The organism is Microcoleus sp. B4-C2 (assembly GCF_036705265.1).
Taxonomy (GTDB): Bacteria; Cyanobacteriota; Cyanobacteriia; order Cyanobacteriales; family Microcoleaceae; genus Microcoleus.
The window spans coordinates 130,240-187,910 of record NZ_JAUBUB010000001.1 but is presented as its reverse complement, the minus strand read 5'-3'; the positions used below and the strand labels follow the sequence as shown (position 1 = coordinate 187,910).

Sequence of the window (57,671 nt, the reverse complement as noted above, 5' to 3'; positions counted from 1 at the left end):
AAATCAGAAGAGCCCCCGCATTTATCCCTAGGGTCAATTCTTTAATCTAAAATAGAAAATCTAAAATCGATTGACACTATCCGCTACTGTCTACCGCTTATAATGGGTGTTACCCCCCAGGCAGTAAACACGTTAATATCACCTATAACGTCGAGACTGAGAGGTTGTTTGTGAATAAAAGTAAAAGTCCCTGGGCCCATCCTCCGAGAAAAAACCCAGTTTCCGATACCCATACACAAACTTTACAAACAGGATATAAGCTCTTTACAAAGCCATAATCGCCGATCGCTGACATTTTTTGGCAAAATCCACTGCTTTCAGGTGTTTTACTCATGTCTACTCCTAAATCGTCTTCCCATCAAAACAACAACTCCGTAAAATCACTGCCAGCGACAGATATCGTCCCAACAAAGCCAGACAGTAACAATCTGCCCAGCGAACCAAGTATAGAACAGCTACTGGAAGCTTTGGCGGGCCAAGTACCCAGTCAATCTTCAGAAATTGAACCCTTGAAAACGTGGAAACAAGATTTACAGCGATTGTTTCAATTTCTCGGCGATCGCCGCGTTTTAATCGCAGTAATGCAACCAGGAACTTTTGCCCTGCGGTACGCTAACGCGGCATTTTGTCGCTTGGCAGGTTGGGAGGAAACGTCCTTGGCAACTCAATCTACCAACGGTTTGTTTGCAGAAACCGACATCACTCTGCTGCAACTATTCGAGGATGGGGACGGCAAAACAGCAGAACAATTGTACCGCCGCCACCTTTTGCACTGGGTATTTAAGCAATATTATCAAATTGACATCGACGGTTTACGGGTGCTAGAAGAACCTGTCATGGCGAGTATAAAAAATCCCAAACACAGAGAACCCAGATTTATAGAATTTTGGCTGGGTTCGGAACAGTTGAAAATTACTCGAATTGACTCAAAAATAGATGAATTTGCGGATATTTCTTTAAGATTAATGCCTGTAGCGGAACGGGAAGCTTGGCTGATGCAGCCGAATCAACTGGAGAATTTAGCCGATCGATTGCAGTTGGATAATTATCGCGTAGAAGGCTTGCTGTTGCTAGAAGGTTTTGATGTCACTGTGCAGGAGCAAATTCGGCGGCTGACTCAGTTATTGATCGATCAAGATTCGATGCTGCGGCCAGAGAAATTTGAGAGAATCGATCGGTGTTTGCGATCCCTCTTCCATGCTGACGGCACTTTGCTGCTGCGCCCCGACGGCGAACAGGTACAGCTATTAGTTGCAAAAGACGGCCAACATTTGCAGCCGATTCTTTATTCAATGCACTCCCTAGAAGCTTCTCACTTTTTGAAGGCCACAGCAGCAAATCAAGTTTGGAATGTGCCAGACTTGCGTAGGGAGTGCGAAACCGAGTGCGATCGAACTTTGCGGAGAATGGGAACTCGATCGATGCTGCTGGTGCCCCTCGTAGTCAAATCCGTCACCCGCGAGGGGTGCGGGCAGCGGATTTTGGGTGTTGTGGGGCTGTTGTGCGATCGGCCAAACCACTTCAACGGCATTGACGCTCAACACGCCCAAGAACTCATTCCCGCCTTCATTGCAGCCCTGCGGCAAGCCATCCAGGAGCGGTTTACCCACATTCACAACATCCACCCCGCAGTCGAGTGGCGGTTCGCCCAAGAAGCAGAAAGGCGAAGTTGGGGACTGCCTCCAGAAACAATCGTATTTGCTGACGTTCATCCGCTATACGGAATTTCGGACATTCGCGGTTCTAGCGACGAAAGAAACCGAGCCATTCAAACTGATTTGCTCGAACAATTTCGCTTAGGTTTAGTCATAGCTGATGCTGTTTGCGAAACACAAACTACCCACCTCGGCGAGCAACTGCGGCTCGACTTGCTCGACTACATCGAGCATTTAAAACAAAAAGTAACAGTCGATATGGAGGTGCGAGCAGCCGAATATTTAAACGAGCGTTTAGAAGTATATTTTGACTATTTTGTGCAGTGCGGGCCCAAGGTTCAGGCAGCAGTTAAAGCTTACCAAGCAGCCTGTGAAAATGAGCACAACTGCGTTTACAGCGATCGCAACCGCTACGACCAAATGTTGAACCTAATCAGCACCAAACTTCAAGAAACCTGGGCTCGCTGGCAAGAAAAAATGCAGCAAATTTTGCCTCACTACTGCGATATCGAATGCACCGACGGCATCGATCACATGATTTATGCAGGAAAATCGATCGACCCCACATTCAGCCAGTTTCACCTACACAGTTTACGGTACGAACAACTGCGAGCTATTTGCGATTGCGGCCGCACAGTTTTTCGCCTGCAAGCCGAGTCTCAAATCAACATGGAACTCGCACATTTAGTCTTAGTGCAGAATACCACGATCGACATTTTTCACAACGAAAACACCGAAAAAATGTTTGATGTCAAAGGCACTCGCGACATCCGCTACGAACTTGTCAAAAAGCGGATCGAGAAAGCCGTTGACAAAGACGCACAAGAGCGAATTACCCAGCCAGGAATGTTAACGGTAGTTTATTCAACCGAAGACGAATGGGAAGAGTACCAACAATACTTGCGCTACTTGTCTCGCGAAGGTTGGGTCGAGCCAAAAGTTCAGACCGGCATGGTAGAATCACTGCAAGGAGTCAGCGGTTTAAAATTCGCCCGCGTGCGTATTTTACCTGAACCGGAATCTATTTCTACTATCTGTGAAGTTACGGTAGTCAGCGATTGATAACCCGTTCAATTGCCCGTTTGAGGCCTGCGTGCGATCGCTCCCATCTCCTCCTGTTTGAGGCCTGCGTGCGATCGCTCCCATCCCCCTGAAAAACGGTGCCGCGAAAACATCCGGGACTCACACACAAGACCAATATTACATTTAAGATGTTTGTTGACACCAACGACCAAGCCCACATTGTCACTTCTTGTATATTCCGTGTGATGGGAAATCGCCAAATACACGATCGGAATCACACCAAATCTAGATTAAGTAGTGTTAATCTAATCCCAATTATGTCCTGTAATTTATAACTTAAGTGATGTTAACCTTATCAGAATACCAAATAATTTCTACTCTGCACGAAGGCGTTGAAACAATAATCTATCGCGGACAAACACCGACAGACGCGCCCCCAGTAATTCTGAAAGTCCTCAAAGCCGAATATCCCACCCTCGAAGCCATTACCAGGCTCAAACACGAATATCAAATCAGCCAAAATTTAGACAGCGAACAAATCGTCAAAGCCATCAGGATCGAAACATTTGACCACCGATTAGGAATCGTTTTAGAAGACTTTGGCGGCGAATCCCTCGCCCAACTGCTGGAAAGAGAAACCTTGAGTCTGCAAGCAAAATTAAACATCGCCCTCCAAATAGTCAAAGCCTTACAATACCTGCATTTTCACCACATTATTCACAAAGACATCAAACCCAGCAACATCATAATTAACTCGCAAACAAAACAAGTAAAACTAACCGACTTCGGCATTGCTACACAACTCAACAAAGAAAACCCGCAATTTAACAACCCCAATTCAGTCGAAGGCACCTTAGCCTATATGTCACCCGAACAAACCGGGAGAATGAACCGCACCCTCGACTACCGCACAGACTTTTATTCCCTTGGTATCACATTCTATGAAATGCTGACTGGGAAATTGCCTTTCGGCAGCAACGACCCCTTAGAAATAGTTTACAGCCACATCGCCGTTCAACCAATATATCCCCATCAAATCAATTCACAAATACCTGTCGCCCTTTCAGAGATAGTGATGAAATTGATAGCCAAAAATGCCGAAGATAGATATCAAAGTGCGGCCGGATTGTTAGCAGACTTAGAAATTTCTTTGCATCAGTTAGAAGCCACCGGACAAATTACCGAATTCATCCCCGGACGCTTAGATATTCTCAGCCAGTTGTTGATACCCCAAAAATTGTACGGTAGAGAACAACAAGTCAACGAACTATTAGCAGCATTTGAACGTGTAGGGTCGGGATCACCCAAATCTTTGCCACCCAACCTAAATACAGAAAAACCCGCCCGCCCCAATGCAGAAACTCTTTCAGCCCCATCTTTTCCACCCAACCAAAATACAGAAAAATTCGCCCATTGCCAAAGCGAATTAATGCTAGTATCAGGCTACTCAGGCATCGGTAAATCAGCCGTAGTCAACGAAATTAGCAAACCAATTACCAGGTCAAAAGGTTACTTCATCAGCGGCAAATTTGACCAATTAAAACGCAACATTCCTTATGCCTCATTAATCCAAGCATTTAACTCCTTGCTGCGGCAATTGCTAACCGAAAGTGCACTTTCATTAGAAATATGGCGCACTAAAATTTTAACAGCAGTGGGAACAGAGGGCCAAGTCATTGCCGACGTAATTCCCAAAGTTGAATTAATCATCGGCAAACAGCCAGAAGTCCCAGAACTCGCCCCTATAGAATCCCAAAATCGATTCAATCGGGTATTCAAAGAATTTATTCGCGTTTTCGCCCAAAAAGAACACCCCCTAGTTATCTTTTTAGACGATTTGCAGTGGGCAGATTCAGCAACATTAAAGTTGATGCAAATACTAATAACTGACCCTGACCAGGAATATTTGCTGCTAATCGGTGCCTATCGAGACAATGAAGTTAGTCCGACCCACCCCTTAATTCAGACCGTAGAAGAACTTGAAAAAACTGGTACAATAGTCAACAATATCGTGTTGCAACCGCTTGATTTAGCAAATGTGACGGAATTAGTCACTGAAACACTTAACACTTGCACAGAAAAAGTAACAAATCTAGCCGATTTAATCTGGAATAAAACGGGTGGCAATCCTTTTTTCTTGACCCAATTACTCCAAGCACTTTATCAAGACTCTCTTTTGAAATTTGAATTTGATCGCATTACCAATCAGGGAAATCACAGTGGCTGGTATTGGAGTATCGATGAAATCCAAGCCATAGGAATCACCGATAAAAGTGTGGTGGAACTGGTAGCTTCTCGCATTAAAAAGCTGCCCGAACCCACGCAAGAAGTGTTGAAGCTAGCAGCTTGCGTGGGAGATAAATTTACTCTAGATGTGCTGTCACTTGTTAGCGAAAAGTCAGCTAATACTACAGCAACTGAACTTTATTCAGCTTTACAATCCGGGTTAATTCTGCCATTGAGTGATGCCTATCGCATTCCTTTAGTTTTCGATCGAGCCGAATCAATCAACCTCAAGTTAGACACTTCGCGGGTTAGTTACAAATTTTTGCACGATCGCGTTCAGCAAGCCGCATATTCGCTCATTCCCGAAGACCAAAAGCAATTAACCCATTTAAAAATCGGTCAACTACTGTTACAGAATACTCCACCAGACAAGCTAGAAGAAAACATCTTTGATATTGTCAATCAATTGAATGTTGGAATTGACACGATTAGCCAACAGTCAGAAAAAACTCAGTTGGCACAATTAAATTTAACTGCTGGACGCAAAGCCAAAGCGGCGGCGGCCTATGAAGCTGCTGTTAGGTATTTGCGGGTTGCTATGGAATTATTGCCGGCAGATTCTTGGCAATGTCACTATGACTTAACGTTAGAAATCTACGAGTCAACAGCCGAAGCTGAATACTTAAATATCAACTATGAAGATTCAAGAAAGCTGGTTGATGTTGTACTGCAAAAAGCTAAAACTTTACTCGAAAAAGTGAATGTTTATGAACTTCAAATCCAGTCTTATAACGCTCAAAATAGAGTGGTAGAAGCACTAAATACAGGACTGGAAGTGCTGAAACTGTTAGGCATTTCTTTTCCTCAAAATCCCCACGCGCTACATATTATGGCGGGACTGAGTAATACCAAACTGAGCTTGGGATTGAAACGAATTGAGGATTTAGCTAACTTGCCAGAAATGATTGATCCCGAAAAACAAGCAGCCATGCGGATTTTATCAGGGATTCTCAGCAGTGCTATTCAGGCAAAACCCCCACTGATACCGCTGCTGGCATTTAGGATGGTCAAGCTGTGTATTAAATACGGTAATTCGCCTTATGCAAGTATTGCCTACGTTTATTATGGCGTAGTTATGTGCAAGCTAGGGGACATTAGTTTGGCATACCAATTCGGTCAACTAGCAATTAGGCTGTTAGACAAATTTCCCTCCCGTTCAATCAAAAGTAGAGTTTATGCAACATTTGGTTCTTTTATTCACCACTGGAAAGCCACTCTCAAGTCAGGATTAGGCGATCTAAAAGAAGGTTTTAAAAATGGGATGGAAACTGGAGATTTGGAATTTGCTGGTTATGCTATAGGTGCATATTGCTTAAACCAACTGTCGATAGGAGAGCCTCTTGATTTGGTGGAGCAGGAAACTGGTAAATATATGAAACTAATGCAGCAATCTCAACTTGAAATGGCTGTACAGTATATAAGTATAGGCAGGCAGACAGCGCTCAATTTGCGCGGTCAAGCTGTCGAGCCCTGTCATTTAGTCGGTGAGAGATTTAATGAAATCAAAACGCTCCCCATTTTAATAGAATCTAAAAACTTTTTTTTAGTTGGTTTGGTTTATCATGCCAAAACTCAGCTTAATTTTATATTCAAAAACTATGCTCAAGCATTAGAAAATTCAAGGTTATTTGAGAAACATGAGGAGTCTGTAGCCGGATTCGATGTGGTTGCTCTGAATAATTTTTACTCATCTCTCAGTATGATAGCTTTGTATCCAGCAACTGGCAAAGAGGAACAAAAGCAATATTTGGAAAAAGTGTTGCAAAACCAAAAGAAAATGAAAAAATGGGCAGTTCATGCTGCGATGAATTATCAACACAAATACGACTTGGTTGCAGCGGAAAAAGCGCGAGTGTTGGGGCAAAATACCGAAGCAATGGATTTGTACGATCGCGCAATTGAGGGAGCCGCAAAAAACGGTTACATTCAAGAGGAAGCATTAGCCTATGAATTAGCAGGAGAATTTTATCAATATTTGGGTAAAGAGATAGTTTCTCAAGCATATCTGACTAAAGCCTATTATGGATATATCCATTGGGGAGCCATCGCTAAAGTTAAACACTTAGAATCAACACATCCTTTCTTAGCAGCACAGACGCGCACAATTCCAACCCCAACCCTCGATGTCACCCGCACTACCACGGGAAATACTACCAGTAGTAGTTTAGGCGATTTATTAGACTTAGCTACTTTTATTAAGTCGGCGCAAGCCATTAATGGTGAAATTGTTCTAGAAAAATTGTTGACCAAATTAATCAAAATTATTTTAGAAAATGCAGCGGCTCAAAAAGTAGTGCTGCTGCTGGTGAAAAACGAGATCCTCTGCATAGAAGCTACTGGAAGTTTTGCGGAGGATAAAGTGACACTCTTACCCTCTATTCCCGTAGAAAATAGTCAAGATGTTCCCCTGTCTGTGATTAATTACGTACACCGCAGTCAAAAGCATCTAGTTTTAGACAATGCGACTGTCGCGGAACCTTTTAACGTAGATGCCTACATTCAGAAATATCAACCCAAATCAATTCTCTGTTTGCCGATTATTTATCAATCTCAGCGGCGCGGAATCATTTATTTAGAAAATGCTTTGACAGTAGGAGCTTTTACAGCAGAGAGAGTTGAAGTATTCAAAGTGTTAATTTCTCAAGTTGCTATTGCTGTAGAAAATGCTGGTTTGTACGCGCGGGAGAAAGAAAAATCTCAACAGTTAGAAAAATCTTTCAATGAATTGCAACAGGCGCAACTGCAACTCATTCAAAGCGAAAAAATGTCTGCTCTCGGCAACTTAATTGCAGGGGTTGCTCACGAAATTAACAATCCGCTTGGTTTTATTGCGGGCAATCTTGATGCTGCTGCTGAGGCGAGCTTAGATTTGATTGATTGCTTACAACTTTACCAAGAAAAATTCCCTAATCCTGGAGATGAATTACAGGATAAAGCATCAGAGATTGATTTAGAATATTTGATTGAAGATTTGCCGAAAATGCTTTTATCTATGAAATCAGGTACAGAGCGCATCCGCAATATTAGCAAGTCTTTGCGGACTTTTTCCCGCGCTGACACTGCGAATAAAGTGTCAGCAAATATTCATGAGGGGATCGACAGCACTTTGATGATTTTACAGTATCGTCTGAAAGCTAAAGATACTCGCCCCGCGATTAAAATTATCAAAGAATACGGAGATATCCCGTCAGTTAAATGTTATTTTGGGCAACTGAATCAGGTATTTATGAATTTGCTGGCAAATGCGATCGAGTGTTTTGACGAATTCAATCAGGGTCGCACTTACGCTGAAATTGAAGCTTTACCGAATACGATCGCCATTATCACTCATCTCTCGGAGGATAACAACAGCGTGGTGATTAAAATCAAAGATAACGGTCAAGGGATGTCATCGGAGATCAAGTCGAAAATATTTGACCATTTATTTACTACCAAAGGAGTAGGAAAAGGTACGGGTTTGGGGTTGTCTATCAGCAGGCAAATTGTCGAAGAAACCCACGGCGGTAAACTAACTTGCGAATCGGTGCTGGGAGAAGGTTCGGAATTTGCGATCGCCCTTCCTTTGAATTAAAATCATGGAACTATGGCGTGTTTTAAAACCCGGATATCCCCCCTAACCCCCCTTAATAAGGGGAGGATAAGAGCCTGCTCAAAGTCCCCTTTTTAAGGGGGATTTAGGGGGAGCGAGACTCGGCTAAAAACGGAATAACACATATATGAAAATTTGTCAATGCCTAATTATTTCTGAAAAAGTCCGCTGTTGGCAGTCTACATTCGGCAGTATGCAGTTACATTATTAGCTAAATGTAATAACTATATTTGATAGGAGTTTTTCGAGTGAACGCTGCCGAACAAGCCAAAAATATAGAAGTTGCCAGCAAAATTGCTGCGGTTGTTAATTTATTCAAGTCGGAATTCCCGGACGCAAAAGTCGATTTGAAACCTTGGATGAATGACGAGGATACCAGAGAACTTGTAGATCCAGATTCGATCGACATTGGCTTCCATTTTCCAGGTAGAAGTCGCTTGTTGCAAAGCCGCAGCATTTTGATTCAAATCCGATTTTACCAAGATCCGGTGGAAGGATATCGGCGGGCGATCGGAGTTGAGGCCGCCGGTTACGATCATAGTGGTCAGCAGTGGCACTTTTCTACTGTGGAAAATTGGAATTTTCTCGGCCTAACCGAACCTGCGGTGGAGTCGGCGCAAAAACTCAAAGACTTTTGCCAGCAGATTTTTGATTTGTTTAATCAATCAATCGATTTTAGATTTTAGATTTTAGATTTTAGATTGAAGGTCAATCGGCGATTGAAATCGGGCAACCACGGGGGGATTGCCCCTACGGAAACGAAGGTGGATTTGGTATTAGTCCCGATTGTCGCAATTGTCGATCGACTTACAGCCAACTGGATAAACAGATTTGTAAGTAGTCGATCGCTTGCCAAACAAAGTATAGCGGTTATCGCGGACTTGTTCGTACACGCGATCGCCCATCCACTTCATCCCCGGCATTGCCCGATAAGCAGCCACAAAAACCTCGCCAGCAGGCAATATCCGTCCGATTTCCTCCGCCGCATCGCTGCCCTGCCAGCGTCGTTCGGGGGTGTTGCTATCTATCAAAATCATCCCCATTTCGCAGTCTTCAGACGTAATCCCAAAGCGATTTAATTGCTCTAAATCTTGCATAAAAATATACTCAAAGTTCTGGCCTTTATCTAAATTTTCTAGTAACTGCACCAAGGTAACGCAGAGATTGCAATTGCCGTCGTAAATTACGTTATATTTCATTAGTTGACTGTTGACTGTTGACTGTTGACTACTGACTACTGACTACTGACTATTCCCTACAGGAATCTCGATCGCAAATTCCGTACCTTGACCCGGTGCAGAATCGCAATGAAGCTGCCCGCCGTGCTTTTCCACTACAATTTGATAGCTAATAGACAGCCCCAAACCAGTACCTTTACCGGGTTCTTTCGTAGTAAAAAACGGATCGAACAGCCTTTCGTGAACATCTATCGGAATCCCCGGGCCGTTGTCAGCAATCCTAATCACAATATGAGAAGGATGCCGAATCGAAGCATCAGAAACAGCAGAATCTGGTGGCATCAAAGCATCCTGTTCATATTTTACATCAGTACAAATCCGCAGCGTCGGCGAAGGACAATAAGGAATAAGCGCCTGTTCCCCCTGCGCCCACTGTCCAGTCTCCATTGCCTCTTCCAAAGCATCAATTGCATTGCCGATAATATTCATAAATACCTGATTCAACTGTCCTGCATAACACTGTACGCGGGGCAAATTCCCGAACTCTTTGATCAGTACAATTTTAGGATGCCCTGCCGTTTCTTTCAACCTGTGTTGCAAAATCAACAAAGTGCTTTCAATCCCTTCGTGAATATCCACCTGCTTTTGTTCGGCTTCATCTAATCGCGAAAAATTCTTCAGTGACAGCACAATTTGACGAATTCGCTCTGCTCCCATTTTCATCGAATTTAAGAGGTTCGGCAAATCTTTGAGCAGAAAATTTAAATCAACATCATTTATTTCTTGTTGAATTGCCGATGTTGGTTGCGGGTATTCCTGCTGGTAAAGTTGCAGCATTTTTAGCAAGTCTTTAAAGTAATCGTCAGCGTGCATGACGTTGCCGTAAATAAAGCTAACTGGATTGTTGATTTCGTGAGCAACGCCAGCGACTAATTGCCCCAAACTTACCATTTTTTCATTTTGAACCATCATGCTTTGAGTTTTATGCACATCCCGCAGGGCTTTTGCCAATTCTTGATTTTTAGCCCTCAATTGACTTTCGGAAAGTCGCACCGCTTCTTCTGCGTGTTTGCGATCGGTAATATCTTTACGAATTGCTACATATTGATGGGGTTCGCCGTTGGTATTTAAGAAAGGTACAATGGTAGTATCCAACCAGAATAATGTGCCATCTTTAGCTTGATTTTTCATTTCTCCTCGCCAAACCTTTCCCTGGCGGATGGTTGACCAAAGCTCCTTGAAAAAATCGGCTGAGTGATAGCCAGAATTGACAAGTCTGTGGGTTTTGCCAATCAGTTCTTCTCGGGAATATTTAAAGAGTTCGCAAAATTGATCGTTGACATAGGTAATGGCTCCGAATTCGTCGGTATTCGAGACAATTGCCGATTGATCCAAAGCAAATTTTTCAAATTCCAACTCTTGGAGAGTTTGGCGCAATTCTGCTTCTGCTTGTTTGCGATCGCTAATATCGGTAATCATCCGCAACACCCCGGAAAATTCGCCCTCACCGTCGAACATCGGCGTCGCCGAGACGATCGCCCACAAGTGAGATCCGTCTTTGCGAGTAAACTTAAAATCGTGGCGTTCGCGAATGCCTTGCCGCCGGCGCTGGACGTAACTTTCTGCTATTTTCCTAGACTCGCAGTCGATAAACTCAAATAGCGATCGCCCCAGCATTTCCTCCACAGTATACCCCAGCATTTCGGCCATCATGCTGTTAGCAAAAGTCGTGATACTTTCGCTGTCAAACATCCAAACGCCCTCCGAAGCCGTCTCGACAATGCAGCGGTAATAATTCTCCCTCTCCCTGACTGTTGCCTCTGCTTGCTTGCGATCCGTAATATCAGTTTGTACCGCAATAAAACCTTCTAGTTCGCCATTTTCTTGATAAATTGGGGCGATCGAAAGCGCCACCCAATAACCCTTTCCATCCTTGCTGTAATTGTAGATTTCCTGATTAAACGGCACGCCCGCAGCCAAAGCAGATCGCAGTTGAGCAATAGTTAGCGGGTCTGTTTGAGCGCCTTGCAGTACATCACCCGGTTTTTTTCCCTGCATTTCTGCCAGCACATAACCACTAATCCGAGTAAATCCTTCATTCACCCATTCAATGCAGCCTTGAGCATCAGTAATAATCACACCATTTTGCGTTTTTTGAGCCACAATGGCCAAGCGCAACAATTCTGTTTCAGTTTTTTTGCTTTCCGTAATATCTTCAGCAATACCCAAAATGTACTTAGGCGCGCCCGATTCGTCAAACAAAGGAACTTTTTTTGTGTGCAAAATCCGCTTGCCTCGGTGCGGAAGTTCGATAGTTTGTTCGGGCAAATCTACGCCTTTTCTAGTTTCCAGCACTTCTAAATCTTGTGCTTGCAAGTAATTGGCCTGAACTGACTCCAACAAGTCAGCAGCATTGTTTAAAATCACTTCATCCCTGGAATAGCCAAACAATTCTTCGCTAGCAGTATTCCAATAAATAAATTTTTGCTCTACAGCATCTTTAATAAAGACGCTAATTGGTAGATTTTGCAGTACCGCATTCAGAAAATCTTGAGTGTTTCGCAGGTTTTCCTCAGCTCGCTTTCGTTCCGTAATATCCAAAATTACTCCGTCGAGATAAACAACCCGACACTGAGAATTTGCGATCGGCGAAACCGGCGAAACCACAGCCGACAAAAAGCCCTCAATTTCCCCTTGTTCCTCTTGTTTTCCTCTATCCTCTTCCGCCTCGCAGCAAACAGCTTTGCCTTTTTCGTAAACCCAGCTAATAGCGCCGTCAGCCCGGACAATCCGGTATTCAAGGATGTACGGAGTTCTGGTTTCTACACTTTTTTTGACAGTAGCATCCACATTTTTGCGGTCTTGAGGATGGATAATGCTGGCAAAAGAACGGACGCGATCGTTGATAAAATCAGAAGAAGGATAGCCTGATATTTCTTGAACAGCCTCGCTCAAAAACGCCATTGTGCGTGTTAATTCCTCCTCGTCCGTATACTCGCAGGTACAGCGGTAGACAGCACCAGGAATATTAGCTACTAAATTTTTATATTTTTCTTCGCTTTTTAACAAAGATGAGCCGTCTTCCTTATTGCGATCGCCGTTCTTAAATTTAGAAGAATTAGAGGAAATTTGCATGATTTTTTCACTTGTGAGTGCGGGGGCAAGTGTTAGAGTAGATTACCCTATAAAAAGTAAATTAAATTGGCGAAATAATTCGTTATAAACTAATATAGTACAAAATTAGTTCTGCGAACATTCAGAAAATTTGAGGGTGGCTAATAGGTAGAGCTAATCAAGGCTAGAGATGTAGAAAAGAGTTCGGAAACGCATTATCTAACGGATTGAACGCATTTAACGGATGGATGTTGAGGTTCGAGGGAAACAGGGAAGATTTTCCCCTTTCTCGTTTTCCCACTCCCCCTCTCTCCCCATCTCTCCATCTCTTCCACTCCCACTCCCCCAATCTCCCCCTTCCCCACTCCCTCACTCTCGTTAGAATAAGATAAGTTTCCTTGCTACCGACCAGCCCCTCAAACAAAACACCATGACTCAACAACAACCCCGGATTTGCATTCTCGGCGGAGGCTTCGGCGGACTCTACACAGCCCTGCGCTTGAGTCAGTTACCCTTCTCCAAAACCGAAAAACCCGAAATAGTCCTAGTTGACCGCCGCGATCGATTTTTGTTCGTTCCCCTGCTGTACGAACTCCTGACCGGCGAACTCCAAACCTGGGAAATTGCCCCCCCGTTTGCCGAACTATTGGAAAACACAGGTGTGCGCTTTTGTCAAGGTACTGTCTCCGGCATCGATGTGGAGCAAAAGCGAGTGCAGTTACACGACGGGCCAGAAATTCCGTGCGATCGCCTGGTTTTAGCTTTAGGCGGCAAAACCCCTCTAGATATGGTCAAGGGTGCGGTTGAATATGCTTACTCGTTTCGCACTCTCGACGACGCCTACCGCTTAGAAGAAAGACTGCGGTTTTTAGAAGCCAGCAACACCGACAAAATTCGGGTGGCGATCGTCGGCGCCGGTTATTCGGGAGTAGAATTAGCTTGTAAATTAGCCGATCGACTCGGAGAAAAAGGTCGCGTGCGGTTAGTTGAGCAAAGCGACATGATTCTGCGGACATCACCGGAGTTTAACCGCGAAGCCGCCACCCAAGCTTTAGAAAAACGGAAAGTGTGGATCGACTTAGAAACAGCAGTAGAGGCGATCGAAGCAGACACAATATCCTTACTTTACAAAGGACAATTAGATGTTCTCCCCGTAGACATAGTGCTGTGGACAGTAGGAACTCAAGTTAGTCAAGCAGTGCGATCGCTACCCCTCAAACAAAACCAGCGCGGTCAATTAATAGTCAATCCGCAGATGCAAATTATCGACCATCCAGATATATTCGCCTTGGGAGACTTAGCTGAATGTCACGATGCAAATGGTCAAAAAGTCCCCGGAACAGCCCAAACAGCCTTCCAGCAAGCTGACTACACCGCATGGAACATTTGGGCCTCCCTGACCGGCCGCCCATTACTTCCTTTCCGCTATCAGCCCCTAGGAGAAATGATGACATTAGGAAATGATAACGCCACCCTAGCCGGTTTAGGAATTAAACTCGACGGACAACTAGCCCACATTGCTCGCCGCTTAGCTTATCTCTATCGGATGCCAACATTTGACCATCAGCTAAAAGTTGGTTTCAATTGGATTAGCAAGCCGATTCAGGATTTGCTGAAAAGTTAGTTAACTGTTAACGGTTAACTGTATTTCTTAGTCCGCGCAGGCGGACTTTGTTTGTATAGTAGCGGTTTAAGCCACCCAAAAACCTGACAAATAACAAATAAGAAATAACAAATAACAAATGACCAAAGTAATTTTTTTAGACGCCGCAGGTACACTATTTGATGTTCGCGGTAGCGTCGGCGAAGTCTACGGAGAACTAGCCAAGAGTTTTGGAGTAACAGTTAAAAGCGAAGAGTTAAATGCAGCCTTTTTCCAAAGTTTCGCCTCAGCAAGCCCGATGGCATTTCCAGGGAGAGAAACGGCAAAAATTCCCCAATTAGAATTTGAGTGGTGGCAAACAGTTTCCGCAAAAGCATTCCAAATAGCAGGCATTTTCCAGCAATTTTCTGACTTTCCCAAATTCTTTGTCGAACTCTACGCTCATTTTGCCACCGCCGAACCTTGGTTCGTCTATCCCGACGTATTGCCAGCATTAAATAAGTGGCAGCAACAAGGAATAGAATTAGCAGTAGTCTCGAATTTCGATTCCAGAATTTATGCAGTATTAAAAGCACTAAATTTAGCTGAATATTTCACATCAGTGACAATTTCCACCGAAGTTGGCGCAGCCAAACCCGATTCTCAAATTTTTACCGCCGCTTTGCAAAAGCACAACTGCATTGCGGAGAATGTGTTGCATATCGGCGACAGCTTCAAAGCTGATTATTGTGGTGCTAAAAATGCGGGATTAAACGCAATTTGGTTGAATCGCCAACAGGAAAAAATCAATTCAGGCAAATTGCCTTTAAGTGAAACAAAAATAGAAGTGTGCAGCAGTCTTGATTTTATAATCGAGGTTCTTAAATAGAGGACTTAGCGATAATGTGTAGGGTGCGTCGCTGTCAGAGATTCAATAAAAATTGGAGAGTATAGATGGCGACGCACCTTACTATAGCTTTTACATGAATTTTATGAGGTTAAGGTTAGGATTTTTATGAATTGACTTTGAGAGCTGTTTATTGAATAATATGAGTAATTTAACCGCAGAGAGCGCAGAGGGCGCAGAGGAAGAGAAGAGAAATGTGATGTGATTTTTATATCTAATTTTTACTGGGAAGGAACTCTATGGAACCTCGACTCACTCAAACTCAGTTAGCACAGGTAGTCGCTGAAATCGACAAGTTATCGCAGCAGCGCGAGTTAGAATTGGAACCAGATCAGGTAAGAGAAATTTTACGGGAGTTGAATCTGCCTGATGAGCTTTTAGAAGATGCGATCGCCCAAATGCGCCGCCGCGAAGTCCTAGAAAAACAGCAGCGACGCAACCGCTGGATCGCGATCGCCTCGACAGCGTGTGTCATATCTGCGATCGGTATAGGTGTACTGTTCGGGCAAAATCAGCAACAAAAAACTGCTCAAGTTGTGGGAGGAGAAGACCGAATTTCCCTATCTCAAAAGGGCGGTGACAGCCTCACTCAAGTCAATCGTCAAATTAATCCCCGCATCTACTATCAGGTGACGTTGCAAAATGCTCCGATCGGCAATGAGTTGTCTCTGCAATGCGATTGGATTAATCCTAGCGGTGACATTGTTCATCAGGGCAGGTATCAAACTCGCACGATCGATACTGCGGTTTGGAATACGCACTGCTTTTACGATCTCGGATCTGCTGCTGCCCCAGGCAAATGGGAAGTTCGGATGTCCCTGGATGGGCGCGCGATCGGCAGTGAACCTTTCACGGTGAAATAAATAGACTTATCCAAAAAAGCCTGTTTTGAACAGGCTTTCCGGCCTGTTCCACAATGATTATTGGAGATATCTAAATAGACTTATCCAAAAAAGCCTGTTTTGAACAGGCTTTCCGGCCTGTTCCACAATTATTGGAGATATCTAATCTAAATAGACTTATCCAAAAAAGCCTGTTTTGAACAGGCAAGATGCCTGTTCCACAATAATTATTGGAGATATCTAATGGGTGCGATCGACAAACCTTCACATTTTATCGGCTATTGGGGACTGGACGATCGCACAAAAACTCTCAGCCGTTTAGTCCCAGATTACTGCATTCGGCAGGGCAAATTATCAGAATGGGCGATCGCCTCTGCATCTGTACTCACGGCTGACACAGTGACGCTGAATGCTTGCGGGCGATTTGGGCCAACCGATTTACCGGGAGATGCTTGGGCGGCGGTAGAAGCGAAACAGCTACGGCTGGGGCGCGATCCGTTTGGGCGAGTGCCGCTTTATTGGATGCAGTTGCGAGAAACGATTTGGTTTTCGACGCAAATGCAACTGCTGCTACCGCTGATTGCTTCCTCTCAAATTAGCCCGATCGCCCTACACAGTTATGCTTGCTTTTCCTACGTGCCCACGCCGTTAACGCCGATCGAGCAAATTTCATCCGTAGCAGCCGGAAGCGAGATGATTTGGGAAATTGCCGATATTAAGGATCTGCCGAAAGTGAGATCGCTGTCTTCAGCTTGGCAAGAAGCGCCCCAACTACTGCGCCGTGAGGATGAGGCGATCGCACAATTGCAAGGGCTGTTGCAACAGGCGATCGATCGACAAGTGGCCGATTTGCCGATCGACGAACCCGTGGGCGTTTTACTCTCCGGTGGCATCGATTCTTCCCTGGTGACGGCGCTGCTAGTGAAAGCAGGCTTACAAGTGCGCGCCTATGCCCTCGATTTTGGTGTCGAAGCCTATTCCGAACTGCCCTATGCCCAACAGGTGGCGGACTTTTTCCAGATTCCGCTGATCCGGGTGGCGGCGACGGGTGATGCAGTGTTGCGGGCGATCGGGCCAACCGCCAAAGCCCTCGATTTACCCTATGGAGATGGCACGACGGCTGCACTGTTTTTGCTCAAACAGGCGGCGGCGCAAGACGTGCGAGTTGTATTCAATGGCGAGAATGGCGATCAGCTATTTGCCGGATGGACAAACAAGCCTTTGATTGCAAACGGAGTTTACAGTGCAGAACATCCCGCCGGAGGAGAAACTTTTGAACAGCAGTATTTGCGGACGTTTCAGAGATTTTATGGTTATGAAAAACAGATTTTTTCGCCACAAATGCTCGATCGCATCCAGTCTCACGATTTGAGCGTTTATCTGCAAGACGCGATCGATCCCGAAACCTGTCCTTCCCTGCTAGCGAGGCTGCGGCGCGCTTCGCTGATGCTCAAAGGTGCCCAAAATATTCAGCCGAGGGCAACGGCATTGGCGTTTGCTTGCGGTTTGTGGGTGCGATCGCCCTTCTGCGACCCCGACCTCACAGCATGGACGTTTCAACTCCCTGGCGAGCTTCTACTGCAAGGTGCGTGCGAAAAATACATCCTCAAAAAAGCCTCCGAACGCTGGCTGCCGCCGGAAATTATCTGGCGGGAAAAGCGCGGGATGGGAGTCCCGTTGAAGGTTTGGTATTACCGGGAGTTTTGGGCTGCGATCGGCGATCGGCTGAATCCGAATGTGTTGCGATCGCAAAATTGCTGGCAGCCCCATTTGGCCGACTCGATGTTATCGGGACAACTCGGAGTTACCATGCGCGATCGCTATATTGGCAATAATCTCTGGTTGCTGCTGATGTGGCAGGCATGGCGAACCGAGGTTTTAGGCGAAATTCCGGTTAAGCGATCGCTGGATCATGTGTTTTGGTTGCCACCTGCGATCGGACAGCGCATTTGGAAATATCGAAGGAGGTTGACAGTTGACAGTTGACAGTTGATTTTACAATCTTCCCTGTTCCGAACATCCGTTAAATCCGTTAAATAATCCGTTGCCGAACATCCGTTACATCCGTTACATCCGTTACAAAATCCGTTGCCGAACTTCTTCTATATGACTGAATCTTTGCTACAGAATGAAACCAAAACTCATTCGCCGCCGTTCTCCGAAGCAATGGCCCAGCGACTTTTGTCAACTTATGGTTCGCCTTTATATGTGTATCAGGCCGATATCCTCCGTCAAACCCTTGACGATATTACGCGATCGATCGACTATCCGCACGTTCAGTTTCATTTTGCTAGCGTCACCAACGGCAATATTGCTCTGTTGCAATTGATTCAGCAAGCTGGTTGGGGGCTACACGCGAATACACCGGGGGATGTTTTTTTGGGACTGAAAGCCGGTTTTACGAGCGATCGCATTGTCTACACCGGCAGTAACCTCAACAGGGCTGATATTCAGCAATTGATCGAGTGGAAGATTGAGCGATTTAACTTCGATTGTCTGTCCCAACTCCAAGATTTTTGCGAATATTCCGGGAGTCAACCGCGATCGATCCGTGCCGAAATTGGACTGCGCCTCAACTCACCGGAATTGACGGGAGACAGTCGGATTGGAGTACGTGCCGCCGAATTCGAGAAAGCCAACGAAATCGCGCAGCAGCAGGGGTTGAGGATTACCGGATTGCATTTTTATAGGGGGACTGGAACTAACGCCACGAGTGCTTTTACGCAGGCGATCGATCGCCTAATTGCGATCGCCCAACTGTTGCCCGATTGGCGAACCCTCGATTTTGGCGGTGGTTTTGGCTATCCCTATCGAGGCGGTGCGGTGTTTGACTGGCGGGAGTTTGGTGCGGCGATTACTGAACGATTGAGTGCGCTATCTCGCCCGATCGAGTTGGTGATTGAACCGGGACGATCGGCGATCGCAGGTTGTGGCGTTTTGCTTGCGAAAGTTGTGTCGGTGAAGTGGTTGGGCGATAGGCAAATTGTCGGCGTGGATACGACTGTATCAAATCTATCGGTACCTGCGGTGCACGGGGGCTATCGGGCGATCGCGACTTGGGAAACCGACGATGTATCGCGGTATGAAACGGATATTTGCGGCAACACGACTTATTCGCGGGATTATTTGGGGCGCAACTGTTGGCTACCGAAACTCAAAATTGGAGATGCGATCGCGATTTTGGATAGCGGGGCTTACGGCTATGCGATGTCGTCGCATTTTCTGCACCGCCCCCGCCCTGCTGAGGTGTTGATTGATGCTAAGGGCGATCGATTAATTCGACAGCGAGAAGACTATTCTATCTTGTTAAACGGGCAAGTATTTTAAACCTGAGATGTTACACCATTCTTAAGAACAGGCAAGATGCCTGTTCCACAATAAATAAATTGTCTTGTGGAACAGGCATCTTGCCTGTTGCTGACAATGGTGTAACATCTCGGTTGTAACGAAGTTATCTCTCTTCACTTCCTCTGCGCCCTCTGCGGCCTCTGCGGTAAAATCATTCCAAAACAACCGTCAACGATATAAATCCATTAAATCAATCAGGAGTAACCGAAATGGGAATGAAATGCGTCCAGTGTAATACCGATAACAATTTGCGCGATCGTACCAGGAACTCAGGTCGCTGTAAACAGTGCAACCATCCGTTTGTCTTTGAACCCACTACCGTCACTGATAAAAAGTTGGCATTCACCGATCCCTTTTTCAAAAAGGCGATCGAGAATATTTCCGGCCAAAATATGTTGTTTTTTACGCACAAACAGTTTTTGTATTTTATTGACCAAAAGCTTAAATCTCGCGTACCCGAAATCAGTTGGATTTTGACCTACTTCTTTTTTAGCGTATTTGCGGGAACCTTCTGCCTTACCTTCGCTATTGCTATTTTTCCCTCACAATTCGCAGTTATTATTACCTTCGCTCTCTACAATTTGATTTGGATATGGCTATTGTTCAACTACAGCAAATCTCCTGCTCAAGGTCTTCGCGGCAGAAGAAATAATGCTAAAAACCTCCAGATTTTAGGGGGAATTATTTTAGTGCTGGGCATTGCAGGAAGCCTAATATTTGATTATTCTTCAGGATACATCGTAGCGATTACACTAGGGCTATTTTCCTACTGGCTCGGCATTTCACAAAAAAAACGCCCACAGATAACTGGTGAAGAATTTCTTGTCAATCAAGCGCAGAGTGATAAATGGCTGCGAGACTGGCAAACAGTGAACGGTACACTAGAAAAACTCCTCCCTGCACCTCGCCAAGAAGCTTTACCCGCCAGCATCGATCGCGAAGTTAGCGCCTACAGTTTCGATCGCGCAATTATCTGTGACAGTGACGAAATAGCTCAATTCCTCATTGCCAACAACGTCCATTTTGAAAACAACTGCGCCATTCTTAGTATTAGTGGCTATCCCCAAAGCATCTTCAGTACCGTGATTGAAATGCTGCGGCGCAATACCGATTTAAAAGTCTATGCACTGCACAATGCGAGCCCTGCAGGAGTTCGCTTGGTAAATCAACTGCGAACTAATCCAAACTGGTTTGCGAATCAAGCGGTGACAATTTTTGATTTAGGCATTTCTCCCCGTCAAATCTTAGCAACCCGCGATATGTTTGTGCAGCAATCTCAAACAATGGCACAAACAGCCCGTCAATTACCCGACGCTGTAAGGCAAGGTTTAACAGCAGAAGAACTAGCATGGCTGGAAGCCGGCAATTTTGTGGAATTGGAATCGTTTACGCCGCAGCGGTTGTTGCGCGTGGTGAATTATGGACTTGCTCAGAGTGGCGATCCGCAGGGTAACGAGGGCTTAATATTAGTGGATGATAATGTTGGATACGGCGGCGGCTATGTGTTTGTCTCCGATAGTTTTGGTTAGGGCGTGTTTTCAAACTTGATATTAGACTTATTAATAATAAGCTTAAAAAGTCTTGAAACTTAGTCTGAATAAGATGTTTAGCTATTTTTAGTTAAAATCATAAAAAGCTTATCTTTGTAAGGGCTTCAGCGATTTTAAAATGAGGAGCAAAAAAGCTGAGATTAACTCGGTGAGTAAAGGTTTCAAATTTTTAAATTTCCCCCCACGGGGGGAAGTTGAGGTTAAATTGTGGGAAATTTGCCTTCAACTTTCTCTCGTCTGGTTTTGTTTGTGTAGGCGCGGTTTCTAACCGCCCGGACTTGTAACGACCTGGACTTTTTTAAGTCGTATACTCCGCATTAATCTTCACGTAGTCGTAACTCAAATCGCATCCCCAAGCTTTCGCAAAACCGCTGCCATTCCCCACACTAACCTGAATTAAAACCGTATCAGCCTTCAAATATTCCCCCTCCGCAGCCGCTTTCATATAATTACTTGCAGCAGCGCGATCGAACTCTTTCGGTTGTCCGTTTTCCATCATCAAAAAATCCCCCAATTGAATCCGCAAATTCTCTTGATCGAAAGGTACACCAGCGCGCCCAGCCGCCGCCGCAATTCTGCCCCAATTCGGATCGCGTCCGAAAATCGCAGCTTTCACCAAAGAAGAACCGACAATTGTTTTGGCAATTTTACTCGCAGAAACTTCATCTAGCGCGCCACTAACTTGCACTTCCACCAAACAAGTTGCACCTTCGCCGTCACGGGCGATCGCCTTTGCTAAATGCACGCAAACTTCTGTCAGCATCGCCTCTAATTTTTCAGCATCTGCCCCCATTTCTGTAATTGCGGGCGTGCGGGATTGGCCGTTTGCCAAAGCAATTAGCGAATCGTTGGTACTGGTATCGCCGTCAACAGTAATTTGATTGAAACTTCTGTTAGCCGCCCGACTCACCATTTCTTGCCACAAATGCGATGACACTGCTGCATCGCAAGTTACAAATGCCAGCATTGTTGCCATATTCGGGTGAATCATTCCCGAACCTTTGCAAATGCCGCCGATGCGGACGGGTCGATCGCCAAACATGGTTTCCAGCGCGATCGTTTTCGGCACTAAATCAGTCGTACAAATAGCCTTAGCCGCCGCATCGGAACCAGTTTCCGATGCCTCAGCAACTAATCGCGGAATTCCCGCCCTCAGCGGCTCCATTTTTATCCGCTGTCCGATGACGCCAGTGGAGGCCAAAAGAATAGATTCTGGAGGAATATTCAGCGCTTCTCCCAACAATTTGGCACTTTCAAGGGCATCTGCCAAACCTTGTTCGCCAGTAGCAGCATTAGCTTGTCCCGCATTGCACAAAATTGCTTTCGCGCTGGGTTTAGCTTGCAAACGCTGGCGGCAGTAGTCCACACAAGCGGCCCGGACAGTGGAAGTTGTGAAGACTCCGGCGGCGATCGCATCCACCTCTGACAAAATTAAACTTAAATCCGGCAAGCCTGAAGGCTTCAAGCCCGCTGTAATTCCCGATGCTCGATACCCTCTCGGTGCTGTAACTCCGCCGTCAATTTCTTTCCAGTCCGACATGATGACCTCCCTAGTAGCCTTCAATCTGCTGAAAGGGGATTATACCATTTTAGATTTTAGATTTTAGATTTTAGATTTTAGACTTCGGCGTGAGCGCTCAGTCAAACGATTTTAGATTTTAGATTTTAGATTTTAGATTCTTTTGAACCCAATTTCCCATTCCCCATTCCCAATTCCCAATTCCCAATTCCCCATAAAACTAATCGCGGCTTCCAATCTAGAGTTAGAACTCAAGAAGAAGTCGCGACGGTTTTGTAATGAACATTATTAATTTTTAGCTGGCCAACAACAAACTCGATTCAACTATCTCGCCGTTGAAAAAAGGAGTTATTTGCGATCGATACTCGCTGGAGAACCAGCATCTAAACCAACTTCAGCAGCCACACGGCTCAGCATGGATTCCTGACGGTTTTTGACGACGTGTTGATGGCGCATCATCAGGTTGCGGGCTTGTTCTTGAGTGGACTTGACACTCCCTAGCCTAAAGGCGTAGGGATTCTTAATTCATCGACTGACCTTTAAGCACTATGTCCTTTCGGCAATCTTTAAACTTTTCAACCGTGCAATTACACCAATTGACGAGCCTAATTCACAGCAACCCCAGAGGGTCTATCTCCAAAAGCGTACTAGGATACGAACCTAGAGTTCGGGTATGCCCTACCCTACTTAATTGATTTAAACCAAATGATGTATTTTCTGGTACAGAGAATGCGTTGATTCTCTCGCTGTTTTAAGTGTTTTCGCAGCACTGTGCCCAATTTTTACACCTAAAAGTGTGTCTTAACAGTTTCACGATGGTGATGGAGTTTAACCTTGGCACATCCATCTTAATACAAAGCCGTCCTACAAGGAGGGGGTTTTAGACCCAATTTCTTGATAACTGCGTAGGCAATTGTCGAAATTGAGCTTGCCCTAGCTCATGGTGGCGTTGCTGCGATCGTAACTGGCTTGAAAGCTGGGCTGCGGTTTGCCTTGAATGTGACCCCAGTAGTGCGTATCTTCCATCCCGACTTCGGTGGCGGTGCGGTTGAGCATGGATTGCTGACGGTTCTTCACAAGTTGGTGGTGGCGCATCATCAGAGAGCGAGCTTGATTTTCGGTAGACATATGGGGTTCCTCCGTATTCTTTAGATTAATGTTGGGCTTGTTTTTTCTTCTCTTCTATCACTATAACAGACAATTCTGTATCTAAAGCTACCAAATTAAAATTGTCACAAAACTTTACAATTGGGCTATGGGGCGAGAATCTCGATCGAGGTTGCGGGGAGTGCGATCGGGCTTTGGCTGGTGGATTCAGGCCCAACCTCAAGCAGCAGTTGGCAAAATTTGACAATATTCGTCTTCTAAAAGCCACATTTTGGCGACTACCTAATTGCCAAGGGCCAAAATAAGTTTATAGTTTGGTTCAGAGTTATAGATGCAGAATTTTGCCTCTCAAGAAAGTCGAATTTGCCTTAGTTAACAGTAAATTTAATAAGTAGCGAATCACAATTAGATTTACAATGATTAAGCAGTTATGCTCAAGTCTAGTCAAGTTTTTTGTAGTCAACTAGATAGAGTTGATCCAAAGTGAATCGCCCTCGCCATCCTCAAAAAGCGAGCTTTGTTTGTTGATAAAAATAGATTAAGTCCCAGCAGTCTCCCCACAAAAAAGAGCGATCGTCCTCCCGTAGAAAAACAATCGCCCATTCACCTATAATTTCAATTAACATCAAGTCCCGCTCTTCAGAAACTATGCTGTACCCACAATCCCAGAGATCCCCCTAGCCTCTTGTTCAGGAGGATGCCAGGGGGAGCAAAAGGCTCTGACGTTAGTTTTTCAAGTTGTGTGTACACGGTAGCCCTTAAGAAAGGCGTGCCGGGGCATAAGCGGCCCTAATCGTCAAACAGTAGACTGGTACTACATAAGACGTTAAATTGACACGATCGCTACTCGGCGACTTCAGCTTCCGCTTCCGCTTCAGGTGCATCGGGCACATCTTGCTTGATAGTCAAATAGCGAATCACTTCTTCGCTCAGACGCATCGCGCGCTCCAGGGTAAAAATTGCAGCGCCCGGAGCTGTATAGTTCATTTGAACGTATACTCCGTCCCGGTGCTTGCCGATTTCGTAAGCCAAACGGCGCTTGCCGCGGTGCTGAGTTTCGATGCTTTCAGCACCTTGATCGCGCAAAATAGTTTGATATTTAGCGATCGCCTGGTCTGTCATTTCTTCACCCAAATCAGGGCGCAGAATGTACATAGTTTCGTAAATAAACGGTTTCATGGCAATAATCCCCTTATGGACAACAAGGCTTCTCACGAAGCAAGGACTTATCATCATATCCCAACAATGAACAATCTCAAAACTAAAAAATCAAATTCCCCAAACAACACTCCCTCGCCGTGGAGCACCCTGTGGACGTACAGCATCATGAGCGCGATCGCACTTTTAATGCTGTTTCCCTTGCTGTGGCTGCTCAGTACCTCCCTCAAATCCCCCAACGAAAACATCTTTCAATTTCCCCCGCAACTGTGGCCACAACAGCCAACCCTCGAAAACTTCATCAAAGTTTGGCAAACCAACCCCTTCGGCCGCTACCTGTTCAACAGCACCCTAATTGCTGGCCTCACGGTTAGCATCAACGTCTTCTTTTGCGCCCTCGCCGCTTACCCCTTAGCCCGACTCAACTTTCGGGGCCGCGAAGCCATCTTAATCACGATCGTTTCCACAATCATGATTCCCTTCCAAATAGTCATGATTCCCCTATACATATTGACTGTACAACTCGGACTAAAAAATAGTTATTTAGGCGTAATCTTTCCCGGACTAGCCTCAGCCTTCGGCATATTTTTATTACGACAAGCATTTCTAGCAGTTCCCAAAGAACTAGAAGAAGCCGCCCGCATCGACGGCTGCAGCGAGTTAGGCATTTGGTGGCACGTCATGATTCCGGCAATTAAGCCGGCTTTAGTTACTTTAGGAATTTTCGTATTTATCGGTTCTTGGAGCGACTTTCTGTGGCCGCTGCTAGTTTTAGACAGGCCGGAATATTACACTTTACCTTTAGGTGTAGCCAATTTAGCCGGGACATTTTCCTTAGATTGGCGTTTAGTTGCGGCGGGTTCGATTATTTCTATTGTTCCAGTTTTAGGACTATTTTTGCTTTTGCAAAAATACATTGTGCCAACAGAAACTGCTGCTGGAGTCAAGGGATAGAATCAAGATAAACAATCGGCATTTATCCGCGTTCATTTGCGGTTGAAAATTAAAATCTTTTGAACTCACAACTCACAAAAATTACCGCATATTCGGTGGTTCATGAAGTACATGATCGGCTATATTATGTGGTGTTAGTCCGTAGGGTGCGGATCTGCTTCATATTTGATAAAGATTGCAGATTGACGGGTGGCGACGCACCTTACTCGCGTCTCTCTTCTTGTGTGTACCACATATACATGGAATATGCTGTATTTGTGATGTAGGAACAGCCAGCAATCTGCTGGATTGTTTACTACGCTGGGGTTGTAGATACTATCATCGCTTTTGCAAATGCGATCGATGCCGAAGACTGGCAAAAATTGCGATCGCACCTAGCCGGCGAAAGAGATATCGACTCTTCGGAATTTTGAGGAATCAAACAAACTATGGTAATTGTCAGCGACAATCCTGAAGTGCATGGCGGTTTGCGGGGCAAATCGCAATAAAATCTCATTCACAACTGAAATGCGAACTGATTTTTCCTAACTAAAAATTTTCGCCTACCTGGGAGTAAAAACTGCACTAGGGTAAGCAATCCGCTTGTGATTGAACTGTTCCCAAACCCGCACAAAAATCTCCGCGATTAGAGACATATCCTCCCGCGTTAAATCCGAATCAATCAACTGATTATCCTGCCAGCGAGCCCTCAAAATCTTATTAACCATATTCAAAGCCTCTTCATGAGTAGCATCCTTGAGCGATCGCAAAGCAGCCTCGCAAGAATCCGCCAGCATCAAAATCCCGGTTTCCCGCGACTGCGGAATCGGCCCATCGTAGCGAAAATCCTCCTCCCTCACTTGGCGACTTGCGATTGTTAACTTTGAATTATCCGCATCTGGCAAAACAAGCTTTAAATCTTCTATTTCTTTGGCAGCAATTTGCTGCGCCTGGTGGTAGAAGTAAGCAATTAACATTTTACCTTGGTGTTCGGGAATAAACGCCTGAATTGCCTTCGGCAATCGATGCTTTCGCGCCATCACCAAACCCTCGGTAACGTGCTTTTTAATAATCTCCGCGCTCGCCCAAGGGTCATTAATTTCATCGTGCTTGTTGGCCCCGCCCATTTGATTTTCACAAAATCCCAGCGGGTCGTGCATTTTTCCAATATCGTGGTATAATGTCCCAGTTCTGACCAGCTCAACATTGCAGCCGAGTTCTCGGGCCGCAGCCTCTGCCAAACTCGCCACAAACAGCGTGTGCTGAAAAGTCCCAGGAGCCTCGGCAGCCAACCTCTTCAACAGCGGGCGGTTGGGATTGGCAAGTTCCGCCAGCCGGATCGGCGTAATCAAGTCAAAAACGTGTTCCAAATAAGGGCTGATGCCGATCGCCACAACGCTCCAAGCCAAACCGGCCAAACTTTGCGCGCCCACCGTACCGAGTACGACGTACCAAATTGCACCGGCAGCCGCGCTGGCAATCAAAGTCCCCACCAGATAAACGCTGCCCTGAGCCAAGCCGACAGCTACGCCCAAAAGAGCCAATTCCTCGCGCGATCGCAGCCGCCCGGCCATAAAAGCGCCCAGCAATCCGCCCGCCCCGCTAGCCACCAAATGAATCAAGTCCACATTTAAGCCAATGGGCAGCAGCGCCGACAGCAGCCCCACCACCGTGACTCCCACCGCCGAACCGTAGAAGCCGCCCGCTAAAATCCCGATCGCGGGCAAACTCGTCCAAGGCAGCCCCAAACTCACCAGCACTGGCGCGCTCAAAGTCAGCAGCAGCAATAGCAAATGATCTCTGCGGCGCAAGCGGTAGTGCCTTTCCACCAGCAGTACGATCGCAATTGCCCCCGCGACTAAACAAACAAAACCCGTCAGCCCCAGCCAATTCACCCCCCGCCGGCTCAAACCAAAATAGTCCAGCAACACGAAATCTTGCTGCGATATCTCTTGTCCTTGTGCAACAATTATCTCGCCCTGATCTACTGCGATCATCACCGGTTTCACCTTTTGCGCCGCTAATTCAGCTAGCTGTTTGGTTTCCTCCCGATCTCTCACCAGATTTGGCTGCAAAATCGCTGTTAAACCCTCAACCGCCAAAGCTTGGGACTCTAACGGCACTTCATCTGCCACTTGCAGCTTCACAGCTTCTTGCAAAATCTCTTTGGGCAACCCCTGCAGGATACCTTGAGCCACCATCCTTTTTGCCGCGCGATTCATGCCTGTTTGGGTTTTCTGCCAAGCTGCTTCGGACAAATCAAACAGCGAAGTATCGTAAATCTGGGGCAGCCCCAAAACCGACGGTTTTCCCAGCGCCTCCACAGCATTGAGATAGCGCTCGCGAGCAGAGGAAATACTGTCTGTCAGGCTTTGAAATTCTGCTGCCCGGACCGATCGGCTGTAAGCTTGCAGTTGAGCGATAGCATCTTGCTGAGACTTGTTATCTGTTGCCACAGCAATTGCCGGGGAATCCAAACTCAATCGCTCGGAAGTTGCACTTTTGTCACCCGCTTGCGCCAAAATCCAGCGCCACTCCCACTCAGGACAGCTCCGCAAGTAAACCTGAACAGCAAGTGAGAGGGCCGAGGTACTCGCAAACGGAAACGGGCCTACCGCCTCCCGTAGATCGCTCCCATGCTGCAAAAATTGTTGCAATTCTTGATAAATTTGTCGATTGACCGCCGAATCCAGCATTAATATCGCTACAGCCCCTATCCGCGCTGCTTTCCGCTGTTCTTCAGTAGTTTTGTAATCCGGGACGCTAGCAGTGGCAGGAGCCTTAATCGTCTGAGGAGCTTTCGTCCCCACATCCAGTTTCGGCTGGTTGTAGAAGCGGTGGCCCAGAGTGCTGCTTAGGGAAACTACCGCTACCAGCGCCAACATAGGGGAACGAGCTTGATTTTTGAGGCTTGATTTGGAGGTTTTACTTGTAAATTTAGTAGTAAAAGTCTCGGGAAGAAGCCATTTCTGGCGCGACAAACGGCTCAGGAGAGGCCCGCCAGCGCGTGAGGTATCTGCTTTGCTGCCATTTTGCACTTTAGCAATGTGTTGGCGCAGTGAGCGCGCAGCCCCTAGCTGCTCAATCTGTCGCATCAATGAGGAGAGCGTATTCATTTGTGTCGAAGATATATCACTGTTATCCAGCAGCTTTGTCAGAATTTCTGACTATGCATCTTGATTGATTTTATCCGAACTACCCATATTCTCGTTGAAACCCGGTTTTTTGGGGCAGGCGCGTCCGATTTAATTTTTCACTTTTTAATCTTTAATTGGCGCTCTCCTTCCACTTTCGCTTTTGACTTGTTAATTGCTGGTTTCCCCTTACTGTTAAAAGCTTTAACCTTTATATTTTACGAGGTCTAATGACATAAGGTGCAGCCACCGATCGGGCTAGCACTGCAGAATCAAGTCCGGCATCGGGCCTGTAAACGCCTGCCCAAACTGCAAACAGGTTATTTGCTAACTCTACAATTTTTACATCGCTGCCAGTTCCCCAGAGCAAAGGTTCTCGGCCCTCGGCTAGCTGCTGCGAATTAACTTGAGCCGAAGATACCTGTCGCCATTCTACAGGAATCGCAGCAACGCCGTTATAAGCTCCAGACAAAGCTCCCGTCAAAGCGCAGGTTATTTGTCCGGCTATACCACAGCGGGCAGCGCGCACCACTGACAAGCGCAAGTCTTCTGGGGTGTTCAAAAAGCAGTAGAAAGCTAAGGCAATGGGAATGAAATTTCCTGGATTGACAATTGACTCGGTTGGTAATTTTTTTTCACCTTCGCCCTGTCTTTCTCGCAAAGCTGTGGCGCTTTTGCACAGATGAGTGGCGGCTGTTTCTAAATCTGCTCCCTTTTCTAATAGTGTTTGTACTTGCAGCAGCAGCTCTGTTAAGGCATTCTCTGTTTTCAGGTAGGCAAGTGTTTGCTCGATCGCTGTCGCGGGGTCAAGTCTTTCTTTGAGAGATCGGGCGATCGTATATGCTACTGCTAAAATTGCTGTTTCCCATTCTGGCGGGTTTTCGTTGTGCCAAACCTCTATCGCCAGCATGATTTTTTCTCGCAGTTTGGCTTTATTTTCGTGAAAAAACATCGCCGATGGCAGCGCAGCAACGGCAGCTTCACCAGGGTTAAGCAGGGTTTGAAACTCACTGTTGCGGGGATGGTAGATTTCCGACTTGGCAAATGCTTCCCAAGTATCGCGCCAATCTTTTAAATCTAAACCCCTACACCGAATTAAACTTTGAGCACACGCTACCGCAAGTGTCCCGGATGCGGATGAGTCTTTGCCACTTGGGATTTTACTGTTGACAGAATTCAACGCCAATGTTGCGCCTCTTAGGGTCAATTGTTGGTGTTTCGTCAGTTGTAAAATCGGCTGCAAGTCTTCTGTTTGGGGGGGAATACCGACGAGTTGCCTCTGGTATTGCAGGCCTAGAGAGTCTCCTAAAACTGCCCCCAGGATAGTTCCTTGAAACTTGCTCAACAGGGAATGCCGCATTTGAATTTAACTCAAGTTGTTAGTAATTGGTAATTTATAATTTATGATTTTTTATGGTATCCTGTTTTACCCAAGTCTTGTGGTTAATTTGAATTCAAGCCAAAATTCAACCCAAACATATAAGGGCTGGTTTTCCATCTAAAACCTGCCCTCATCCGATCGCTACCATCGGTAATTTTTTAATTTTTAATCAGGTAACTAACTAGAGCTTGCAGCCCCAGCCGATAACTTTCTGGGCCAAAACCGCTGATTTGTCCGATCGCCACCGCTGCGATAAAGGAGTGGTGCCGAAAATCTTCCCGCCGATAAATATTGCTCAGATGAACTTCTACCGCCGGGATATTCACCGCTGCGATCGCGTCTCTAATTGCCACACTCGTATGAGTATAAGCTCCAGCATTAATCAATAAGCCTTGGTGCTGCCCTAACATCGAGTGAATTGCATCCACCAATACCCCTTCATGATTCGACTGCTGAATTGAGACTTGCACCTGGAGGGCTTGCGCTTCTCGTTCTAGCAACTTGTTGATATCATTTAAAGTCGCAGAACCATAAACTCCAGGTTCTCGCTGACCCAATAGATTCAGATTAGGGCCGTGAAGTACCAGGATATTTAACAATTTTAAAATTTCCCGCGCAACAAAAATTATGAGAGTTTTGACATGGGATTTAGAACCAGTCTGCCACCTCAAACGTCAAACCTTAAACCTCAAACTTCTAATTCAGTCCCGACTACCTGCGATTCCTCGGTTGGTTTACAGGAATACGAATCGGTTCTAGTTCAGGTTCATGTTCGGGACTCAGCAGTCCTTCTATCAGCTTGCGAACCCATTCTTTAATTTGTTCCAGCACCTTTTCAATGTCTTCCATTGAACGGATAGCTCCTTTTTTTATAGTCTAGATTGCTAAACCGACGGCTAAATATCTGAAAATAAGCAAGCACGACTTTGAAACCAAAGGTCAAACTTGCTTTCTCGCTTGCTGGTTATTTTGAGCAATGGAGAGAGTCAGTATATTGGCCAATCAGTCCTCTCTTATTATCATAACTAATCTTTACAGATAATCAAGAGGCAAAAGGAAAATTGCCGAATTATATCGGAGTAGAGAGTGTTAAATAAAGCTTAAGCTTACGGTTTACTGTTGACAATTGACCAATCGTAGGATTTTTTCTACGCTTTTGCCAACAATAATGTACGCCGGAGTCGATCGAGCGCCGTACAGCTACTCAAATTCCGAATCCACTCGCGGCCTCTGGCATCGCCAAAACGGTATTCAAAGCTTTCTGCGGATCCGTCGGGGCCGGCTAAACCGACATAAACCAGTCCGACAGGTTTAGCGTCGGTGCCGCCTCCGGGCCCGGCGATGCCTGTAATGCTCAATCCCCAATCGGTATTGAGGCTGGCGCGAACTCCCGCAGCCATTTGTTTTGCCACTTGGTGGCTGACTGCCCCAAATTCGGCTAAATCTTGCGGATTAACAGCTAATAATCCTTCCTTAACCCGATTGTCGTAAGAAATAATCCCGCCTAAAAAGTAGCTCGAACTGCCGGGAACACCCGTCAGCATCGCCCCCAATCCTCCTCCTGTGCAGGATTCAGCCACGCTAAGAGTTTGCCCCGCATCCAGCAACAATTGGCCCACAGTCGAAGCGAGGGTATCGCTATCAGCACCGTAACAGTCTAAGCCGGCAATTTGCCGCAATTGTTGTTCGATCGGCTCAATCAAGTTTTTCGCAGCCACTTTCTCGTTTGCGCGGGCCGAAATCCGCAGTTTGACTTCGCCGTGATTGGCGTAGGGAGCCACAGTAGGATTAGTTAAATTCAAAAAACTATCTACTTTTTCCGCCAATGCTGACTCAGCAATCCCCCAAAATTTTAATGTGCGGCTGTAAATAGTGGCGCTGCACCAGCCGTTATTTTGCAGGTAAGGAACGGCGGTTTCTTGCCACATCAAGTGCATTTCCGCCGGTACGCCGGGAAATGTCATTACTGTCACGTCAGAAACCGGTTGCCAAATAATGCCCGGTGCAGAACCGCTGCGGTTCGGCAGAATATCCGCAGTTTCTGGAATTAAAGCTTGCTTGCGATTGCTGGGACTCATGGTGCGTCCCCGCTGAGCATATTTGTATTCGATATCGGCGATAATTTCCGGCTTTTCTATTAAGGGAACCCCAAAAAAATCGGCGATGGTTTCCACTGTCAGGTCGTCTGGTGTGGGGCCGAGGCCTCCGGTGAAGAGCAAAAGCTGCGATCGACTGACGGCGATTTCTAACACTTGTTTGATACGTTCTGGATTGTCCCCCACCACTGTTTGATAGTAGTGAGGGATTCCCAGACTCGCTAATTCTTTGGCTAAAAACTGGGCATTGCTATTAAGAATATCGCCTAACAGCAATTCAGTGCCAACACAAATAATTTCAGCAACCATTATTCGATTTTAGATTTTAGATTTTGGATTTTGGATTGGGGAATTGGGCAAACAGGGCATTGGCAAAACAGGGAATTGGGAATTCGGCATTGGGCATTGGCCCGCGCAGGGCATTGGCCCGCGCAGGGCATTGGGAATTAGGCATTTGGCATTTGGCATTAGAAATTATTTTTCTTCCTTCTTCCTTCTTCCTTCTTCCTTCACCTAGCGTGTCTCCAAACTTTCCAGCTAGCATATCCCAGCAAACTTGTTGCACCCATAGCGTAAATTACGCCGCTCGGAAGCGAAAAAGCTAGGGCTAAACTTCCCACCCACAGTGTCAGTGAGTAAATAAATAAAACCGCAAATCGATGGGATAGTCCGGCTTGTAGAAGTCTGTGGTGGAGATGGCGCTTGTCAGCAATAAACGGTGACTTGCCGTTGCGAAGTCGATCGAGAATCACCGCCGACATATCTAAAATCGGTACAGCTAAAATTAAATAGGGCAGCAACACAGAAGTAACAGCCGTAGTTTTAACTAACCCAATTACTCCCACTCCAGCGAGAGTAAACCCGATAAAATAAGCCCCGCCATCTCCCATAAAGATTTGAGCCGGATTGAAGTTGTAGCGCAGAAATCCCAAGGTCCCGCCAGCCAAAGCCGCTGCAATGAGGGCCGCCGCCGGTTGCTGCATCGCCAAACTGACAATCAGCATCACAACTGCTGCAATCCCTGAAACTCCGGCTGCTAAACCGTCCAAACCGTCAATCCAGTTGATGGCATTCGCCATGCCGACGAGCCAAATCACGGTAATTGGCAAGCTCAGCCAGCCAATATTAGTCAGTCCCAAGGAGGGAACTGTCAGAAACTCAATTTGTACGCCCGCGTACCAAACGATGCTGGATACGCCAATTTGCATGAGCAAGCGTTTTAAGGCCGAGAGCGAAAATAGGTCGTCTGCTAAACCGATGAGGAAGAATCCGATGCCGCCGAGGGTGACTCCCCAAATTTCGTATTCGTCTTTGGGATTGAGAACTTGCCCGTTAGCATCAATGAAGCCTCCTGAGAGCCAGACAAATAAGAGGGCAGTGATAGTGCCGAGAAAGATGGACACTCCTCCCAAGCGCACCATAGGGCGCTTGTGGACTTTTCGCTCGCCTGGCCGATCGACTCGCCCGCTTTTGAGACCAATTTTTTTGACTATTGGCGTACTCCAGAGGACGATGATCGCAGAAACCAGAAAAGCGAGTATGTGGTACAGATACTGATACGGCATCTGAAATCAATTTTAAATAGTGCGGGGCAATTAGTCTGTCAGGCAGAGTCTACTACATTTCAGATGGCTTATAACAAGGAAACATCTTGAAGAGCGACTGGGGGTTTGGGAGTCGGAGATTTGCCCCAATGGCAGTTGCCCTGGGGCGAATTGTCAGGTTGTTCATTCATAACTCTCGAATTAACGATTTGAAATATCGACTTTTTCGCGAGCCAAAAAGTCGATATTTGGCGAGCGGGCCCAGTTGAACGGTATCTTTCGCAACCGACAAATACCGTTAGTCAAACCAGCCCCGCCCGACAAATATCTTTAGTAAAAACCGTATTGGCGATCGATATTTTTGGTGAAAACCGCTTGTCAATATCGCTACCGGCAACTCTCAATCTTTTCCTGCTCTTTATATCCGCCCCAAAGCGGTTACAAGCCCCCGATACAATCGATGGTCGATCCCAAAATTTAAGATGCTAGTTCAATCCCCCAGATTCAATGCGAGAAGAAATCTAAAATCTAAAATCTAAAATCTAAAATCGACTAACCCTTTTACCCGTACACTTCCAACTACCAATTTCCCATTGCCGATCAGGAAAATTAAGCTAATGCCGGCACTTTCAAGTACAAGTGGGGATATAACGGGAAGCGATCGCACAGTGCTGCTACTCGACGCAGGCAGTCTGCTGCGACGCTTTCATCATCTGGATTTAGCAGGCGATCGGCAATAATATTGCCAATCTCGGTAAATTCTGCTGTTCCCATTCCCCTGGTGGTCATCGCCGGCGAACCGAGTCTCAAACCGCTGGTGACAAAGGGCGATGCCGGATCGAAAGGCACGGTATTTTTATTAGCAGTAATATTCACACCGCTGACTAATTGATCCGCTAGCTTGCCTGTCATGTTTACCGAACGCAAATCAACTAGCATTAAGTGATTGTCCGTGCCGCCGGAAACAAGTTTTAAACCCCGCTGCTGCAACCGTTCCGCTAAAGCGCGCGCATTTTCAATTACTTGACCGGAATAAGTTTTAAATTCAGGCTTTAATGCTTCGCCGAAAGCTACTGCTTTGCCCGCAATGACGTGTTCTAAGGGCCCACCTTGAGTGCCGGGGAAAACTGCTTTGTCAAACTTTTTACCTAATTCCGGGTCATTGGTCATAATCAAGCCACCACGGGGGCCGCGCAGGGTTTTGTGAGTGGTGGTAGTGACTGCGTGACAGTGAGGGAGGGGGTTGGGGTGGTGTCCTGTGGCGACTAACCCGGCGATGTGGGCGATGTCGGCGAGCAGGTAGGCTCCAATTTCGTCGGCGATCGCTCTAAACTTCTCAAAGTCGATAATTCGCGAATATGCTGAATAGCCACAAATTAGCAATTTCGGTCGGTTTTCTTTGGCCAGTGCCAAAATTTCATCGTAGTCGAGCTGTTCTGTTTCTTGGCTGACGCCGTAGTGAAAAGCTTTGAACCATTTCCCGGATACGTTAACCGGCGAACCGTGGGTCAAGTGTCCGCCGTGGGACAAATCCATGCCCATAATTCCGTCGCCGGGTTCCAGCAAGCTCAAAAATACGGCAAAGTTGGCTTGAGCGCCGGAGTGGGGCTGGACGTTGGCGTGAGCGGCTCCAAATAGTTGTTTGGCGCGATCGATCGCGATTTGCTCGATGCCGTCAATAAATTCGCAGCCGCCGTAGTAGCGTTTCGCTGGCAGTCCTTCGGCGTATTTATTGGTCAGCACTGAGCCTTGAGCTGCCATTACCGCTGCGGAGGTAAAGTTTTCGCTGGCGATGAGTTCTAGGTGGTCTCGCTGCCGCTGGAGCTCTTGCCCGATTAAATCGGCAATGAGCGGATCGGTTTTGGAAAGGAATTCTAAGTTAGTGTCCGTCACAATAATCAACCTCTTGACAGTTTTGGGATTGGGAATTGGGGATCTTATACCGTACTACGGATTTCGCACCATTGACATAAATATTACGTTGTGTTCAGGTTAAGCGGTTTGTCCCCAACTCCTGACATACAATGAAATTACTGGTGTGAAACCTGTCGGAGGTATCAAATGTTAGTCATTTTAATGGAAAATCAGATGCTTGCTCCTCAGTGTGTTTGCCAAAGTTGTTTGCTGGCCGATCGCACTGGCCAACCGCGCTGGAGTGGTGGAGAGCTTCGCTGTGGACATCCAGTTGCTAAACCTACGGAAAATTTGCCCGATCGGTACGAGTGTCAAATGGGCTTCACGATCGCTAATATTAAATAAAAAAGCCTGCATCTGGTAGTTGGGGCTGCTCCCTGCTGAGTGAAAAGCAAGTTCCGGCAGAGTCGAAACACAAACCCTGCTGCTGCGTTATCCTGAGTTTAATGGAATTAATAGTTCACCGATCGACTCAGGAGAGTTCATTATGACTTGGCGCGGGTCTACAACTGTTACAGACCGGATTTTTGCTTCTTTGCCTTATTTGCTCCCGTTGGTTGACGGGCTGGCCTTTGGCAGGTTTCTGTTTACACAGTTTCCTGTGCTGCAACTGTTGTTGATACCGCTAGCTCCTTTGATGCAAATTTATAGTTTGCCCTTTGCTAGCTTGGTTATTTTCTTTGCTCTGTATTTAGGAGTAGTTAGAAACGAAAACATCAGTCACTTCATTCGTTTTAATGCGATGCAGGCGATTCTTTTAGACATTGTTTTGATGCTGTGTGGTCTGGTTTTGCCGATTTTTTCTAACGGCTTACAAGTCGCATTTATTGCGGAAACTCTGTATAACATGGTGTTTTTGGGCGCTTTGGCTGCATTTGTCTATGCAGTCGTTCAGTCGCTTTTGGGACGCTATGCAGAGATTCCTCCGCTTTCGGATGCTGTTTATATGCAGGTACGATAAATCAGTCATCAGTCATCAGTCATTGGTCATTGGTCATTAGTCGGGAGAAGGCGCGTGCGTGAAATGGTTAACTCTTTCCAGGGCGCAAATCATCGCTAAACACGGCCCTACAAGCTCCTAAAAGACATTGTTGTTTTTGCACTTACCTAATTAATAACTAATGACTGATGACTGATGACTAATGACTAACAACTACTGTATTTTCAAGACTGCCGATGCCTTCAATTTCGATGCGGACTCGATCGCCTATTTGTAGCGGCCCTACTCCTTGCGGCGTTCCTGTCAGTATCACATCACCGGGAACAAGGGTCATTATTTGACTGATGTAGGAGACGAGAAAGTCTGGCGAAAATACCATGCGATCGATCTGGGATGACTGTACCGGTCGCTCGCTCTCATTGACAAAAGTCTGCAATTGTGCAGCAGGACTCAGTTCGCGGACAATCCAAGGCCCCAAGGGACAAAAAGTATCGAACCCTTTGGCCCTCGCCCACTGGTTGTCCCGCTTTTGCAAATCTCTAGCTGTTACGTCATTGGCGATCGTATATCCCCAAATTTTGCTGTGTGCTTGTTCGGGAGTGCAGTTGGTACAATGTTCGCCAATTACCAGGGCCAATTCTCCCTCGTAGTCTACCCTTTCCGACTGCTGCGGATAGCGAATCGCTGCACCTGCAGGGATGACAGCACTCGGAGGCTTGAAAAACAACAAGGGTTCTTCCGGTACAGGGGTTCCCATCTCGGCGGCGTGATCGACATAATTTTTGCCTACGGCTACAATTTTTGAGGGAGAGCACGGGGCGAGAATTTGGTAAGTATCGGGTGAAAGTTCCAAATCGGTTGGTTGTCCTTTTAACCAGGGCGGTGCATCAAATACTTGAACGCTGTGGCTTAGTTGCAGTAAACCGTAATGGATGTGTCCTTGTGTTGTTTTAACTCGAACGTAGCGCTGGGCCATACTATTTTAGATTTTAGATTTTAGATTTTAGATTCTAGATTCTAGATTAAGAGGATATAGGCATAATTGCGGAAAATTAATTTGTTTATGCCCGTTTAAGATTTTTGCTGTGCAATTTTGCAACCGCTTTCTGTACAAATGCCGTGCAGCGGTTGATCCCAGGAGTCAATTGGTAGTTGGGCGACCAAGGCAAATTCAAAGATAATGCCGATCGTAACTTTTGATTCCCACTCAGCTAAACTGAGCATTCGATCGTAATAGCCGCCGCCGTAGCCCAAGCGATAGCCGCGAACATCGCAACCTACTGCGGGTACGAGCATTAAATCTACTTCTGAATGGTCTATTTTAGGAGCATCTGGCAGGGGTTCGAGTATGCCATAAGCTCCAGTATGTAAAGCATCTCCGGGCTGCCAGATGTGCCAGGATAGCTGTTTGCCGACACAGCGGGGAAATCCCCATTTTTTAGGGGTGGGAATGGCATTTGTGGGACAGGCATCTTGCCTGTCTCCAGAATTGAGCAGGCAAGATGCCTCCTCCACAGAAGATGTAAATAGGGGACTTAAATCTGGTTCTTGGCGACAACTGAAGTAGGCGAGGATTGTGGTTGCTTGGGTGAATAGGGGCGAGTTTTGCAGGTGATTGCAGAGGCTCGTGCTCTTTTGTCTCCATTCTTGTGCTGATAGGGATTTGCGGGTGTTGAGGAGCGATTTTCTTAATTCGGTTTTAGTTAATGCAGGTTGAGGAGTATTCATATTTGCGATCGAATTTCTCGTTTGACTTCCAGTCCGACAGGGGTTGAAAACCCCTGTCTCATAGCGAAAGTCCTCTAAAAGAGGACTACAATTAATTGCATTTTCATCACACTCTGTAGTCGGTTTTAACCGACTTTAGCTTTGAGGCAGGGGTTTAAACCCCTGCCGGACTGCCGGACTGTCAAAAAGTATCAACATTCGGTTTTAGTTAATGAAGGTTCAGCAGTATTCATATTTGCGATCGAATTTCTCGTTTGACTTGGAGTCCGACAGGGGTTGAAAACCCCTGTCTCATAGCGAAAGTCCTCTAAAAGAGGACTACAATTAATTGCGTTTTCATTACACTCTGTAGTCGGTTTTAACCGACTTTAGCTTTGAGGCAGGGGTTTCAACCCCTGCCGGACTGCCGGACTGCCGGACTGCCGGACTGCCGGACTGCCGGACTGCCGGACTTTCGGACTGTCGGAAAGTATCAACCAACTGGATTTGATATTACATATTGTCTCACCACAGGACAAACGCTGAATAGCGTTTCATTCTCCTGTTCTTCTATTTCAACTAACGATCGCCTCCCCAAAGATTGCAGCCCATTGAATAACTCGGAGGGCGATAACTCAGCATCTTGTAGCAATTGCTCTATTGAAACTGAATTTTCTTCGCGGCTGAGGAGGCAGATGAGCTTTTTCTCTAATTCTGACAAACGATTTATCTGCGGGTGCAATGTTGCTGCCAATTCTTCCCCTAAGAATAGCCTATCATATTTCAAAAATTCTGCAACCCTACCTCGGAATATTTCTTGAATGGTGGTGGCGACTATTTTTAACCACAATGGATTGCCTCGGTAGGTGTTAATTAGGTTTTCCCATGTTTCGGAATTGAGTAAACTTTTTTGCCGGAAAATTTCGGCTGCTGCTGCACCTATGCCTGTGAGTTGTAAGCTGCGAACTGGTGAATTTTCACCTTTTAAGGCGGTAATTTCTCTGGGTGGTTCCCAACTGTTGAGGATTAAACAACTGTTGTGGGTTGTTTCTCCGATTTGTCTGAAGAGGATGCTGTAATTTTCGCATTCGGGGCGGTAATTTCCTGATAATTGTCCGCTGCTGAGAATGGTTTGCACGTCGTCGAGGATAATGAGACAGCGGTTTTTTCGCAGAAATTCCATTAATAGGGAAAGTCGATCGGGAATGCTGGTAGGGAGTTCGATTTCGGGTTTATTTAAGAGAAATTCTAGAAGATTTTTTAGGGTACTTTCTAACGGTGGGGAGTGGCGGAGACTTCGCCAGATGACGTATTCAAATTTATGCTGAATTTTTTGGATGAGGTGGAGGGAAAGTGCGGTTTTGCCGATGCCGCTAAGTCCTGATATGGCTGCGAGGTTGCACTTTTCTTGGACGATCGATTTTTCCAGGGTGGCGAGTTCGGATGTGCGTGAAGCGAAGCTATCGCCATCAGGCGAATCGAACAATGATGAAATATGAGGTGCGTCTGCTAAGTCTAGTCGGGTTTGGGGTTGGGAGGTGTCTGAGGTGGGGGTTGAGGGCGATCGCTTTTGTGGAATTTCTGAAGCTTGCAAACTATTATCACAGACAGTTACATTACCAATCTGTAAAGAATTTTTTCCATAATTTGAAAAGTAGGCAAATTGCGACCTCTCCAATGCCGACCTAAAATTTAATTTATTGACATTTTCACCTAATACATCTGAGAGTAGTTGCCATAATTCCGATGCGACATTTCTGACATGCCCTTCTGTGCAGTGAGATTCTTCTGCAATTTTAGAGTATCTTTGACCTTTCCATACACCCAGCAGGATAGCTTTTTGCAGATCCTCCAAATGTTCTCCCGTCTTGGCGAAAACCATGTCATCGGCAAATCTCAAGACTTCTTGAACGTTCATTAGTCAGGTAGGCGTGAAAGTTTTGCCTATTTTATCATATTTTTTATGACATTTTCTGACAAAGATGACACAATCCGACGTTTTCTGACAGAGCGATCGTCTCAATTGCTGATAAAAATTGACATTTTCTGACTCCGATAAATTCATAATTAGAAGATAATTATAAAAAACAAATAACTTCCTGTGGATTAAACTAGCGGGTAGCAGAATGCTATGAACATTAATTTTAGACGCTATCGGGAACAGAAAGGTATCAGTCAAGAATCAGTTGCCAGCGGGCTCGGCATTTCTGTAGATCAGGTTAAAAATTATGAGCAGTTCCCTGCACAAGTTCCGATGGGAATGGCAGTAAAATGGCTGCAAATATTAGGTGTTGACATTGCAACTGCCATGTCAGAGGAAATACCTCCACTCCCAGGAATTGAACCAGGCAGTCCCTACGCTGAACTTTATCGCCGGCTAAATTTACTTAATCAGTATATCGATGAAAATTCTTTTTTACCTTGGCTAGAATTGCCAACGGAACTACGTATACCTAACGATCTGCAAGAACAAATTAACCAGTATTATCAAAAACCAAATGTTGTCTTGACGGGAGCATTTGACTCTGGTAAATCCTATCTTGCTAATACTCTTTTAGGCCAAAAAGTATTGCCAACAGGCTATCAGCCTGCAACAAGAGTCATTACCATTGTTTGTCATGTGGAAAGTCGCCCCGAATGGTTTGATGGAAACGTGGGAATTATTGATGAGAAATTTTGGCAAGATGAAAACTGCCAGCTAAATTTTGACTTCCTATATTTAGAGGATAGGGAGCGTTGTCAGAAGCATTTTTTGCAATTCGGCTCCTTTGACCTGCTAGAAAAATATGGCGTACACCAATATGATGACTCAGACGACAGCAATGACGGCGGACATACAGCTATAGTTTATGTAGATGCTCCTTTATTAAGAGCGTGTAACCTGATTGACCTTCCCGGTTACTCTGATAAACAAGATGAAGTATCAAAGGATGTTGAGAAAGCTAATAGTGCCACCAAGATTGCTAATGTCTTGCTTTATGCTTCTCCTGCCAAGGGTCACATTAATGGTCAAGATATGGTGCGACTTCGGAATTTGCTGCGTTTGTTGCCGGCCCCAGAGAATGAATGCAACGACTTTCCGACGCTAGGCAATTTCTTTATTGTGGCGACACACGCCGATCCGAGTATCCCTGACGATGAGCTTCCCAAAATTCTCAATAAAGCTTCAGCCAGACTGTATAAAGAACTTGATGAAACTGCTATAGAGTTTCGTCGGAAGCTAACAAAGCGGGATATTACCAAGGAAGATGTGCAAAAGCGTTTCTTCACTTTCTGGTCAGAAAAGCCGGATCGCTGTCAGCGTCTCTTTGATGATTTAACTCAACTCCTCTGCGAGACTCTTCCTAAACCAGTCATCTCTCGTATCGACCGCGAAATCAATGCGGTCAAAAAAGACAAAAAACAAGAATACGCTAACTCGATTGAGCAATATCAAACAACTGTTGCCAAAATAGAGGAGTATCGAAAGGAGCTTGACAAAGCCGAGAAAAATGAACCTGAACGTCAGCGAGAAATGCGGCAAAAACGCAGTCAAGTGAGCAAACAAATTAAGGAATTAGAGAAAGATACCCGCAAATCATTTCAGACCTATGCAGAAAAAAAGATCGATGTAGAGTTTATAGAACAAATGATTCGCCAGAGATACGACAAACAGAAAGAGGCTCAAGAATACGCTCCCGGTTATTTAGTCGATCTGCTGCAAAGTCATTTAGAAAATCGGATTAGTGTCAATTCTGAAAAACTCAAGGCTGAGATAGACGCTTTTCTAGAAAAATACCCAGTGCCTAAACTTCCCAACAAAGATGGAATAGTAGTATCTATTCCCTTCGATACAAAAGGAGCTTTTCTTGGTGGGATAGCAGGTTTAGGTACTTATGGTGCCTTAGCCGCTTGGGCAGCAGGCCTTGGCAATCTTGGCAGCTATATCTTAGTAGCGAAATTAGTCAGTCTTTTGTCAGCACTTGGTATTAGTATCGGTGGTGGCACGGCAACAGTAATTTCTTTCGTAGCTGCGATTGGTGGCCCAATAGTTCTAGGGATCGGTTTAGCTGCTGGACTGGCTTCTTTGGTGTGGAATTTTTTTGGGGAAGCTTGGCAGAAGCGGTTAGCAAAAGAAATTCACCAACAATTCAAAAAACAGGGTGTTGTTGATAAATTCTTAGGAGGAATCGACCAGTATTGGCAAGAGACAGCCACAGCCTTTGATAAAGGTGCCGACGCAGTTGAAGCAAAATGCAAACAGTATCTCAAGCATCTGCACGAAATTACTTCAACCGATACCCAGTCAAAAGAACGAATTGAACAGATTATCATAAATCTGGAGAAACTCAGGGTTTTTTTCGCCAACATTCCTTGGGATACCCAGGGAGAATGTTTGTAAAAAAAACCAGCGGTTCTCGTGGCAAACCACCCAAACCCAATAAAACGACGTATTGAACGGCTGGCGGGGTTGTCACCCCACCAGCTTTTTTGTCAGATTGTAAAAATTTGGCACTGTTACGACATTAAAAACTTCCCACGCCAATTCCCAAGAAATCATCATATCTTGAACACTAAACCTATTGCAAAAGTAATTTGAACCGGAGAACCTGCCCCTGATGCCGCTCGATTGGTATGATTTCTTAGTTCCCCTCTGCGACGACAAGAGGCAAGTGTAATAGCGGTTTTCACTGCCGACTATTGTCAGTGAATTTTAACCCAAATTTGTATAATTTATTAGTGCCAACAGGCGGACTGGTTTGTGTAGAATAGGTTGCAACCGCCGAATATTATAAATGAAGTTTCTCAACCGCCTTTAGTATTATTCCTAAAAAAACCCGGTTTCTTCAAGAAGCCGGGTTTTTCACACTTACGCGGCGTGTTGTCGATACCAATCAATCGTATTTTTCAACCCTTCCTTAAACTTCACCTCCGCAACAAAACCAAACTTTTCCTTAGCCCTTTGCGTATCCAAACAGCGGCGCGGCTGACCGTTCGGTTTGTCTGTTTCCCAAACAATTTCTCCCTCAAATCCCATCAATTCGCAAATCGTTTCCACTAAATCACGAATTTTAACTTCGCTATTCGTTCCCAAATTAACCGGGTCAGATTCACTGTAAGATTGAGCCGCCATCACAATTCCCCGCGCGGCATCTGTGGAATACAAAAACTCGCGGCTAGGGCTGCCGTCGCCCCAAACTGGCAGTGTTTTGTCTCCCCTTTCTTGGGCTTCGTAGACTTTGCGAATTAATGCGGGGATGACGTGGGAACTTTTTGGGTCAAAGTTATCTTCCGGGCCGTACAGATTTACTGGTAGCAAGTAGATACCGTTGAATCCGTATTGCTGGCGGTAGGATTGCAGTTGCACTAATAAGGCTTTTTTGGCAATTCCGTAAGGTGCGTTAGTCACCTCTGGATAGCCGTTCCACAGGTCATCTTCTTTGAAAGGAACTGGGGTCAAGTTGGGATAAGCGCAAATGGTGCCGACGCAGACAAATTTTTCGACTCCTGCTTCGTAGGCGGCGTGGATTAGTTGCGCGCCCATCATCAAATTGTCGTAAAATAATTCAGCGGGTTTGACTAGGTTTAAACCGATGCCGCCGACGTGGGCGGCGAGGTGAATGATGATATCTTGTTGGTCGGCGGCGCGCTTGCAGTTTTCCATAACGCGGAGGTCGCAGTCGCGCGATCGACTTACAGAAATTTTATCAGCATCGGCCCCTGCTTTCACTAGCTGGTCGATTACCTGACGGCCCAAGAAACCGGCGCCGCCCGTGACTAGAATGCGTTTGCTGCTTAAATCCAAGCTTGTCATAATTTTAGCCTCGGGATTTTGAATAAAGGTCGATCGACAATTTCAATTCTAAAATTGTTGCTTTAGCAAAAAAAGCTTTCAGCTACAGGATGAGGTTGCCCACAAATTTGTTTTAGCTGCACCCGATAGGGACAATTTGCGCCGTGCACACCCGAAAGTTAGATATACGGGTCGCGACTCCTCAACTATCATTTTAATGTTTTTTTTAGCCCGCACAGCCGAAAATTTGGCGAGCAATTAAGCTGGTTCTTTGAATGCCGATCGCACTAATAGCTGTAACCATCCTCTGATCAGTTGTAAAGTGTTTGCAGGGGCTATCCCCCGGTGCGCGCCTTTCGCCAAAGTGGTAGACACGGGGCCCTACCCCTACAAATTGTTCGCACTGAAGGCTTGATGTAGCAGCTTAATCAAATCCGTTGCCCGAACCTCGACCTTGCTCCTCTAAAGCTTTCATGTCAGCATCTACCATTAAATGCACTAACTCCTGAAAAGTTACAGAAGGTTCCCAATTTAATTGCTGGCGCGCCTTAGTCGAATCGCCAATCAACAGTTCGACTTCTGCCGGCCGCAAGTAGCGTTCGTCAAACTCCACATATTTTTGCCAATCTAAATTGACGTAAGTAAAAGCCAAATCGAGAAATTCCTTAATGGAATGGGTCTCGTTGGTAGCAATGACATAATCGTCAGGCTTGTCTTGTTGCAGCATCAGCCACATCGCCCGCACGTAGTCTTTAGCATAGCCCCAATCCCGCTTAGAATCGAGATTGCCCAAGTAAATCTTTTTCTGCTTGCCGGCGACTATTCTGGCCACGGCGCGAGTAATTTTGCGAGTTACAAAAGTTTCGCCACGGCGCGGAGATTCGTGATTGAACAAGATGCCGTTGCAGGCAAAAAGTCCGTAAGATTCGCGATAATTTATTGTTTGCCAGTGACCGTAAACTTTGGCGCAGGCGTAAGGACTTCTGGGATAAAAAGGAGTTGTTTCCTTCTGCGGAACTTCCTGTACCAAACCAAACATTTCCGAAGAACCTGCTTGATAAAACCGCACTTCTATGCCGGTGCGGTGCTGATAGTCCCGAATTGCTTCTAGCAGCCGCAATACTCCCATCCCTACTGTGTCAACCGTATATTCCGGCGAGTCAAAGCTGACTCGAACGTGAGATTGAGCGCCTAAGTTATAAATTTCTACCGGCTGAACTTCTTCCAATATCCGGCGGAGAGTGGTGCCGTCCGTCAAGTCGCCGTAGTGTAGAAACAGGCGCGCACCCTCGCTGTGAGGATCGACATAGATGTGGTCAATTCGATCGGTATTGAAACTAGAACTGCGCCGGATAATGCCGTGAACTTCATATCCTTTCTCTAACAGTAATTCGCTCAAGTAGGAGCCGTCTTGACCTGTAATACCTGTTATTAGCGCTCGCTTACGTTGCGTCATCTGATTTTCCTTTGACAGGCTGTGTTAATTTACAATAAATTTTTTGGCAGAGGCTGTTGCTCCCTGCCGGCCGTATTCTCAAACTGCTTTATAAAACTTACTCAAACTTAACTTTAGTTACCTAAAGCCCGTTGAAGTTTACTTCCTACGCTGTTGGGTAGTCGGCTATCCCAAGATAAGTAGGCTATCCCCCTTAAGCCAAAGGTTATAGAGTTAAGTTTAACACCTAAACCTAAAGTAGTCTATCTAGAATAACTGATATTTCTAGATGAATAAGAGGTAGGTTTATTTAAGTATTTGCCCCTTTAGTTAAGCTGACAATTCTGCGATCGGCATCCCGGAACTGTTTAGTTTTGACAAAGAGTTTGTCGCTGATTGTCAGTAGTCAGCATCAGTGGTCAGTAACAAATAAAACTAACTACCGATTGCTGACTGCGGACAAAAATTAGTATGCGCCGTTATTTTTGGGAAAAATCACAACTCCAATTGTTTTGAAAACAATCCACATATCCATCCAAAGGTTTTTGTCATTTGCGTAATAGAGGTCGATTTGGACTCGGCGGGGATAGGGAATGTCGTTGCGACCAGACACTTGCCACAAGCCTGTAATTCCAGGTCTTATGGTGAGAATTTGGTTGATGTGACGGCCGTATCTCGGCAGTTCTTCTTCAACTAAAGGTCTGGGCCCGACGACGCTCATATCTCCTTTTAAAACATTCCAAAACTGGGGAAACTCGTCTAAACTGGTCATTCGTAAAAATCTTCCAATCCAGGTAATTCGAGGGTCTTGTTTCAGCTTGAAATTGTCCTCAAACTCTTGACGCAAATGCGGAGAATTTTCCATGATTTCCAGCAATATATCGTCCGCATTTTCCACCATCGTTCTGAATTTAAGGCAATAAAACCTTTTACGGTTTTTGCCTACTCGTTCCTGTACGTAAAAAATAGGACCGGGCGAGCTTAAGGCGATTAAGAAAGCCAAAAGCAGGTAAACCGGAGCAAACAGGATCAGAACCGATAAGGAAAACAGGATGTCAAATAACCGCTTGAAAAGTTCTCCGTCGAGGCTCTGTAGAGAACGACTTATGCGTCTATCTCCTTGCAGGACAGACCCAAAACCGCGTCTTGCGATCGCTCGAATTACCTTGCCGGAGATTAGTTGGCTGTCGGCAGTCATCTTACTCCTTCACTTCACACCACACACAGTCCTGATCATAAAGCCTCAAGACGCTTTGTTCTCTCAATTATGTTGCCAATACTCAATTTTCTGCCTTCAGAAGGCTTCAAAAGGCAGAAGGAAGAAGGAAGATGGCTTCAAAAGGCAGAAGGAAGAAGGCACAAGGCACTGATGCAGAGGTCTTCTGAAGGCACTTATACAAAGGCAGAAGGAAGATTGTCCCGCTATGGGGTTCTGGCACTCTCAAGCCCCAGACTCGGTAAAATCACGGGATTGAAATTCCTGATAGCAGCCTTCCACAAAAGCTAGATAGCGCTGCCCAAAGACATCGGGGGCAAACTGTTGAGCGCGCAACCTGCCGATTTCTGGCTCAAATTTGCCTTGCAACTGCTCAAATTCCTCGACAGCTTCGACTAATGCTGCTGGGGTTTGGGAGGAAAAAAATAAACCAGTCCCAGTCTCTGGGTGTTGGCGAATGTCGAGCACTGTCTCCAAAGCGCCCCCTGCTGCATAGGAAATTACCGGTGTTCCGCAAGCTTGAGCCTCTACCAAAGCTATGCCAAAATCTTCGCAAGCTGCATAGACAAAGGCTTTCGCCTCTGCCATGTACTTTTCAACTATGGAGGCGGGCTGCCAGCCGAGCACTTGCACGTTGGGTTTGGCGAGAAGCCGAATCATTTCTAATTCTGGCCCGGTGCCGATGACAATTAGAGTATGCCCTAGTTGATTGAATGCTTGGACGATCGCACTTACGTTTTTGTAACTTACCAACCGACAAACGGTGACGTAAAAGTCTTGTTTTTGCCGCATCAACGAAAATCGCTCGATATTTACCGGCGGATAAATCACCTGGGCCCGCCGCCGGTAGCAGCGCCAAATTCGGCGCGCCGTGTGTTGAGAGTTAGCGATGAAATAATCAACGCGATTGGCGGAAATTACGTCCCACTGCCGCAGTCGATGCAACAAATATCGCGTCAGCAGCCCCTGGATACCCCGTCCGGCTTTGCTGCTACGCAAATAGTCAAAAGTTAAGTCCCAAGCGTAGCGCATGGGCGTGTGGCAGTAGCAGACGTGCATTTGCTGGGGACTGCTGAGGATGCCTTTGGCGACGGCATGGGATGAGGAGAGGATGATGTCGTATTCTCGCAGATCTAGTTGTTCGATCGCGATCGGCAGAAATGGCAAATATTTTTGGACGCCGCTGCGGGCATTGGGAAAGTGCTGCAAAAAAGTTGTGCCAATCTGTCGCCCGAAAAGATAGCTTTCGGGATTGGCTGATTCAAAGTCGATGAGGGCATAGATATCTGCCTCGTCTACGTGTTTGAGGATTTCCTGTACTACGAGTTCTGAACCGCCAGTAGCTAAGGGCGTCAACCATTCGTGAACTAGGGCGTATTTGAGTTTTTTCACTTGTATTTGTAGCCGATCGAACGATGTGTTAGCGCCATTTCTGTCAATATTAATCTTACTGAGGGCTCACTTACGCAATATCGGGCCATCAACCAGGTTTCTAGGTAGGTATCTTCAAACTGAGATGTTGCGCCATTCTCAATTACTTGTTTAGGAACAGGCAAGATGCCTGTTCCACAAGAAAATTCCCTCTTTGTGGAACAGGCATCTTGCCTGTTCTTGAGAATGGTGCTCTTCGGTGAGTCAAACCAAGGATTTTGGGAATAAACGGGGTTTTTGTCAAATCAGCCACAGCCAAACTGCACTCTCCGGCAGTGATTTCCCCGATTGTTGACAAGAAATACTATTAGGCAGAATATTGAAGGTGATTTGCTGGCGCCTAAATCTTCGGAACGGGCGATCGGCTCAATGTGGTGTGAGGAAAAAATGTCCAAATTTTTGTGGAAAGGACTTTTAGTTAGTCCCGCTGTATTGGCAGCAAGTTTAGTAGTATCTTCGACAGCGCTAGCAGCAGAGCAACCTGGAGAAATTGCAGCCACAGATCAAGCTCATCAATTGCAATTCGCAGGGGCTGCAATCGAGGTGGCAACGTCTGAGACGCCAAAGGCTGAGACAGTCGAACCAGCGTCACTAGCTAGCAACTTGACTGTTGAAACTATTGAGAAAGAAAGTGCGAACCTCTACGAGGGCTTCACTAACGATTTGAGTGCCCCAGTTGCCGAACAAGCAAAAGCACCGGAAAACGCAGTTGCAGCAGATTTAGGCGAAACCAAACCCGCAGTAGCGCCCGCAAATTTAAGTCCCGAACAACCAGTCGCGGAGCAAATCCCCGCAGTCGCGCCCGCAAACTTAAGCGAAACGCAATCCGCCGCTACACCGGCTAATTTAAGCGCCCAAGAGCAGATTTCCCAATCGACTGAGCCAAGTGCCCAACCTCAAGCACAGTCAAATGTTTTAGAACAAATCAACCAATACAGCGCCGAAGACAGTAGCAGCCAAGATGCGGCCGGCCAAGTAACCTCTGTTTCGCAACTTTCCGACGTTCGGCCAACCGATTGGGCATTCCAAGCTTTGCAATCCCTAGTAGAGCGCTACGGCTGTATAGCTGGCTATCCTGACGGCACTTTTCGCGGCAACCGGGCGATGACTCGCTACGAGTTTGCAGCAGGTTTAAATGCGTGTTTGGATAAAGTTAGCGAGCTGATTCAAGGCGGTTCCAGAAGTCTGGCGACGCGAGAAGATTTGGCTTCTGTGCAAAGGTTGCAAGAAGAATTTGCGGCGGAATTGGCAACTTTGCGCGGCCGCGTCGATGCTTTGGAAGCGCGCGCCTCTGAATTAGAAGCAAATCAGTTTTCAACTACGACTAAACTCAACGGCGAAGTGATATTTGGTTTGGCCGGTATCGCCAGGGGAGATGATGCCGAGGGTCGCGAAGCTGATAAAACCACGGCTTTTGGTAGCAGGGTTCGTATCAATTTCGACACGAGTTTCTCAGGAGAAGATTTGCTGAGAACTCGATTACAAGTTTTAAATTTGGGTGCGTTTTCTACGGAAAATACGAAAACTGCTGAAGGGGAATTGCGGTTTAATGTCGGGCCTTTTGGCGAGGCTAACAATATAGTAGCTTTAGATGCGCTGCTTTACCAATTCCCTCTAGGCAAAAGCACGACTGTAATTCTCGAAGCTAACGCCGGCGCTGCTGATGATTTTGTTAACACTGTCAACCCTTACTTTGACGGAGACGGCAGCTACGGCGCTCTTTCTAATTTCGGTACTCGCAACCCAATTTACTATTTGCTTGGTGGTTCTGGCATCGCTCTGCGGCATGAGTTTGGGGAAAAATTAGAGCTTAGTTTGGGGTATTTGGCCGGCGACCCTGCGAACCCCACGCGGGGTAACGGTTTGTTCAACGGTTCTTACGGCGGTTTGGCTCAGTTGACTTTCAAACCGAGCGACACAATGGCTTTAGGTTTAACTTACGTTAATTCCTACAACTTAATTACCAATACCGGCAGCAATGCTTCTAATTTTCCGCAGCGTCTCGGTTCCTTCGGGTTCGACAGCGATAGCAATGTGCCAGTTTCTAGCAATTCCTACGGCGCGCAAGCTTCGTGGCAGTTGAACCGGAGATTTGCAATTGGCGGTTGGGCTGGTTACACTAATCAGCGCATTTTATCCAACTTGGGTACTCCTACGGGTTCTGTGCAGCGGGGCGATCAAAAAATTTGGAACTGGGCAGTTACTTTGGCTTTTCCTGATTTGTTGAAAGAAGGAAATGTGGCGGGGATTATCGTAGGTATGGAGCCGCGGGTGACGAGTTCTACTAATCGGACTTTGCCGGAAGATAAGGATACTTCGCTGCACGTTGAAGGTTTTTATCAGTTTAAGTTGAGCGATAATATTTCTATCACTCCTGGTCTGATTTGGCTGACTGCTCCTGACCACAATAAGAATAATTCTGATTTGGTGATTGGGGTTGTCAGAACGACGTTTACTTTCTAGGAGCAGCCCACATCGATTTTAGATTTTAGATTTTAGATTTTAGATTGGCGGTTTTAATCTAAAATCTAAAATCGCCAATCTAAAATTGTCTGAGTTGGGGTTTAGGGTTTAAACAGAAACGACCAGCTTTTGCTAAAGCTGGTCTGCACAAATAGTTAAATCCGTTGTGTTCCCACAGTGTTGTTCTCACAGTGAGGAAACCCAAGTTGCACGTTTCTTTGCAAAGGGTTCTAACAGAAACATCATCTCTCTTAAGGGGTATTATAACAACAAAATTTAATTTTCTGTAATAAAACTTTACATTACAGGCGAATATAAATTCTGATATCGTTTCCGGTTGCATCGGAATGATTTAACCGCAGAGGGCGCAGAGAACGCAGAGGGAGAGAATACAGAGATGAATACAGGACGATGCTACCGGATTTGATATTAGGGGACGATCGCACTCCCGGTCACTTTGTATAATCAAAGCTGGCTTCAAAAATCCGGTTTCTGCGTAGGTTTATCGCTTCCAAACAGGTTATTTTGGGTAAAAACGAGGTTTCGATTGCCGATCGACCCTTCACACACTTTGTATAAATCAAGCCGGGGCTTGCTGCGGTCTACCCCAGACAATTCGCTCCTGCTTGTATACAACCATACCCGGTTTAGCACCTTTCGGCTTGTATACATATTTCGGTTCTGTATAAACTACGGGGACTTGTTCGCTGTGGCGCGCGCGACTGTAGTAAGCAGTCATGTCGGCTGCAAATTGCAAATCGGTTTCTTCAGCCACAGTACCGGGTGTGAGACGCAGCAAGGCGTGGCTTCCGGGAATCTCTAGGGTGTGGAACCATAAGTCGTAGTCGTTGGCGGTGCGAAAAGTGAGTTGGTCGTTTTGGCGGTTGTTGCGCCCGATTAATAATTCAAAGCCGCTGGGGGTTTGGTAGCGGTGAAATTCGATCGCAGCATTTTTGTCCGTACTGCGGTAATCTGGTACGTCTAGATATTTTTGCTGGATTAGTTCTTCGCGGATTTCGGCGAGGGTTTGCAAATCTTGGGTGTTGCGGTAGGTTTCCAATACCGAAAGTGCGGCTTCAACTTGTTCTAAATAGTCGATTTCTTCCTGTACGGCGGCTAACAATGGTTCTACTGCAATGCGGGCTCTTTTAAGTTTTTGGTGTTTTTTGTAGAGGGCTTGAGCGTTTTGAACGGCGTTTTTTTCCGGGTTTAGGGAAATGATAACTGGTTTTTCGGTTTCAAAGTCGGGGAGAGAAATTGATTTCATTCCCGGTTCCCAATGCTGCAAATTTGCCATCAGCAAATCGGCTTGGGATTTGTGGGTGTCGGCGTCTGCTGATTGCTGTAAACGTTCTTTAAATGTGTTGGCTTTTAGGCGCAGTTTGGCTAGGACGTTGTTGAGTTTTTGGGTAAGCTGATGCCGCAGTTGCGCGAATACTTCTTGATTGATTTCGCCTGTGTAGTAGCTGTTAAGTAATTCTTGAACCGAAGAAGAATCAGAGGGCGGGCACGGGGGCACCGCCCCTACATTGTGATTTTCTGGTGTCGGCCAATCGATGACGGTGTAGCCTTCGGGGGTAAAACTTGGGTGAAATTTGGAGTTTTCTAGGCATTGCAGCCAGTATAGCCAGCGTTGGAATAGTTGCTGCCAGTCGTCGGGATTGAGGCTGTCGGTGGATTGTTCGGGGTCTAAAGAAGCCGATCGAATCATTGACAAAACTAAAGCCTTACTCATCCCTCGGTAATTCTTCAACAGATTGCCCTTTAATTGCCCAGGAACCAGGCTAATTCGTGATTGCCAGCGGTTTTGAGATTCGCTCAAACTCGGCACTGCATCGGTCAAAGACGGGGGCATTTCGTAGGGTTGCCCGGTTTGGATGGGACGGACGGTGGACTGTTTGGCGCTAACTTGGTGGGCGCAGGTGACAACGAGGTTATCTTGGGCGGTGAGGATGACGTTGCTGTATTTGCCCATGATTTCGGCGTACAGGTGCCAGAGGGCAGGTTCTCCGGGGCGTTTGGCGAATTGCAAGTCGATGACTCTTTCCCAGGAGGAAACAGGGGCGATGGAAACTAAGGCTAAACCGCTGAGTTGATGCCGCAGTTGTTCGCTGAAGGTGAAGGTATCGGGAATGCGGGGCGGGGGGTCGCCGACGCAGATGCGGGCGGCCACAGGATGCCAGGAAAGGTCAATCCAGCCACGCCCTTTCATGGTGCGGAGGGCTAGGGACACGGTAAATCGATCGCGCTGGTAGACTTGTTCTAAGCGCGCTGGCAGCCATTGGGCTCGCAGTTCGCTGCAAGCTGCGGTTAAAGTTGTAAAGTCTACGGGTTGCACGGTGGCCTCTTTGCGATCGAACTATCTATTTATATGCTGACAGATATCGGTCACATTTTACTAACTAATATCAAATTATTGTTTACTCTTGGGTTCGCATCCTTCGCTAGGAAAGCCCTTCAATAATCCCGTTAACAAATAACAAATAACAAATAACTAATAGACATCTCCTAAAAAGCAGGTTTTGAACAGGCATCCTGCCTGTTCCACAATAATTATGGGAGATATCTAATAACAACTAACTAATAACTTCCCGAATCAATTGCAAATGTTTGTCCAAAGGTGCGATCGTATTGGCGGCGATCGCGCCGCTAGCAGCAACAGCGGGCAAACCTATTCCCGGAAACGTCGAATCTCCGCAGCAAAACAGCCCCGCTAAAGGTGTTGTCGGGCCGGGAAACAAGCCGCTACCCGCCCGAATTCCGGGCCCGTAGGAACCGCGATGGCGGCGCAAAAACCGTTCGTGGGTTAGAGGTGTCCCAACTAAGGTGACTTCGCAGCGCGATCGAATATTGGGGATAATTCTCTCTAAGGCTTCCCACATTACCTCGGCGCGCGCTTGTTTTTGCAGTTTGTACTCTTCGCTGGTTCGATCGAGCTTTTGCCACAAATCGTAAGGCTCGTTTCCGGGGGTATATGCGTGAATGACGTGCTTTCCCGGAGGCGCGAGGTCGGGGTCGAGCAGGGAGGGAATCGAGACGAGAACGACGTTCTGAGGGGGGGAAACGCCCATTTCCCAGTCTTTGACGAAGATGTAGTGACAAGCCAAGTCCGATCGCACTCCGGCAGCATCAATTCCCAGATGCAGGTGCATGAAGCTGTCGCACTCCGGCGTCGCCTGCCGCTGTTGCCGAAACCTTTGCGGGACTGAGGTTTCAGGCAACAGTTTCAGGGTATCCCACACGGAAGCGTTGGAGACGACGGCTTTGTGCGATCGAATAATTTTGCCCGATCGCAGCCGCACGCCCGCAGCCCGGTTGTTTTCGACCAAAACTTCTGCAACGTGGGAATTTAGCAGCAACTGCCCTCCGTGGCGCTCTAAACCGCGTACCAGGGCATTTACCAAAGCTGCACTACCGCCGATCGGATAGTCCAAAACTGCATTGGGGCGATACCAGTCGGCGAACATGAAAGCGACTTCGGCTGCGATCGTTCCGTCGGCGGGAAGTCCAGACAGCAGGAAACACAACAAATTCAGCCAATTTCGGACAAAGGGATCTTTGACATTTTTGTCCATTATTTTGCTGAAAGGGCCTGCAAGTGCGATCGCGTCGCCAGCACTTTGCAGGAAAGCCGGCGCAAATTTGCCGAGGGTAAAAACAGCGCCCAAATCGAAGCGCAAAGCCAGGGAGGGCAAGGCTATCGCAGCTTTGGCGTAGGGTTCCATGATGCGCTGGAGTTGCCGCCATTCGGCGACTGCTTCCGCGCCCCGCAGTTGTGCGAGCACTTCGCCAAATTGACTCGCACCGACGGAGGTGTCGAAATCGCCTTCTGGCAAACAGCAACCCCAGGTATCGTAGGTGATGCAGGGGAGTTTTTCGCCGATCGCATCCAAAACTTGCCGCAGCGGATTGGCAGACGGGCTGTAGGATAATCCTGAGTACAGGGAGGGCCCGGAGTCGAAGCTAAATCCGTCGCGTTCAAAACCGTGTGCGGCCCCGCCCGCGATCGAATGGCTTTCGCAAACCACAACCTCAAAGCCATAGCGGGCAAGCATTGCAGCGCAAGTCAAGCCGCCTATTCCGCTGCCGATGACGATGATTTCTGTGTCTGTGGGGGCGATCGCAACCATGTTTTTCTCCGCTACTTCAGCTAATATTATCAATGTCTTGCAGTTTTAGGACTTAGGCATTTAACAGATGCGATCGTCCCTAGCCCTCCTTAACACAAGGGGGAAGAAGCAAGCAGTTGACTGTAGGCTCGATCCCCCCTAGCCCCCCTTAATAAGGGGGGAACAAGAAGCAGTCAAAGTTCTTGTTAAAAAGGGCAGGCTTATAAGCATTCAAAGTCCCCCTTATTAAGGGGGATTTAGGGGGATCTAGACTCAGCTACCACCCTTAAAATACAAATCTGTATATTATTAAATGGAAAATCTATCTATTCTAGAACAAGCTGCCCAATCTGATTCTAAACCATCTTCCAACGCCGTAGTCGCCGCCCTTCTCGAAGCTGAGAAAAACGCGAAAAAAAATAAAATTCGCTATTCTTTCGAGCAATTAATCGGCAATTGGCGCTTGTGCTTTATCACCGGCACGAAAAAGACTCGACAAAAAGCGGGAATTGTGTTGGGCGCGGGACGTTACATCCCTCAGTGGATTGCGAAAATTCAAATTGCTTATTCGGCCCAAGCTGTTGCTGAAGGGGAAGAGAATAGCGAAATCGGCAGGGTGGAGAATTCGGTGCAAGTTGGGGCGATCGTACTAACTCTTTCCGGGCCGACTAAGTTTTTGGTTAATAAAAATATTTTAGCTTTTGATTTTACCAGAATTACGGTGAAATTGTTGGGTAAAACTGTGTATCAAGGGTTTATTCGCGGTGGTGAAGCGCGGGAGGCGGAATTTTTTAGTTTGAGTGTGGGGAAGCAGGCATTTTTTGCATATTTTCTGGTAGAAGATGGGATAATTGCGGCTAGGGGAAGGGGCGGCGGATTGGCTTTGTGGGGGCTTGTAGGGGCGGGTTCACCAACAATTTATAATTCCCACAAACAATCTACATAAACCCGCCCCACCCAACGACAGAATGCGATCGCGTGCAATTCAACGAATATTATAAGGTGCGTCGCTATGAAATTGTCCATTTTTCATTTGGGATTTTTAATAGCGACACACCCTACAGCTACTATCAACTGTCAACTATCAATTGTCAACTTCTATAACTACCGCGCATCCCCAATTAAAATAAACGGCGACCAATAAAACGGATGCCGCTCAATTTGACTCAACTTAGCTTGCCGCAAAGCATCATTTTTACTCATCCCTTTATTGATATTTTGATAAAATTCAACCATCAAATCTTTAGTAGCGGAATCATCAACACTCCACAAACTCGCCATCACAGCTTGCGCGCCGGCACGCTCAAATATATAGGCCATTCCCGATATTTCTTCACCGTTGGAATTCGCTTGTATGGCAGTTTCACAAGCACTTAAAGTGATGAGTCTGGTGTTTCGCAATCCTAATAACGCGGCATCGCGAATATTGAACTGACTGTCAGCAAACAGCAATGTATTTTCCTCCATGCCCAAATTTTGACAGCCTCCCGGTTGGAAACAGCCGTGAGTTGCGAGGTGTAAAAAGGGAAAGCGGGGCGCTTGAGTTTTGAATCGATCGAGGGTGGCGTCATTGCCGATATAAGCTGAACTTCCTGACAATAATTGAGCGATATTTCTGACTTCTGCTTCGGAACCGGGTAGATTTTGGGGTGGACGAGGGACGGGATTTCCTAATGCTAAGACTCCACCTTTTGAAGTTGAATCGGGAATTGTTCTGGTGGAAATGCGGGTGAGATAGTTGACGGGATATTTCTGGATGAGGAATTCATTTGTTTGTTTGTCATACAGGGTTTCAAAGGGGATGTAGCGTAGTTTTTCCGTGGCGATGATGCTCAATTGTTTGGGGGAAATAGCTTTAATTTGGTCTTCGATCGGACGAATCAGGATTTCGTAAAGTTTGCTGCCTGTTACGGTGAAGTTTGTTTCGCCAATATCTTGCACTTCTTTGCGGTATTGAGTGAGGAGATTGTCGAATTCTTCGGGAGCGATCGGAACTTTTTTAACACTTAAACTGTCTTTTGTCAAGACAAATAGGGCGACGGTATTGGGGACACCTGAGATATTTGTCAGCAAGACGGGTTGAATGACAGCGGTATCTGGCGCGATATTTGCTTTCAGTTGGGCGATGTCTTTGGGTGTGGTTTCAAATAGTTCGGCGACTTCTGGGAAACTGCGGGAAATTTGTTCTGCTTGGCGGTTGACTTCTGTTTCTAATTCTCGCATTTGTCGGGAGAGATTTTCGGAGAAATTGTCTTCGAGTTGGCGGCGAAGCGTTTGGAGTTGTTGATTTTTTTGATTCCACTCGTCAATGGCTTTTTGTGCTTGGAGGTTGGCTACTTTGGCGTCAATTAAGCGGGTGTAGTCGGCGAGATCGGCGGTGGTGGCGATGTTCACCCATTGAAAAGCGCGATCGGGTTGGTTTTGATCGATGAGGATGTCAACAAGTGCAACGGCGCTTCCTCTTTCACCTTCTAAAAACTTTTGGCGGTTTTCTCGCTGTAAACCCTTTCGTATTTTTAAGGTAATTTGGACAGATTGCTGAAAATTTTCGATCGCTTGAGTTGGTTGCATCGTATCTTGATAAACTGCACCAATATTACTCAAAATAGTAGCTTCCATCATCCGATCGCCCACTTCCCGTTTAATTAGTAAAGCTTGGTTATAGTATTTTAATGCTTCTTCTGGTTGTCCAATACTGTGGTACACTCCACCAATATTATTCAATGTAGTAGCTTCC

The 57,671-nt window shown here is 46.3% G+C and carries 39 protein-coding genes; 15 read left to right on the top strand and 24 right to left on the bottom strand.

The features are described 5' to 3' along the window. The first annotated feature begins 332 nt into the window (after nucleotides 1–332). The 3 genes from QUB20_RS00730 (at nucleotide 333) to QUB20_RS00720 (ending at nucleotide 9,239) form a co-directional block, all read left to right on the top strand. Nucleotides 333–2,717 (top strand): GAF domain-containing protein, encoded by a 2,385-nt coding sequence (locus QUB20_RS00730; RefSeq protein ID WP_333242278.1) that lies wholly within the window; start codon nucleotides 333–335, stop codon nucleotides 2,715–2,717. A gap of 304 nt (nucleotides 2,718–3,021) precedes the next feature. Then, nucleotides 3,022–8,535 (top strand): protein kinase domain-containing protein, encoded by a 5,514-nt coding sequence (locus tag QUB20_RS00725; protein WP_333242276.1) that lies wholly within the window; start codon nucleotides 3,022–3,024, stop codon nucleotides 8,533–8,535. A 266-nt stretch (nucleotides 8,536–8,801) separates the two neighbouring features. Beyond that, complete coding sequence (locus QUB20_RS00720; RefSeq protein WP_333237432.1) at nucleotides 8,802–9,239, top strand: hypothetical protein; 438 nt, start codon at nucleotides 8,802–8,804, stop codon at nucleotides 9,237–9,239. Between the two features lie 90 nt (nucleotides 9,240–9,329). On the opposite strand, the gene QUB20_RS00715 is transcribed toward QUB20_RS00720, so the two are convergent. Together QUB20_RS00715 and QUB20_RS00710 are read right to left on the bottom strand one after the other, a co-directional pair. Then, a complete protein-coding gene (locus QUB20_RS00715; RefSeq protein ID WP_333242272.1) occupies nucleotides 9,330–9,752 on the bottom strand; it encodes a DCC1-like thiol-disulfide oxidoreductase family protein in 423 nt (140 codons plus the stop codon). A gap of 42 nt (nucleotides 9,753–9,794) precedes the next feature. After that, nucleotides 9,795–12,866 (bottom strand): PAS domain S-box protein, encoded by a 3,072-nt coding sequence (locus tag QUB20_RS00710; protein WP_333242269.1) that lies wholly within the window; start codon nucleotides 12,864–12,866, stop codon nucleotides 9,795–9,797. Nucleotides 12,867–13,275: 409 nt separating this feature from the next. On the opposite strand from QUB20_RS00710, the gene QUB20_RS00705 reads away from it, so the two are divergent. The 6 genes from QUB20_RS00705 to QUB20_RS00680 all read left to right on the top strand — a co-directional run bounded on the left by QUB20_RS00705 (nucleotide 13,276) and on the right by QUB20_RS00680 (nucleotide 21,053). Continuing rightward, complete coding sequence (locus tag QUB20_RS00705; protein ID WP_333242266.1) at nucleotides 13,276–14,469, top strand: NAD(P)/FAD-dependent oxidoreductase; 1,194 nt, start codon at nucleotides 13,276–13,278, stop codon at nucleotides 14,467–14,469. Nucleotides 14,470–14,587: 118 nt separating this feature from the next. Continuing rightward, on the top strand, nucleotides 14,588–15,316 hold the full coding sequence (locus QUB20_RS00700; protein ID WP_333242263.1) for an HAD-IA family hydrolase: 729 nt from the start codon (nucleotides 14,588–14,590) through the stop codon (nucleotides 15,314–15,316). A 257-nt stretch (nucleotides 15,317–15,573) separates the two neighbouring features. Then, the gene (locus QUB20_RS00695; protein ID WP_333242261.1) at nucleotides 15,574–16,197 is read left to right on the top strand and encodes a DUF3859 domain-containing protein; all 624 of its coding nucleotides are present in this window, start codon (nucleotides 15,574–15,576) and stop codon (nucleotides 16,195–16,197) included. A gap of 222 nt (nucleotides 16,198–16,419) precedes the next feature. Next, a complete protein-coding gene (locus QUB20_RS00690) occupies nucleotides 16,420–18,162 on the top strand; it encodes an asparagine synthetase B family protein (protein WP_333242258.1) in 1,743 nt (580 codons plus the stop codon). A 120-nt stretch (nucleotides 18,163–18,282) separates the two neighbouring features. Then, nucleotides 18,283–19,503 carry a decarboxylase gene (locus QUB20_RS00685; RefSeq protein ID WP_333242255.1) on the top strand — a complete coding sequence of 407 codons (1,221 nt, stop codon included), beginning with the start codon at nucleotides 18,283–18,285 and terminating at the stop codon, nucleotides 19,501–19,503. A 230-nt stretch (nucleotides 19,504–19,733) separates the two neighbouring features. Continuing rightward, nucleotides 19,734–21,053 carry a hypothetical protein gene (locus QUB20_RS00680; RefSeq protein WP_333291085.1) on the top strand — a complete coding sequence of 440 codons (1,320 nt, stop codon included), beginning with the start codon at nucleotides 19,734–19,736 and terminating at the stop codon, nucleotides 21,051–21,053. A 319-nt stretch (nucleotides 21,054–21,372) separates the two neighbouring features. On the opposite strand, the gene argJ is transcribed toward QUB20_RS00680, so the two are convergent. From argJ to rpsF, 3 genes are all read right to left on the bottom strand, one after another. Continuing rightward, on the bottom strand, nucleotides 21,373–22,614 hold the full coding sequence (gene argJ, locus QUB20_RS00675) for a bifunctional ornithine acetyltransferase/N-acetylglutamate synthase (RefSeq protein WP_333242249.1): 1,242 nt from the start codon (nucleotides 22,612–22,614) through the stop codon (nucleotides 21,373–21,375). A gap of 912 nt (nucleotides 22,615–23,526) precedes the next feature. Then, nucleotides 23,527–23,721: a hypothetical protein gene (locus QUB20_RS00670; RefSeq protein ID WP_006631905.1), complete on the bottom strand. Its 195-nt coding sequence runs from the start codon at nucleotides 23,719–23,721 to the stop codon at nucleotides 23,527–23,529. Nucleotides 23,722–24,543: 822 nt separating this feature from the next. Next, nucleotides 24,544–24,879, bottom strand: a complete 336-nt coding sequence (gene rpsF / locus QUB20_RS00665; protein ID WP_006631907.1) for a 30S ribosomal protein S6 — start codon at nucleotides 24,877–24,879, stop codon at nucleotides 24,544–24,546. Between the two features lie 66 nt (nucleotides 24,880–24,945). Between rpsF and QUB20_RS00660 the strand changes: the two genes are divergently transcribed. Further along, nucleotides 24,946–25,812 carry a carbohydrate ABC transporter permease gene (locus QUB20_RS00660; RefSeq protein ID WP_333291083.1) on the top strand — a complete coding sequence of 289 codons (867 nt, stop codon included), beginning with the start codon at nucleotides 24,946–24,948 and terminating at the stop codon, nucleotides 25,810–25,812. 295 nt (nucleotides 25,813–26,107) lie between these two features. On the opposite strand, the gene QUB20_RS00655 is transcribed toward QUB20_RS00660, so the two are convergent. The 8 genes from QUB20_RS00655 to glyA form a co-directional block, all read right to left on the bottom strand. Continuing rightward, complete coding sequence (locus QUB20_RS00655) at nucleotides 26,108–26,308, bottom strand: hypothetical protein (RefSeq protein WP_333237454.1); 201 nt, start codon at nucleotides 26,306–26,308, stop codon at nucleotides 26,108–26,110. A gap of 46 nt (nucleotides 26,309–26,354) precedes the next feature. Then, nucleotides 26,355–28,907 carry an HDIG domain-containing metalloprotein gene (locus QUB20_RS00650; RefSeq protein WP_333242242.1) on the bottom strand — a complete coding sequence of 851 codons (2,553 nt, stop codon included), beginning with the start codon at nucleotides 28,905–28,907 and terminating at the stop codon, nucleotides 26,355–26,357. 229 nt (nucleotides 28,908–29,136) lie between these two features. After that, nucleotides 29,137–30,285, bottom strand: a complete 1,149-nt coding sequence (locus QUB20_RS00645) for an ADP-ribosylglycohydrolase family protein (RefSeq protein WP_333242239.1) — start codon at nucleotides 30,283–30,285, stop codon at nucleotides 29,137–29,139. 179 nt (nucleotides 30,286–30,464) lie between these two features. After that, complete coding sequence (gene aroQ, locus QUB20_RS00640) at nucleotides 30,465–30,905, bottom strand: type II 3-dehydroquinate dehydratase (RefSeq protein WP_333237461.1); 441 nt, start codon at nucleotides 30,903–30,905, stop codon at nucleotides 30,465–30,467. Nucleotides 30,906–31,017: 112 nt separating this feature from the next. Next, nucleotides 31,018–31,155, bottom strand: a complete 138-nt coding sequence (locus QUB20_RS00635; protein WP_333237463.1) for a hypothetical protein — start codon at nucleotides 31,153–31,155, stop codon at nucleotides 31,018–31,020. Between the two features lie 299 nt (nucleotides 31,156–31,454). Further along, complete coding sequence (locus tag QUB20_RS00630) at nucleotides 31,455–32,711, bottom strand: competence/damage-inducible protein A (RefSeq protein WP_333242235.1); 1,257 nt, start codon at nucleotides 32,709–32,711, stop codon at nucleotides 31,455–31,457. 200 nt (nucleotides 32,712–32,911) lie between these two features. Further along, nucleotides 32,912–33,967, bottom strand: coding sequence for an MraY family glycosyltransferase (locus QUB20_RS00625; RefSeq protein ID WP_333242232.1), 1,056 nt, complete (start codon nucleotides 33,965–33,967; stop codon nucleotides 32,912–32,914). Between the two features lie 588 nt (nucleotides 33,968–34,555). Then, entirely contained in the window at nucleotides 34,556–35,839 is a 1,284-nt protein-coding gene (gene glyA / locus QUB20_RS00620; protein WP_333098404.1) for a serine hydroxymethyltransferase, read from the bottom strand. 168 nt (nucleotides 35,840–36,007) lie between these two features. On the opposite strand from glyA, the gene QUB20_RS00615 reads away from it, so the two are divergent. Together QUB20_RS00615 and QUB20_RS00610 are read left to right on the top strand one after the other, a co-directional pair. Next, nucleotides 36,008–36,205, top strand: a complete 198-nt coding sequence (locus tag QUB20_RS00615) for a hypothetical protein (RefSeq protein ID WP_190739976.1) — start codon at nucleotides 36,008–36,010, stop codon at nucleotides 36,203–36,205. A gap of 142 nt (nucleotides 36,206–36,347) precedes the next feature. After that, complete coding sequence (locus QUB20_RS00610) at nucleotides 36,348–36,821, top strand: Tic20 family protein (protein WP_333242228.1); 474 nt, start codon at nucleotides 36,348–36,350, stop codon at nucleotides 36,819–36,821. 178 nt (nucleotides 36,822–36,999) lie between these two features. Here the strand turns inward: QUB20_RS00610 and QUB20_RS00605 are convergent, their stop codons facing one another. The 3 genes from QUB20_RS00605 to QUB20_RS00595 form a co-directional block, all read right to left on the bottom strand. Next, nucleotides 37,000–37,776, bottom strand: coding sequence for a fumarylacetoacetate hydrolase family protein (locus tag QUB20_RS00605; protein ID WP_333242224.1), 777 nt, complete (start codon nucleotides 37,774–37,776; stop codon nucleotides 37,000–37,002). A gap of 95 nt (nucleotides 37,777–37,871) precedes the next feature. Next, nucleotides 37,872–38,528, bottom strand: coding sequence for a 5-formyltetrahydrofolate cyclo-ligase (locus QUB20_RS00600; RefSeq protein WP_333242221.1), 657 nt, complete (start codon nucleotides 38,526–38,528; stop codon nucleotides 37,872–37,874). A 472-nt stretch (nucleotides 38,529–39,000) separates the two neighbouring features. After that, nucleotides 39,001–40,425, bottom strand: a complete 1,425-nt coding sequence (locus QUB20_RS00595) for an NB-ARC domain-containing protein (RefSeq protein WP_333242218.1) — start codon at nucleotides 40,423–40,425, stop codon at nucleotides 39,001–39,003. 213 nt (nucleotides 40,426–40,638) lie between these two features. Between QUB20_RS00595 and QUB20_RS00590 the strand changes: the two genes are divergently transcribed. Continuing rightward, on the top strand, nucleotides 40,639–42,888 hold the full coding sequence (locus QUB20_RS00590; RefSeq protein ID WP_333242215.1) for a dynamin family protein: 2,250 nt from the start codon (nucleotides 40,639–40,641) through the stop codon (nucleotides 42,886–42,888). Between the two features lie 468 nt (nucleotides 42,889–43,356). On the opposite strand, the gene QUB20_RS00585 is transcribed toward QUB20_RS00590, so the two are convergent. The 5 genes from QUB20_RS00585 to QUB20_RS00565 form a co-directional block, all read right to left on the bottom strand. Continuing rightward, nucleotides 43,357–44,301, bottom strand: a complete 945-nt coding sequence (locus QUB20_RS00585; protein WP_333242212.1) for a GDP-L-fucose synthase — start codon at nucleotides 44,299–44,301, stop codon at nucleotides 43,357–43,359. 403 nt (nucleotides 44,302–44,704) lie between these two features. Then, nucleotides 44,705–45,736, bottom strand: coding sequence for a GDP-mannose 4,6-dehydratase (gene gmd / locus QUB20_RS00580; RefSeq protein ID WP_333054667.1), 1,032 nt, complete (start codon nucleotides 45,734–45,736; stop codon nucleotides 44,705–44,707). A gap of 445 nt (nucleotides 45,737–46,181) precedes the next feature. After that, the gene (locus QUB20_RS00575; protein WP_333242209.1) at nucleotides 46,182–46,913 is read right to left on the bottom strand and encodes a sugar transferase; all 732 of its coding nucleotides are present in this window, start codon (nucleotides 46,911–46,913) and stop codon (nucleotides 46,182–46,184) included. A gap of 243 nt (nucleotides 46,914–47,156) precedes the next feature. Next, entirely contained in the window at nucleotides 47,157–48,323 is a 1,167-nt protein-coding gene (locus QUB20_RS00570; RefSeq protein WP_333242206.1) for a glycosyltransferase, read from the bottom strand. Beyond that, nucleotides 48,320–48,487 (bottom strand): hypothetical protein, encoded by a 168-nt coding sequence (locus tag QUB20_RS00565; RefSeq protein ID WP_333291080.1) that lies wholly within the window; start codon nucleotides 48,485–48,487, stop codon nucleotides 48,320–48,322. Before QUB20_RS00565 ends, QUB20_RS00570 begins: the two co-directional genes overlap by 4 nt. A gap of 262 nt (nucleotides 48,488–48,749) precedes the next feature. On the opposite strand from QUB20_RS00565, the gene QUB20_RS00560 reads away from it, so the two are divergent. Beyond that, entirely contained in the window at nucleotides 48,750–50,825 is a 2,076-nt protein-coding gene (locus QUB20_RS00560) for an iron uptake porin (RefSeq protein ID WP_445299361.1), read from the top strand. Nucleotides 50,826–51,405: 580 nt separating this feature from the next. On the opposite strand, the gene QUB20_RS00555 is transcribed toward QUB20_RS00560, so the two are convergent. Together QUB20_RS00555 and QUB20_RS00550 are read right to left on the bottom strand one after the other, a co-directional pair. Next, nucleotides 51,406–53,163, bottom strand: coding sequence for an NFACT RNA binding domain-containing protein (locus QUB20_RS00555; protein ID WP_333242200.1), 1,758 nt, complete (start codon nucleotides 53,161–53,163; stop codon nucleotides 51,406–51,408). A gap of 238 nt (nucleotides 53,164–53,401) precedes the next feature. Next, nucleotides 53,402–54,955, bottom strand: a complete 1,554-nt coding sequence (locus QUB20_RS00550; protein ID WP_333242419.1) for an NAD(P)/FAD-dependent oxidoreductase — start codon at nucleotides 54,953–54,955, stop codon at nucleotides 53,402–53,404. A 292-nt stretch (nucleotides 54,956–55,247) separates the two neighbouring features. Here QUB20_RS00550 and QUB20_RS00545 point away from each other — a divergent pair, with 292 nt between their 5' ends. Then, on the top strand, nucleotides 55,248–55,880 hold the full coding sequence (locus QUB20_RS00545) for a hypothetical protein (RefSeq protein ID WP_333242197.1): 633 nt from the start codon (nucleotides 55,248–55,250) through the stop codon (nucleotides 55,878–55,880). Between the two features lie 158 nt (nucleotides 55,881–56,038). Here the strand turns inward: QUB20_RS00545 and QUB20_RS00540 are convergent. Continuing rightward, nucleotides 56,039–57,671, bottom strand: a 1,633-nt coding sequence (locus tag QUB20_RS00540; RefSeq protein ID WP_333242194.1) for a CHAT domain-containing protein, incomplete at its 5' end; no start/stop codon positions are given.

Excerpts from the sequence above, each read along its gene's own strand:
- QUB20_RS00670 (WP_006631905.1), bottom strand. The coding sequence starts at position 23,721 with ATGTCTACCGAAAATCAAGCTCGCTCTCTGATGATGCGCCACCACCAA.
- QUB20_RS00660 (WP_333291083.1), top strand. The coding sequence starts at position 24,946 with ATGAACAATCTCAAAACTAAAAAATCAAATTCCCCAAACAACACTCCC.
- QUB20_RS00725 (WP_333242276.1), top strand. The coding sequence starts at position 3,022 with ATGTTAACCTTATCAGAATACCAAATAATTTCTACTCTGCACGAAGGC.
- QUB20_RS00715 (WP_333242272.1), bottom strand. The coding sequence starts at position 9,752 with ATGAAATATAACGTAATTTACGACGGCAATTGCAATCTCTGCGTTACC.
- QUB20_RS00595 (WP_333242218.1), bottom strand. The coding sequence starts at position 40,425 with ATGAACGTTCAAGAAGTCTTGAGATTTGCCGATGACATGGTTTTCGCC.
- QUB20_RS00585 (WP_333242212.1), bottom strand. The coding sequence starts at position 44,301 with ATGACAAGCTTGGATTTAAGCAGCAAACGCATTCTAGTCACGGGCGGC.
- QUB20_RS00695 (WP_333242261.1), top strand. The coding sequence starts at position 15,574 with ATGGAACCTCGACTCACTCAAACTCAGTTAGCACAGGTAGTCGCTGAA.
- QUB20_RS00655 (WP_333237454.1), bottom strand. The coding sequence starts at position 26,308 with ATGAGATTTTATTGCGATTTGCCCCGCAAACCGCCATGCACTTCAGGA.
- QUB20_RS00575 (WP_333242209.1), bottom strand. The coding sequence starts at position 46,913 with ATGACTGCCGACAGCCAACTAATCTCCGGCAAGGTAATTCGAGCGATC.
- QUB20_RS00600 (WP_333242221.1), bottom strand. The coding sequence starts at position 38,528 with ATGAATACTCCTCAACCTGCATTAACTAAAACCGAATTAAGAAAATCG.
- QUB20_RS00680 (WP_333291085.1), top strand. The coding sequence starts at position 19,734 with ATGGGAATGAAATGCGTCCAGTGTAATACCGATAACAATTTGCGCGAT.
- QUB20_RS00610 (WP_333242228.1), top strand. The coding sequence starts at position 36,348 with ATGACTTGGCGCGGGTCTACAACTGTTACAGACCGGATTTTTGCTTCT.
- QUB20_RS00685 (WP_333242255.1), top strand. The coding sequence starts at position 18,283 with ATGACTGAATCTTTGCTACAGAATGAAACCAAAACTCATTCGCCGCCG.
- QUB20_RS00645 (WP_333242239.1), bottom strand. The coding sequence starts at position 30,285 with ATGCGGCATTCCCTGTTGAGCAAGTTTCAAGGAACTATCCTGGGGGCA.
- QUB20_RS00550 (WP_333242419.1), bottom strand. The coding sequence starts at position 54,955 with ATGGTTGCGATCGCCCCCACAGACACAGAAATCATCGTCATCGGCAGC.
- QUB20_RS00635 (WP_333237463.1), bottom strand. The coding sequence starts at position 31,155 with ATGGAAGACATTGAAAAGGTGCTGGAACAAATTAAAGAATGGGTTCGC.
- argJ (WP_333242249.1), bottom strand. The coding sequence starts at position 22,614 with ATGTCGGACTGGAAAGAAATTGACGGCGGAGTTACAGCACCGAGAGGG.
- QUB20_RS00560 (WP_445299361.1), top strand. The coding sequence starts at position 48,750 with ATGTCCAAATTTTTGTGGAAAGGACTTTTAGTTAGTCCCGCTGTATTG.
- QUB20_RS00630 (WP_333242235.1), bottom strand. The coding sequence starts at position 32,711 with ATGGTTGCTGAAATTATTTGTGTTGGCACTGAATTGCTGTTAGGCGAT.
- QUB20_RS00615 (WP_190739976.1), top strand. The coding sequence starts at position 36,008 with ATGTTAGTCATTTTAATGGAAAATCAGATGCTTGCTCCTCAGTGTGTT.
- QUB20_RS00545 (WP_333242197.1), top strand. The coding sequence starts at position 55,248 with ATGGAAAATCTATCTATTCTAGAACAAGCTGCCCAATCTGATTCTAAA.
- gmd (WP_333054667.1), bottom strand. The coding sequence starts at position 45,736 with ATGACGCAACGTAAGCGAGCGCTAATAACAGGTATTACAGGTCAAGAC.
- rpsF (WP_006631907.1), bottom strand. The coding sequence starts at position 24,879 with ATGAAACCGTTTATTTACGAAACTATGTACATTCTGCGCCCTGATTTG.
- QUB20_RS00590 (WP_333242215.1), top strand. The coding sequence starts at position 40,639 with ATGAACATTAATTTTAGACGCTATCGGGAACAGAAAGGTATCAGTCAA.
- QUB20_RS00605 (WP_333242224.1), bottom strand. The coding sequence starts at position 37,776 with ATGGCCCAGCGCTACGTTCGAGTTAAAACAACACAAGGACACATCCAT.
- QUB20_RS00690 (WP_333242258.1), top strand. The coding sequence starts at position 16,420 with ATGGGTGCGATCGACAAACCTTCACATTTTATCGGCTATTGGGGACTG.
- QUB20_RS00710 (WP_333242269.1), bottom strand. The coding sequence starts at position 12,866 with ATGCAAATTTCCTCTAATTCTTCTAAATTTAAGAACGGCGATCGCAAT.
- QUB20_RS00650 (WP_333242242.1), bottom strand. The coding sequence starts at position 28,907 with ATGAATACGCTCTCCTCATTGATGCGACAGATTGAGCAGCTAGGGGCT.
- QUB20_RS00730 (WP_333242278.1), top strand. The coding sequence starts at position 333 with ATGTCTACTCCTAAATCGTCTTCCCATCAAAACAACAACTCCGTAAAA.
- QUB20_RS00625 (WP_333242232.1), bottom strand. The coding sequence starts at position 33,967 with ATGCCGTATCAGTATCTGTACCACATACTCGCTTTTCTGGTTTCTGCG.
- QUB20_RS00700 (WP_333242263.1), top strand. The coding sequence starts at position 14,588 with ATGACCAAAGTAATTTTTTTAGACGCCGCAGGTACACTATTTGATGTT.
- QUB20_RS00705 (WP_333242266.1), top strand. The coding sequence starts at position 13,276 with ATGACTCAACAACAACCCCGGATTTGCATTCTCGGCGGAGGCTTCGGC.